This window comes from Erwinia sp. Eh17-17 (assembly GCF_039675725.1).
In the GTDB taxonomy this organism is placed as follows: Bacteria; Pseudomonadota; Gammaproteobacteria; order Enterobacterales; family Enterobacteriaceae; genus Erwinia.
Genome location: NZ_JBDFQT010000002.1, coordinates 401,147 through 458,656, shown reverse-complemented (window position 1 = coordinate 458,656; position 57,510 = coordinate 401,147). Strand labels below are relative to the sequence as shown.

The 57,510-nt window shown below is 55.3% G+C and carries 52 protein-coding genes; 31 read left to right on the top strand and 21 right to left on the bottom strand.

Annotation, left to right across the window (positions count from 1 at the left end; all coding sequences use genetic code 11):
- The first annotated feature begins 199 nt into the window (after positions 1-199).
- Entirely contained in the window at positions 200-955 is a 756-nt protein-coding gene (gene hutC / locus ABEH87_RS07480; protein WP_346575336.1) for a histidine utilization repressor, read from the top strand.
- Here the strand turns inward: hutC and ABEH87_RS07475 are convergent.
- Positions 934-1,509: a HutD family protein gene (locus tag ABEH87_RS07475; protein WP_346575334.1), complete on the bottom strand. Its 576-nt coding sequence runs from the start codon at positions 1,507-1,509 to the stop codon at positions 934-936. The genes hutC and ABEH87_RS07475 overlap by 22 nt on opposite strands.
- Positions 1,506-2,861, bottom strand: a complete 1,356-nt coding sequence (locus tag ABEH87_RS07470) for a formimidoylglutamate deiminase (protein WP_346575332.1) — start codon at positions 2,859-2,861, stop codon at positions 1,506-1,508. Before ABEH87_RS07470 ends, ABEH87_RS07475 begins: the two co-directional genes overlap by 4 nt.
- Positions 2,862-2,942: 81 nt before the next feature.
- On the opposite strand from ABEH87_RS07470, the gene hutI reads away from it, so the two are divergent.
- Complete coding sequence (hutI, locus tag ABEH87_RS07465) at positions 2,943-4,160, top strand: imidazolonepropionase (protein ID WP_346575330.1); 1,218 nt, start codon at positions 2,943-2,945, stop codon at positions 4,158-4,160.
- On the top strand, positions 4,157-4,945 hold the full coding sequence (gene hutG, locus ABEH87_RS07460; RefSeq protein WP_346575329.1) for an N-formylglutamate deformylase: 789 nt from the start codon (positions 4,157-4,159) through the stop codon (positions 4,943-4,945). The genes hutI and hutG overlap by 4 nt, the downstream gene beginning before the upstream one ends.
- Before the next feature lie 9 nt (positions 4,946-4,954).
- On the opposite strand, the gene ABEH87_RS07455 is transcribed toward hutG, so the two are convergent.
- Together ABEH87_RS07455 and ABEH87_RS07450 are read right to left on the bottom strand one after the other, a co-directional pair.
- Positions 4,955-5,476 carry a 5'-3'-deoxyribonucleotidase gene (locus tag ABEH87_RS07455; protein ID WP_346575327.1) on the bottom strand — a complete coding sequence of 174 codons (522 nt, stop codon included), beginning with the start codon at positions 5,474-5,476 and terminating at the stop codon, positions 4,955-4,957.
- 144 nt (positions 5,477-5,620) lie between these two features.
- Positions 5,621-6,250: a flavin reductase family protein gene (locus tag ABEH87_RS07450; RefSeq protein ID WP_346575325.1), complete on the bottom strand. Its 630-nt coding sequence runs from the start codon at positions 6,248-6,250 to the stop codon at positions 5,621-5,623.
- Between the two features lie 104 nt (positions 6,251-6,354).
- Here ABEH87_RS07450 and rlmF point away from each other — a divergent pair, with 104 nt between their 5' ends.
- Positions 6,355-7,284, top strand: coding sequence for a 23S rRNA (adenine(1618)-N(6))-methyltransferase RlmF (gene rlmF / locus ABEH87_RS07445; RefSeq protein WP_346575324.1), 930 nt, complete (start codon positions 6,355-6,357; stop codon positions 7,282-7,284).
- Positions 7,285-7,288: 4 nt separating this feature from the next.
- On the opposite strand, the gene ybiO is transcribed toward rlmF, so the two are convergent.
- The 6 genes from ybiO to rhtA all read right to left on the bottom strand — a co-directional run bounded on the left by ybiO (position 7,289) and on the right by rhtA (position 14,022).
- Positions 7,289-9,544 (bottom strand): mechanosensitive channel protein, encoded by a 2,256-nt coding sequence (gene ybiO, locus ABEH87_RS07440; RefSeq protein ID WP_346575322.1) that lies wholly within the window; start codon positions 9,542-9,544, stop codon positions 7,289-7,291.
- Between the two features lie 123 nt (positions 9,545-9,667).
- Positions 9,668-10,390: a glutamine ABC transporter ATP-binding protein GlnQ gene (gene glnQ, locus ABEH87_RS07435; protein WP_346575320.1), complete on the bottom strand. Its 723-nt coding sequence runs from the start codon at positions 10,388-10,390 to the stop codon at positions 9,668-9,670.
- Complete coding sequence (gene glnP, locus ABEH87_RS07430) at positions 10,387-11,046, bottom strand: glutamine ABC transporter permease GlnP (protein WP_062746608.1); 660 nt, start codon at positions 11,044-11,046, stop codon at positions 10,387-10,389. The genes glnQ and glnP overlap by 4 nt, the downstream gene beginning before the upstream one ends.
- A gap of 91 nt (positions 11,047-11,137) precedes the next feature.
- Positions 11,138-11,884 (bottom strand): glutamine ABC transporter substrate-binding protein GlnH, encoded by a 747-nt coding sequence (glnH, locus tag ABEH87_RS07425; RefSeq protein WP_346576183.1) that lies wholly within the window; start codon positions 11,882-11,884, stop codon positions 11,138-11,140.
- A gap of 369 nt (positions 11,885-12,253) precedes the next feature.
- Positions 12,254-12,757 carry a DNA starvation/stationary phase protection protein Dps gene (gene dps, locus ABEH87_RS07420; protein WP_346576181.1) on the bottom strand — a complete coding sequence of 168 codons (504 nt, stop codon included), beginning with the start codon at positions 12,755-12,757 and terminating at the stop codon, positions 12,254-12,256.
- A gap of 368 nt (positions 12,758-13,125) precedes the next feature.
- Positions 13,126-14,022, bottom strand: coding sequence for a threonine/homoserine exporter RhtA (gene rhtA, locus ABEH87_RS07415; protein ID WP_346575317.1), 897 nt, complete (start codon positions 14,020-14,022; stop codon positions 13,126-13,128).
- Between the two features lie 373 nt (positions 14,023-14,395).
- On the opposite strand from rhtA, the gene ompX reads away from it, so the two are divergent.
- Entirely contained in the window at positions 14,396-14,905 is a 510-nt protein-coding gene (gene ompX, locus ABEH87_RS07410) for an outer membrane protein OmpX (RefSeq protein WP_346575315.1), read from the top strand.
- Between the two features lie 79 nt (positions 14,906-14,984).
- Here the strand turns inward: ompX and ABEH87_RS07405 are convergent, their stop codons facing one another.
- Positions 14,985-16,565: a sulfatase-like hydrolase/transferase gene (locus ABEH87_RS07405; RefSeq protein ID WP_346575313.1), complete on the bottom strand. Its 1,581-nt coding sequence runs from the start codon at positions 16,563-16,565 to the stop codon at positions 14,985-14,987.
- A gap of 516 nt (positions 16,566-17,081) precedes the next feature.
- On the opposite strand from ABEH87_RS07405, the gene mntR reads away from it, so the two are divergent.
- The 7 genes from mntR to ABEH87_RS07370 all read left to right on the top strand — a co-directional run bounded on the left by mntR (position 17,082) and on the right by ABEH87_RS07370 (position 26,865).
- Positions 17,082-17,534, top strand: a complete 453-nt coding sequence (mntR, locus tag ABEH87_RS07400; RefSeq protein WP_346575311.1) for a manganese-binding transcriptional regulator MntR — start codon at positions 17,082-17,084, stop codon at positions 17,532-17,534.
- Between the two features lie 125 nt (positions 17,535-17,659).
- Entirely contained in the window at positions 17,660-18,775 is a 1,116-nt protein-coding gene (locus ABEH87_RS07395; protein ID WP_346575309.1) for an SLC13 family permease, read from the top strand.
- Positions 18,776-18,885: 110 nt separating this feature from the next.
- A complete protein-coding gene (locus tag ABEH87_RS07390) occupies positions 18,886-20,013 on the top strand; it encodes an HlyD family secretion protein (protein WP_346576179.1) in 1,128 nt (375 codons plus the stop codon).
- Positions 20,010-21,578, top strand: coding sequence for a DHA2 family efflux MFS transporter permease subunit (locus tag ABEH87_RS07385; protein WP_346575307.1), 1,569 nt, complete (start codon positions 20,010-20,012; stop codon positions 21,576-21,578). The genes ABEH87_RS07390 and ABEH87_RS07385 overlap by 4 nt, the downstream gene beginning before the upstream one ends.
- Before the next feature lies 1 nt (position 21,579).
- Positions 21,580-23,130 (top strand): efflux transporter outer membrane subunit, encoded by a 1,551-nt coding sequence (locus ABEH87_RS07380; protein ID WP_346575305.1) that lies wholly within the window; start codon positions 21,580-21,582, stop codon positions 23,128-23,130.
- A 508-nt stretch (positions 23,131-23,638) separates the two neighbouring features.
- Positions 23,639-25,129 carry a sugar porter family MFS transporter gene (locus tag ABEH87_RS07375; RefSeq protein ID WP_346575303.1) on the top strand — a complete coding sequence of 497 codons (1,491 nt, stop codon included), beginning with the start codon at positions 23,639-23,641 and terminating at the stop codon, positions 25,127-25,129.
- A 143-nt stretch (positions 25,130-25,272) separates the two neighbouring features.
- Positions 25,273-26,865 (top strand): ABC-F family ATPase, encoded by a 1,593-nt coding sequence (locus ABEH87_RS07370; protein ID WP_346575301.1) that lies wholly within the window; start codon positions 25,273-25,275, stop codon positions 26,863-26,865.
- Positions 26,866-26,922: 57 nt separating this feature from the next.
- On the opposite strand, the gene ABEH87_RS07365 is transcribed toward ABEH87_RS07370, so the two are convergent.
- From ABEH87_RS07365 to moeA, 3 genes are read right to left on the bottom strand one after another with little or no spacing between them, the layout of a single operon-like run.
- Positions 26,923-28,488, bottom strand: coding sequence for a sensor domain-containing diguanylate cyclase (locus ABEH87_RS07365; RefSeq protein WP_346575299.1), 1,566 nt, complete (start codon positions 28,486-28,488; stop codon positions 26,923-26,925).
- Positions 28,489-28,523: 35 nt separating this feature from the next.
- Complete coding sequence (gene moeB / locus ABEH87_RS07360) at positions 28,524-29,294, bottom strand: molybdopterin-synthase adenylyltransferase MoeB (protein ID WP_346575297.1); 771 nt, start codon at positions 29,292-29,294, stop codon at positions 28,524-28,526.
- A gap of 1 nt (position 29,295) precedes the next feature.
- On the bottom strand, positions 29,296-30,531 hold the full coding sequence (gene moeA, locus ABEH87_RS07355) for a molybdopterin molybdotransferase MoeA (RefSeq protein WP_346575295.1): 1,236 nt from the start codon (positions 30,529-30,531) through the stop codon (positions 29,296-29,298).
- Positions 30,532-30,792: 261 nt separating this feature from the next.
- Between moeA and ABEH87_RS07350 the strand changes: the two genes are divergently transcribed.
- The 7 genes from ABEH87_RS07350 to ABEH87_RS07320 all read left to right on the top strand — a co-directional run bounded on the left by ABEH87_RS07350 (position 30,793) and on the right by ABEH87_RS07320 (position 38,668).
- A complete protein-coding gene (locus tag ABEH87_RS07350; protein WP_346575293.1) occupies positions 30,793-31,734 on the top strand; it encodes an isoaspartyl peptidase/L-asparaginase in 942 nt (313 codons plus the stop codon).
- Positions 31,734-33,584 (top strand): glutathione ABC transporter ATP-binding protein GsiA, encoded by a 1,851-nt coding sequence (gene gsiA / locus ABEH87_RS07345; protein ID WP_346575291.1) that lies wholly within the window; start codon positions 31,734-31,736, stop codon positions 33,582-33,584. The genes ABEH87_RS07350 and gsiA overlap by 1 nt, the downstream gene beginning before the upstream one ends.
- Before the next feature lie 26 nt (positions 33,585-33,610).
- Entirely contained in the window at positions 33,611-35,149 is a 1,539-nt protein-coding gene (gsiB, locus tag ABEH87_RS07340; RefSeq protein WP_346575290.1) for a glutathione ABC transporter substrate-binding protein GsiB, read from the top strand.
- 39 nt (positions 35,150-35,188) lie between these two features.
- A complete protein-coding gene (gene gsiC / locus ABEH87_RS07335; protein WP_346576178.1) occupies positions 35,189-36,109 on the top strand; it encodes a glutathione ABC transporter permease GsiC in 921 nt (306 codons plus the stop codon).
- 9 nt (positions 36,110-36,118) lie between these two features.
- The gene (gsiD, locus tag ABEH87_RS07330) at positions 36,119-37,024 is read left to right on the top strand and encodes a glutathione ABC transporter permease GsiD (RefSeq protein ID WP_346575289.1); all 906 of its coding nucleotides are present in this window, start codon (positions 36,119-36,121) and stop codon (positions 37,022-37,024) included.
- Positions 37,025-37,122: 98 nt separating this feature from the next.
- The gene (locus ABEH87_RS07325) at positions 37,123-37,788 is read left to right on the top strand and encodes a DUF3313 domain-containing protein (RefSeq protein ID WP_346575288.1); all 666 of its coding nucleotides are present in this window, start codon (positions 37,123-37,125) and stop codon (positions 37,786-37,788) included.
- Between the two features lie 553 nt (positions 37,789-38,341).
- Entirely contained in the window at positions 38,342-38,668 is a 327-nt protein-coding gene (locus ABEH87_RS07320; protein ID WP_346575286.1) for a hypothetical protein, read from the top strand.
- A 396-nt stretch (positions 38,669-39,064) separates the two neighbouring features.
- Here ABEH87_RS07320 and ABEH87_RS07315 read toward each other — a convergent pair whose 3' ends face one another.
- Positions 39,065-39,790 (bottom strand): DUF3053 domain-containing protein, encoded by a 726-nt coding sequence (locus ABEH87_RS07315; protein ID WP_346575285.1) that lies wholly within the window; start codon positions 39,788-39,790, stop codon positions 39,065-39,067.
- A gap of 140 nt (positions 39,791-39,930) precedes the next feature.
- Here ABEH87_RS07315 and ABEH87_RS07310 point away from each other — a divergent pair, with 140 nt between their 5' ends.
- The gene (locus ABEH87_RS07310) at positions 39,931-41,043 is read left to right on the top strand and encodes a PQQ-dependent sugar dehydrogenase (protein ID WP_346575283.1); all 1,113 of its coding nucleotides are present in this window, start codon (positions 39,931-39,933) and stop codon (positions 41,041-41,043) included.
- Positions 41,044-41,083: 40 nt separating this feature from the next.
- Here the strand turns inward: ABEH87_RS07310 and ABEH87_RS07305 are convergent, their stop codons facing one another.
- Positions 41,084-41,740, bottom strand: coding sequence for an HAD family hydrolase (locus tag ABEH87_RS07305; protein WP_346575281.1), 657 nt, complete (start codon positions 41,738-41,740; stop codon positions 41,084-41,086).
- Between the two features lie 274 nt (positions 41,741-42,014).
- On the opposite strand from ABEH87_RS07305, the gene ABEH87_RS07300 reads away from it, so the two are divergent.
- Positions 42,015-43,220, top strand: a complete 1,206-nt coding sequence (locus tag ABEH87_RS07300; protein WP_346575279.1) for a serine hydrolase — start codon at positions 42,015-42,017, stop codon at positions 43,218-43,220.
- A gap of 41 nt (positions 43,221-43,261) precedes the next feature.
- On the opposite strand, the gene ABEH87_RS07295 is transcribed toward ABEH87_RS07300, so the two are convergent.
- The 4 genes from ABEH87_RS07295 to ABEH87_RS07280 form a co-directional block, all read right to left on the bottom strand.
- Entirely contained in the window at positions 43,262-44,545 is a 1,284-nt protein-coding gene (locus ABEH87_RS07295; protein WP_346575277.1) for an HAAAP family serine/threonine permease, read from the bottom strand.
- Between the two features lie 567 nt (positions 44,546-45,112).
- Positions 45,113-45,718 (bottom strand): undecaprenyl-diphosphate phosphatase, encoded by a 606-nt coding sequence (gene ybjG / locus ABEH87_RS07290; RefSeq protein ID WP_346575275.1) that lies wholly within the window; start codon positions 45,716-45,718, stop codon positions 45,113-45,115.
- A 2-nt stretch (positions 45,719-45,720) separates the two neighbouring features.
- Positions 45,721-46,458: a phosphatase PAP2 family protein gene (locus ABEH87_RS07285; protein WP_346575273.1), complete on the bottom strand. Its 738-nt coding sequence runs from the start codon at positions 46,456-46,458 to the stop codon at positions 45,721-45,723.
- Positions 46,459-46,675: 217 nt separating this feature from the next.
- Entirely contained in the window at positions 46,676-48,364 is a 1,689-nt protein-coding gene (locus ABEH87_RS07280) for an aspartate:alanine antiporter (protein ID WP_346575271.1), read from the bottom strand.
- A 304-nt stretch (positions 48,365-48,668) separates the two neighbouring features.
- Between ABEH87_RS07280 and ybjM the strand changes: the two genes are divergently transcribed.
- Complete coding sequence (gene ybjM / locus ABEH87_RS07275; protein WP_346575269.1) at positions 48,669-49,049, top strand: inner membrane protein YbjM; 381 nt, start codon at positions 48,669-48,671, stop codon at positions 49,047-49,049.
- Between the two features lie 68 nt (positions 49,050-49,117).
- On the opposite strand, the gene ABEH87_RS07270 is transcribed toward ybjM, so the two are convergent.
- Positions 49,118-49,381: a GrxA family glutaredoxin gene (locus ABEH87_RS07270; RefSeq protein WP_346575267.1), complete on the bottom strand. Its 264-nt coding sequence runs from the start codon at positions 49,379-49,381 to the stop codon at positions 49,118-49,120.
- A 204-nt stretch (positions 49,382-49,585) separates the two neighbouring features.
- On the opposite strand from ABEH87_RS07270, the gene ABEH87_RS07265 reads away from it, so the two are divergent.
- The 9 genes from ABEH87_RS07265 to potI all read left to right on the top strand — a co-directional run bounded on the left by ABEH87_RS07265 (position 49,586) and on the right by potI (position 57,428).
- Positions 49,586-49,873 carry a YbjC family protein gene (locus ABEH87_RS07265; protein ID WP_346575265.1) on the top strand — a complete coding sequence of 96 codons (288 nt, stop codon included), beginning with the start codon at positions 49,586-49,588 and terminating at the stop codon, positions 49,871-49,873.
- A complete protein-coding gene (gene nfsA, locus ABEH87_RS07260; RefSeq protein WP_346575263.1) occupies positions 49,857-50,579 on the top strand; it encodes an oxygen-insensitive NADPH nitroreductase in 723 nt (240 codons plus the stop codon). Before ABEH87_RS07265 ends, nfsA begins: the two co-directional genes overlap by 17 nt.
- A 24-nt stretch (positions 50,580-50,603) precedes the next feature.
- Positions 50,604-51,506: a 30S ribosomal protein S6--L-glutamate ligase gene (gene rimK / locus ABEH87_RS07255; protein WP_346575261.1), complete on the top strand. Its 903-nt coding sequence runs from the start codon at positions 50,604-50,606 to the stop codon at positions 51,504-51,506.
- 119 nt (positions 51,507-51,625) lie between these two features.
- On the top strand, positions 51,626-52,213 hold the full coding sequence (locus ABEH87_RS07250) for a YceI family protein (RefSeq protein ID WP_346575259.1): 588 nt from the start codon (positions 51,626-51,628) through the stop codon (positions 52,211-52,213).
- 100 nt (positions 52,214-52,313) lie between these two features.
- On the top strand, positions 52,314-52,793 hold the full coding sequence (locus ABEH87_RS07245) for a YbjN domain-containing protein (RefSeq protein WP_346575257.1): 480 nt from the start codon (positions 52,314-52,316) through the stop codon (positions 52,791-52,793).
- Between the two features lie 459 nt (positions 52,794-53,252).
- Entirely contained in the window at positions 53,253-54,359 is a 1,107-nt protein-coding gene (gene potF / locus ABEH87_RS07240) for a spermidine/putrescine ABC transporter substrate-binding protein PotF (protein ID WP_346575255.1), read from the top strand.
- A 128-nt stretch (positions 54,360-54,487) separates the two neighbouring features.
- Positions 54,488-55,621 (top strand): putrescine ABC transporter ATP-binding subunit PotG, encoded by a 1,134-nt coding sequence (gene potG, locus ABEH87_RS07235; protein WP_346576176.1) that lies wholly within the window; start codon positions 54,488-54,490, stop codon positions 55,619-55,621.
- A gap of 2 nt (positions 55,622-55,623) precedes the next feature.
- Positions 55,624-56,586 carry a putrescine ABC transporter permease PotH gene (gene potH, locus ABEH87_RS07230; RefSeq protein ID WP_346575253.1) on the top strand — a complete coding sequence of 321 codons (963 nt, stop codon included), beginning with the start codon at positions 55,624-55,626 and terminating at the stop codon, positions 56,584-56,586.
- The gene (gene potI, locus ABEH87_RS07225) at positions 56,583-57,428 is read left to right on the top strand and encodes a putrescine ABC transporter permease PotI (protein ID WP_346575251.1); all 846 of its coding nucleotides are present in this window, start codon (positions 56,583-56,585) and stop codon (positions 57,426-57,428) included. The genes potH and potI overlap by 4 nt, the downstream gene beginning before the upstream one ends.
- The last annotated feature ends 82 nt before the right edge of the window (positions 57,429-57,510 follow it).

The window sequence follows — 57,510 nt, the reverse complement described above, 5'->3', positions numbered from 1 at the left end:
GCCAGCTGCGTCACAAAACATCATTCCGTTATCACGCGAGGGAGCAGTGGAGGGCGCGACCCTCTCCGCGCTGCGAGCGGTCCCGATTGGATGCACCGTGTCAGTGCCGGATGCTTCAGACCAGTGCAGCCAGGATGTCTATACATATCAATTTTTAGTCCGTAAACTGCCGCTATCAAGATGATTTAAGGAAACCGCTATGGTCGTGCAGACTGCCATTTCTCAACTTTCAGCAGCCATGAGCGATCAGCCTGCGCCCATCTATCAGCGTGTGAAGCAGGCGATAGTCAGCCAGATCCGTGAAGGGGTGTGGAAAGCCAATCAGCGCGTGCCGTCAGAGAGTGAGCTGGTGAATGAACTCGGCGTCAGCCGCATGACGATCAACCGCGCGCTGCGCGAGCTGACCAGCGAGGGCTATCTGATTCGCATGCAGGGGGTGGGGACGTTTGTCGCCGAGGTTAAGGGTTATACCGCGATGCTGGAAGTGCACAATATTGCGGAAGAGATTGCCCAGCGCGGTCACCGCCACAGTAGCAAAATCCTGACGCTGCGCGAAACGAAAGCCGACCCGGAGCAGGCCGCCGTGCTGGGCCTGTCCACCGGTCAGTCGCTGTTCCATTCGCTGATGGTTCACTATGAAAATGACCAGCCGGTGCAGCTGGAAGACCGGCTGGTGAACCCGCAGATGGCACCGGATTATCTGCAGCAGGATTATGCCCGTCAGACGCCGTACACCTATCTGATGCGCGTGGCACCGCTGACGGCAGGGGAGCACATTGTGGAAGCGGTGCTGCCGGATGCGCAGCAGTGCCTTCATCTGGCGATTGCTGAGCAGGAGCCGTGCCTGCTAATCCGCCGCCAGACCTGGAGCGACAGCAAGATTGTCACCTATGCCCGTCTGCTGTATCCCGGCTCGCGCTATAAGTTACTGGGTCATTTTAAAGGGCACCCCTGATCGTCAGCGCAGGAGGGCTGAAACGTTCCCCATAACAGCCGGGCATCTGCCGTAACGGGGAGAAACAGCCCGCCGTTATTCTGCCACCATGCGCCCTGGCCTGCTGACAGCAGGGTGTCCTGATGCTGCCACTGGCCGGCAATCACATATACCACGCCGGCCACGGCCGCCGCCGCAGAGAAGCGGGTGCAGGTTACCCCGGCATCCGGCTGATAAACCCCCCGTCGCGCCATCAGGTTGAAGTCACTGCTGGTTTTGCCGGATAACTGTGCGGAGATCGGTTCTTCCCCGGCAAAGGTAAACGGCTGACAGAGGCCAAGCTGCTGATACCGCTGGCCCTCCTGCAACAGCGTGACCTCACCGCTGAGCAGCGTAATGATGCGGTCAATGCCGGGAAACGTTGAAAAAGCGCCGTCAGCGGCAATGGTGGCGATGCTGATGCGCCAGTCAAAATCGGCTTTACCGGCGGGGAAACTGGCTATTTCCCGCGTTTCGCCACCGCCGTTGCGCCAGCGGCTGACGGGCAGCGTACGGCGGTCATACCGATGGATCACTGCAGTGCCTCCAGCGCGTCACGCAGCCCGGCATCAATCTCTGCCTGATCGGCATGCCGGCCGGCGCTGATACGCTGCTGCCCGGCGACGAACACCTCCTGAATCTGTGCACGACTGCCGGCAAACAGCCAGCGGTTGAGCAATGAGGCATCCGGGGTGCTGGCGAACAGCGCATCCCCACCCAGCACCAGCCAGTCTGCGCGGAATCCGGGTTGCAGGCTGCCGGTTTTCACACCACAGGCCTGAGCGCCACCGGCCAGCGCCTGCTGATACAGCACTTCGCCCACGGAAGGCTGCTGCGCCGTGACGATGCGGTTGCGGCGGCGGTCGCGCAGGCGCTGGGCATACTCCAGCCAGCGCAGCTCCTCTACCACATCCAGCGAGACGTGGCTGTCCGAACCAATGCCCCAGCGTCCCCCCTGTACCACATATTCGGTGGCCGGGAAGATACCGTCACCCAGATTGGCCTCGGTGGTCGGGCACAGCCCGGCAACCGCCTGACTGGCGGCAAGGCGGGCGATCTCCTGCTGATTAAGATGGGTGGCGTGGATCAGACACCAGCGCGGGCCCACGTCGAAGCGGTCCAGCAGCCAGCTGACCGGGCGTTCACCGCACCAGGCCAGCGAGTCGTTAACCTCTTTTTCCTGTTCGGCAATATGAATATGTACGGGAAGATCGCCGGGGCTGTGCTCCAGCACTTCACGCATCTGCTGTTCGTTCACCGCGCGCAGGGAGTGGAAACACAGCCCCTGACTGTGCAGCGGCTTACCGGCAATCAGCTGCGTCAGGCGCTGCTGCTGGGCAAGATAATGCCGGGTATCCTGAATGAAACGCTTCTGCCCCGGCTGCGCAGGCTGGCTGCCAAATCCGGCGTAGCTGTACAGCACGGGCAGCAGGGTCTGTCCGATGCCGCTGCGTTCAGCGGCGAGGATCAACTGCTGTAACATCGCATCATCGGGGTAAGGCTGACCGTCGGGCTGGTGGTGCAGATAGTGAAATTCAGCCACCTGGGTGTAACCGCCTTTCAGCATCTCGACATACAGATGCGTGGCGATGGCCCCGACCTGCTGCGGCGTCAGGCGCTGTACCATGCGGTACATCAGGTCACGCCAGGTCCAGAAGCTGTCCTGCGGGTCACCTGCCACTTCAGCCAGCCCGGCCATCGCCCGTTGAAAGGCGTGCGAGTGCAGATTAGCCATCGCGGGCAGCACGCTTCCATTAAGACGCTGTGCTTCTCCGGGGCTACTGTTGGCAGTGATGGCGCTGATGATGCCCTGAGCGTCAACCTCGATCAGGACGTTATGTTGCCAGCCGTCAGCCAGCAGGGCGCGGGGCGCAAAAAAGCGAGTCATGGTTGCTTCCTGTGCAATGAGCTTGTATATACATATACATACTTATGAATTAACAGTAAAGTGCGCAACGTGGGAGAGCGGATGAATCAGCAACTCAACTGTGACCATCTGTGGTATGGGGCCGATATGGTCACCCTGCAGGATGGGCGTTACAGCATCGTTGAACAGGGCGCGATGGCCGTCAGCGGTGACAAGATTGTCTGGGTAGGGCCTTATGCGCAAAGTGCGCATATTCAGGCCAGCCAGCGTACCGATCTTGGCGGTGGTATTGTCACGCCCGGCCTGGTGGACTGCCATACGCACCTGGTGTTTGGCGGCGATCGCAGCCATGAATTTGAGCAGCGTCTCAACGGCGTCAGCTACAGCGAGATTGCCGCCCAGGGCGGCGGCATTCTCTCTACGGTGCGCGCGACGCGGGCGGCGTCACAGGCAGAACTGGTCGCCAGCGCCCACCGTCGTCTCCACCATCTGCTGGCGGAAGGGGTCACCACCGTGGAGATCAAATCCGGCTACGGGCTGGAGATCGCCAGCGAATTACGGATGTTGCAGGCGATTCGCCAGCTGGCCGGGCAGGTTCCCGCTCAGATTCAGGCGACCTGTCTGGCCGCCCATGCGGTGCCGCCGGAGTTTCAGCAGCAGCCGGATGCCTGGATTGACGCTATCTGTGACCAGCTGCTGCCGCAGGTGGCAGCAGAGGGGCTGGCTGATGCGGTCGATGCGTTTTGCGAGCATCTGGCCTTTTCCCCCGATCAGGTGCGACGGGTGTTTACGGCCGCGCAGCGCCTGGGCCTGCCGGTCAAACTGCACGCAGAGCAGCTTTCGCCACTCGGCGGCAGTACGCTGGCGGCAGAATTTAACGCGCTGTCGGCAGACCATGTGGAATATGCGACGGAAAGCGATGTGGCGGCAATGGCGCAGCACGGCACGGTCGCAGTGCTGCTGCCGGGCGCTTTCTATCTGCTGCGGGAAAAACAGCGTCCGCCGGTTGAGCTGTTTCGCCGTTATCAGGTGCCGATGGCGCTGGCCAGCGACGCAAATCCCGGCACCTCTCCCGCACTTTCACTGCGTCTGATGTTGAATATGGGCTGTACGCTCTTTGGCATGACGCCGGAAGAGGCGCTGGCAGGCGTGACGCTGAACGGCGCGCGCGCGCTGGGCCTGGCCGACCATCTGGGGTCACTGGAGGCGGGAAAACTAGCTGATTTCGTTCACTGGCCGCTGTCGCGTCCGGCTGAACTGGTTTACTGGCTCGGCGGGCAGTTACCCTGCCGGGTGATCTTTCGCGGAGAAGAACGATGAATGCATATCAATTCAGCGCCGGCACGCTCCCGCTGCTGCTCAGTATCCCCCACGCCGGTACGCAGCTTACCCCGGAAGTCGAAGCGGGTTTAAGCGATGCAGCAAAAGGGTTGCCGGATACCGACTGGCATATTCCCCAGCTGTATGATTTTTCCCGTGAAATGGGTGTCAGCATCCTGGTGGGCAATTACTCTCGCTTTGTTATCGACCTTAACCGTCCGCCGGACAATCAGGCGCTGTACAGCACGGCGACCACCGGGCTGTACCCGGAAACGCTGTTTGACGGCAAGCCGACATTTGCGCCGGGTAAGACGCCGACGGCGGCGCAGCGTGAGGGCTATCTGCACCACATCTGGCAGCCGTATCATGACAAAATTCAGCAGGAGCTGGCGCGCATTAAGCAGCAGCACGGCTATGCACTGCTGTTTGACGCCCATTCGATAGCGTCGGTGATCCCACGCCTGTTTGACGGCAGCCTGCCGGATCTGAACCTGGGCACCAACGACGGCGCCAGCTGTAGTCCGCAGCTGGCGCAGCAGTTAACCGCACGCTGCGGCGAACAGTCGCAGTTTAGCTGGGTGCTGAACGGGCGCTTTAAAGGCGGGTACATTACGCGCGCCTACGGTAAACCGCAGGAAAACCAGCAGGCGGTGCAGCTGGAGCTGGCACAGTGCAACTATATGGACGAGCAGCCGCCGTTTAACTGGCGCGGTGACAAAGCACAGCTGCTTCAGCCGCTGCTGCAACGGCTGGTTGCGGCCATGCTGGAGCATCACAGCGGCTGAGGTTAATCGCTACAGCAGCAGGGTTTCGATTTCCCGCCAGTTTTCAACGCGCCGGTAGCCGGTCACCTGACGGTTATGCGGTGCGGAATAAAGAATGCCTTCCCCGCAGAAATTCTCGAAGTTAAACGCATTATCGTCGATCATATAGTCCGCGTTGATAACGCTTTTATTGCCGCAGAATACGATGTTGCTGGGCCTGATGTCCGGGAAGTGCGCTTTCAGCCACTGGAACTTGGCATTGAAGGAGGTCGGCACTTCCATTGCTGCCGTGGTGATAAAAATCTCATAGCGCTCGCTCAGCCGGGCAATCACCCGCTGGCTGTCTTCGATCACGTCCAGGTCGGCGAAGAACGTCGGGTCGCCCACCAGCTCAAAGATCTCGCCCAGTTTATCCGGGTCATCCTGATGCAGCCTGAACAGGTTCAGCTCGTCTAAGGTGAGCTGCTGGGAGAAATGGCTGTTCCAGGTTTTCAACATTTTAGGATGGAAGTCAGCGATAACTTCATCCATATCAATCGCAATACGCTTCATAATCACTCCATGACTTTTCTGTTTTCAGCATGCATGATAACAAAAAAGCGCGGTAGCGGCATTTTAGCGCCGTTAGCGCAACAGTCAGATATTCCACCTTCAGCATAAAGCCCATCGCTCAGGGCGACGGCTTCATTTAGATTTTCAACCCCGCGCATCCGGCCTGACCATATCAAACCTTAACGCTTCACTGATGCCGTAATAGGCTGAGGGCCCTCCGGCACGCAGGATCGGCTCGGCCTTCGCCGTCTGATAAATGCCGTCAACCAGCAGGTCATTATCAATATGGATGACCACCACTTCTCCCAGCACCAGCCAGGTGGGGATTTGCTCACCGTCGGCCGTTTGCAGCTGAATGCACTGTGACAGGCGACACTCAAAGTTAACCGGGCTTTCCGCCACCATGCTGACGTTGACCAGGCTGGCGGGGAGGGGGGTAACACCGGCATAAGCAAACTCATCTTCACCGTGGGCCAGCGACGCCGAGCTTTCATTCATGGGCACTGCCAGCGGGCGAGTCGCCAGGTTCCAGACAAATTCTCCGGTTTCAACAATGTTGGCAACGCTGTCTTTCCAGCCGCTGCTGGCGAAGCCAATGATCGGCGGGCGATAGTTAAAACAGTTGAAGAAACTGTAGGGCGCGAGGTTACGCTGCCCGGCCGCATTCTGTGAGCTGATCCAGCCAATCGGACGCGGGCCGATAATCGCGTTCAGCGGATCGTGCGGCAGGCCGTGGCCCTGTTTCGGTTGCCAGGTATAGCGAGTGCGGGACATAGAGACTCCATAAATAAACATGATGAGACGGAAAAACGTCGCTGATGGTTTACCATTATTATCACAGCAGGTATCTTACGCGCCTGCTGACAAGAGAGTGGCCAATGAAAACCCCTGCTGAAAAAAATGTGCTTCACCCGCGCAACCGCCATCGCGGTCGCTATGATTTTGCTGCGCTGATTGCCAGCCATCCGCCGCTGGCACCGTTTGTGGCGGTCAATAACTGGGGCAGCGAGTCTGTCGACTTTGCCAATCCGGACGCGGTCAAGGCGCTGAACCAGGCGCTGCTGCGCCATTTTTATCAGATTGCCCACTGGGATATCCCGGAAGGTTTTCTCTGCCCGCCCGTGCCGGGCCGCGCCGACTATATTCACCACCTGGCTGACCTGCTGGCGGAAGATAACCGCCGCGTGGTGCCGCGCGAGATTAACGTGCTGGACGTTGGCTGCGGCGCCAACCTGATCTATCCGTTGATCGGCCACAGCGAATACCAGTGGCGCTTCACCGGCAGCGAAGTCAACGAACAGGCCATGGTCTCTGCCAACGCCATTATTGCGGCGAATCCCGGCCTTAACCGCGCCATTCGTCTGCGCCGCCAGAAAGACACTAGCGCAATTTTCAGCGGCGTAATTCACAAAAACGAGCTGTACCAGGCCGTGCTGTGTAACCCGCCGTTCCACGCCTCAGCCGCTGATGCCCACCAGGGCAGCCAGCGCAAACTGCGCAACCTCGGGCTGGATCGCCACTCGCCGCTGAACTTCGGCGGTCAGCAGGATGAGCTGTGGTGTGAAGGCGGCGAAGTCGCGTTTATCCAACGCATGATTGCCGAGAGCGCCAGCTTCGGCCGCCAGTGCGTATGGTTCACCACCCTGGTGTCGCGCAAAGAGCATCTGCCGGAACTGTGGCGCGCACTGGAAGAAGCGGATGTTGCCGCCATGCGTACCGTGGAAATGGCGCAGGGTCAGAAGCAGAGCCGCTTTATCGCGTGGAGCTTTATGGAGCAGCCAGGCAGAACCAAATTACTCAATAAGTAACCCGTTATTGCGGGGCTTCCAGCGTCTGAAAGCTGGCAGCCCCGTCAACAGTGGTTCCGCTCTGCATCACCTGTACGGTCTGGTGCGGGGCTTTGATCCCCGCCGCATCGAAGTGTTTCTTCACCATGCCATCCAGCGCAAAACGTACCGTCCACTGCTTCAGTGGCTGAGTGGTAAACGACACGCGCACGGTAAACGACTGATTGGTCAGCCCCACCAGCCCGGAGAATGACGGTTCACCAATCACCATACCGCGTATGCTCTCATCTTCCAGCAGATCCTTCACCGCCGCCTGTAACGTGGCGTTGACCCGTTCCGTCTCTTCCCGGCGGTCGACATCATAGTTGGCGACAAATGAGCCGATGCCGCGCACAAAGTTGGCGAAGGTGGTGATCGAAGACCAGGGAATAATATGGTAGGCCCCGGTGTCCTGACGAACGCCAACGGAACGGATTGACATGCGCTCCACGGTGCCGGTAATCGGCCCGATGGTTACCAGATCGCCGGTGTTCATGCCATTTTCGAACTGAATAAACACCCCGGTAATAATATCTTTTACCAGCGTTTGTGAACCAAAGGAGATCGCCAGACCCAGTGCTCCGGCCCCGGCCAGTAGTGGCGCGATGTTCACGCCAATCTCTGACAGCAAAATCATAATCGTGATAGTGCTGATAATCACCGCCAGCGCATTACGGAACAGCGTCAGCAGCGTGCGGGTGCGGGCGCTGGGCATCGGCCGCCCGTGTGAGTCAGAAGCCAGGCGGCTTTCAATCAGACTCGCCAGCAGCGTCCAGCCCACCGCTGAGAAGAACAGGATCATCACAATACGGATAATAATATCCACCAGCTTTTCGCCTGCACCCACCGTCAGCCAGTGCCACAGGTCAAACAGGTTCCAGGCGTTGAGCAACAGCAGGGTGACGGCAAAGACGGTAATAATGCGCGCCAGTTTAAGCATGGCAGAGACCCAGCCGTTGACCCGGCTTTGTAATTCCGGGTAGCTACGGCGCAGGTCCGGTGACAGCACAATGGTCTTACTGATCCAGCGCGTCAGCATGCCGGAAACCAGCGCTCCCAGGCTGATGATCGCCAGCGAACGAACGGTAGCCGCCATCATAAATTTCAGGCTGTCGCCGGGGTTGAACATGGAGAACAGGAACAGGGCGATAAAATAAGCGCTGGCCAGCCAGTGCCACACCAGCGAGAAGGCGCGAATAAACAGCGCAAAAAAGGCCAGCGAACGGTCGGCAAGGCGCGTCAGCTCCTGCTGAATATTGCGTTTATTATGGAAGATCAGATACAGCGCCCAGACCGTCATCACCCCCATTACGGCGACATTCACCAGTGCGGCAACCTGCACATTCACCTGATTAGACACAATCGGCACAATCACCAGCAGGCCATAACCAATCAGCCCACTTAACCAGCTGAGACGCGTACACCAGTAATTTGCCCGATTGTCACTCAGGTGGAAGAAACGCAGCTGCGGATAACGCGGGCAAAACATCAGGCGCAGTATCGCCTTAAAGAACTCGATCAGCGCGAAGGCATTGAGAAACAGCCCCTGCTGATAGGCGATGGTGCGGCTGCCGGCGTTCATGTTATCGCTGAGGATTTGTCCAACAAACAGCGCCAGCGCCAGCAGCAGCAGGTCGATGATAAACGCCGCAACAATCATTCCTGGCAGATGCAGCCAGCTGCGGCGATCGGCATTTTTCTGGCGTCCCCACGCTCCCATCCGGCGGTAAAGCGGCGATGCTGCCCAGCGTATCAGCCAGTAGAAGGCAAAAAGGCCGGCGGTCAGCATGGCGAAATGGCGTAAGGCGTTAAAGAAGGTCTGCTGGTTAAACGGCTTGTGCGGAGCGTCAACGATATTGCGGTGAAGCTGCTGCAGACGAGAGGCGAATTCACCGCCAAAGTGGCGGCTGACGTCGGTCACGCCCTGTAATACGGTTTTATCTTCTTCTTCCGACGGCGGCGTCAGGACCGGCTCCTTCCCGCTGTCCGGCGTGGCGGCAGCGCTGCGTAGCTGATCGATCAGCGCCTGGCGCGACTGGTCGTTGTCGAGAATATTGGCCAGAGCGGCATAGGCGGCTTTCCTGTCGTCCACCTCTGTCCCGGTCTGATTCTGGGTAGTCTGGTGCGACTGTGAGGCGGCGACCGCCGCTGCGGGCAGTGTGACGGCCTGGGCTGACATCGTGATGCCAATAAAGACCAGTATGATTAAAACGATACGCAACGATGTGGCGAACCCTGACATCCTCTTCTCCTGGAGTGGCGCACAGCAGAGAAGTATAGACCGTGGTGGTCAGGTGGCGTGGGAATGGGGCACTTTGAGATAAAGACGAGAGCAGGGGCGAACGCAGGTTCGCCCCTGAGGGGATTACGACACGTGCTGCAGGAACTCACGCAGACGGGCGCTTGGCGGGTTAGAGATCAACTCGTCAGGATTACCATCTTCAGCAATGCGGCCTTTATCGATGAAGATCAGACGCGAGGCGACTTTCTGCGCGAAGCCGACTTCGTGGGTGACAATCACCATCGTCATGCCTTCTTCGGCCAGGTCCTGCATCACTTTCAGCACTTCGTGACGCAGCTCCGGGTCGAGCGCGGAGGTTGGCTCATCAAACAGCATCATTTTAGGCTTCACGGCCAGTGCACGGGCAATCGCCACGCGCTGCTGCTGGCCACCGGAGAGCTCGGAAGGGAAATGGTTAGCGCGTTCGGCCAGCCCTACTTTGCCCAGCAGCTCACGCGCCAGGCGCTGTGCCTCTTCCTTCTTCGCACCGCGTACGCGGATGGGACCAAAGGCGACGTTGTCCAGCGCGCTCATCTGTGGGAACAGATGGAACTGCTGGAATACCATGCCCGCTTCCTGGCGGATCAGGCGGTCATCGACTTTCGGGTCGTTGACTTTTTTACCGTCAACAATCAGATCGCCGCTGGTGATCTCTTCCAGCTTATTGATGCAGCGCAGCAGGGTTGATTTACCGGAGCCGGACGGGCCGATAATCACCACCACTTCGCCCTGATTAATTTTCAGGTCGATATCGTGCAGGACCTGAGTCGCACCGAAGTGCTTGGAAACATTTTTGAATTCAATCACAGGATTTTCATCCTTCTCTCAAGGCGACGCAGAACAAAACTCAGCACCAGCGTAATGATCAGATAGATAACGGCGACGGCGCTCCAGATTTCCAGCGCGCGGAAGTTACCGGCGATAATTTCCTGGCCCTGACGGGTCAGTTCTGCCACACCAATCACGATAAACAGTGAGGTATCCTTGATGCTGACAATCCACTGGTTACCCAGCGGCGGCAGCATACGGCGCAGTGCCAGCGGCATAATCACATAGCGCAGCGTCTCGCGGCTGGAAAGTCCCAGCGCCAGGCCTGCTTCACGGAAGCCACGGTTAATCGACAGCACCGCACCGCGCGTAATCTCAGCGATGTAGGCACCGGAGTTGATCATGATGGTTACCACGGCGGCGGTGAACGGGTCGATCCTGAAATCAGGCAGGGCCATTGGCAGGGCGAAATAGATAAACATCACCTGCACGACAATCGGTGTGCCACGGATCAGTTCAATGAAAACCAGCGCGATGTTGCGTGAAAGCCAGCCACCGTAGGCGCGGGCAAAGCCAGCCGCCAGGCCGATAATCACGCCGCCAAGCAGACCGAGGACCGAAATCCACAGGGTCATTTTGGCGCCTTCAAGCAGGATTGGAATAGCAGGCCAGATGGCGCTCCAGTCAAACTGCATGTTTATTCTCCGGATCTAAAACCATTTTGTTGAGGTGGAAAAAACGCAGGGGCATAGCGCACCTGCGCTTAAGGACGACAATTTATTGTTATTATTTAGGTTCGCTACCGAACCATTTTTTGTACAGCGTGTTGTAGGTGCCGTTGTCGCGCAGGGTTTTCAGCGCGCCGTTGACTTTCTCACGCAGTTCGTCGCTGCCTTTCGGGAAAGCGATGCCGTACTGCTGTGCTTCAATTGACTCACCGACGGCTTTGAACTGGCCTTTACCGGCGGTGTGGATGAAGTAAAGAATGTTTGGCGTGTCGTGCAGAACTGCATCAGCGCGGTTGGTGCCCAGCTCCATATACGCATTGTCGATGTTCGGGAACTGACGCAGGTCTTTAAATTTGATGTGCTGTTTAGCGTAGTCAACAGAACCTGTGCCGCTCTTCACTGCGACGACTTTACCGTTCAGGTCGTTAATGCCTTTGATCGCATCATTACCGGCTTTCACCATCACTAACAGGCCACTTTTGTAGTAACCTTCAGAGAAGTCGATCGCTTTTTTACGTTCGTCAGTAATGGTGATCCCTGCCAGAGCCAGGTCAACGTTACGGGTTTGCAGCGCAGGAATGATGCCGCTGAAGTCCATTGGCTTCAGGGTGTATTCCATGTTCAGTTGTTTGGCGATCGCATCCCACAGGTCAATGTCGAAGCCGACATATTTATCACCCTGTTTGAATTCAAAAGGCACGAAAGCGGTATCGGTAGCAACAACCAGTTTTTTATCGGCAGCCGTGGAAGACATAGCAAACGCTAACGTCAGCGCAGCAAGAGAAACCTTAAAAATTGACTTCATCATTTTATCCTTATCGCTTCTCGGAAAGGGTGTTTCCCGATTAAATGCCCGCAGCCCTATGAAAGAATCATGCCAACTTTGAAATTTATATGAAAAACAGAGGGTTATAAGCCACTATCCTTCATGTCGTTGGCAGGGTTCTGGGTGGCGCACTATTATGGCGCCCCAATATGGTGCGATGTTTTATTGTGGTGCAGCAGCAGTTTTAGCAAATTGCGAGATAAAAACAACATAAAGTGGCTGGTTTAAGTAATTAAATGTCGCTGACTTCTTATTTTTAAGTTTTAAAATGAAAAAAAAGCAGAAGGGTTAACCTTCTGCTTTTTGCAAGACGGGGGAGCTGTACTGCGCCATGCGGCGCAGTGAGGGTTATTCGATGTTAGATTCGATAAACCACAGGAACTTGTCCAGGTCACGAGAAGCGGCGGTAAAGATGTCCGCTGAGTCTTCATCAGGAACTTCGTTGATAGCTTTACGCACGTCATTCGCTACGGTGGCATAGCGGTCAGCCAGGGCTTTCAGGTGATCCTGTACGCTGTGAATATTCAGCGGATAGCTTTTCAGCGGGGTTCTGTCAGTCACAATCTGTGTGGTACCCAGTGCCACGCCGCCCAGCTGCACAACGCGTTCTGCGATGGTGTCCTGATGTTCAGTAATCGCCGCGCGGAAACCATCCAGCATTTCGTGCACGGCGATGAAATTAGCACCACGCATGTTCCAGTGGGCCTGTTTGGTGATCAGCGACAGGTCGATAAATTCGATAACCAGACGATTCAGCACCTCAATGGTGGCTTTTTTGTCGTCTTCGGCCACGTCGTTACGGGTGTAAATCAGATCAGAAGATTTTGCTTTAACCAGTTTAGCGGTACTCATCATTAATATCCTCTTGATAGTCAGGTTGTCCAAATTGAATACGGGATTAAGTATAGCACCGGTTTTTAATTTTGCAGGAAAGTTACTCCCTATCGCATGAATAGCGCCAGACTGTTGACGCGTCAGGTAAGGCATTGCCGTCGCAATCATATTTGTGAGAATGATTATTGTTTATTTTTTTGTTTTTATCTTTATGTTTTTAATGTGTTTTTGTTTAAGCGTTTTTTTTATGGCGTTCGGGGGAATTAAAAGAATGACAAGGTGTTTCTGAGCGGATTAATTAACGGTATTGTCACAATTGCTGGGTAAAAATTAAGCCGGGTGAGGGGGGGCTCTGCGGGCAATAATGTCCCGCAGATAGCGATAAGTTATTCTCTTAATTCACTGACGGGAATAACCGGCTGCCTGGCCGGGCGCATGGTCAGGGTGGATCCCGCAGAAGCGGCGATAATCGCCAGCAGTGCCAGCCACTGCACCAGGGTTAACACTTCTCCCAGGAATAACATGCCGGAAATGGCTGCCAATGCCGGATCCAGACTCATCAGCGTACCAAAGGTGCGCGCAGGTAAACGCGTCAGTGCCACCATCTCCAGAGAATAGGGCAGTGCGCTGGAGAGCACGGCGATCGCCAGACCGATAGGAATCACTGACAGAGTCCAGATGCCGGGGTTCGCCCAGGCCATTCCCAGTGGGACAAACACCAGTGAGCCTATCAGTGAGCCTGCGGCAACGGTTGCCGGCCCGTGCTGGCTGCCAGCGCGTTTGCCCGCCAGAATGTACAGCGCCCATAAAGCCCCGGCGATGAGGGCATACGCTGCGCCCAGCGGATCGACGCTGTTGATGCTGTGCCCGACCGGAAGCAGAAAGAACAGGCCTGCGACGGCCAGTGCCACCCAGAGAAAATCCAGCGGACGGCGTGAGCCTGCCAGGGCCAGCACCAGCGGGCCGGTAAACTCCAGCGCGACGGCAACGCCCAGCGGCACAGTTCGGATAGATAAATAGAAGGCGTAGTTCATCCCGCCGAGCGCCAGCCCATAAATCACCAGCGGCAGGATCTGCTGACGCTGAAAGCGCAGTCGCCAGGGTTTGAAGATGACGCAAAGGATAATCGTGCCCAGTCCGAGTCGCAGTGCAGTGATCCCCGGAGCGCCAACGGCGGGAAACAGCGTTTTAGCCAGCGCCGCGCCGCCCTGAATAGAGGTCATGGCGATTAACAGCAACAGTATGGGTAGCCAGACGGCATTTTTAATTGAAGAAGAGGACATCCTGTATTCCAGCCTTTAGTGGTTCCATTGGTAAAATCTGCCGTCTCAGTGTACTGGTAGGCGAAGGTAAACTCCGTGACTCCGGTAAAAATAGGTGAAAAAAAACCGGGATTTCTTCAAAAACAGGGCCAGTAAAGTAAGGATTTGTCAGGATCTATTAGGAATTATCTCAATGAAGGTTTTTTTACAGTTGTGGAAATTTAGTGCAAAATAGTGATAATCATAAGAAAAAAGAATGACATACAAAGCATCATTAACTTTCTGTTACACCAAACATTCTGTTAGACAACAAAATCGGGGCAGAGTTTCTTGCTGGTTTTTGTTATATTTTCAACGTTGTCAGGAGAGAAGTACTTTCACATTTGAGGTGGTTATGAAAAAAATTGCATGTCTTTCAGCTTTAGCTTGCGTTCTGGCAGTATCTGCTGGTTCAGCAATGGCACAGAGCACCGTTACCGGTGGTTATGCTCAGAGTGATTACCAGGGCATAGCTAACAAAGCTAACGGTTTTAACCTGAAGTATCGTTATGAGAACGGCAGCGATGCACTGGGTTGGATCGGTTCTTTCACTTACACTGAGAAAGATCGTACTGATGCAGGCGACTACATCAAGGGCCAGTACTATGGCATCACTGGTGGTCCAGCTTACCGTCTGAATGACTGGGCAAGCATCTACGGTGTTGTGGGTATCGGCTACGGCAAATACCAGTTCAACGAACCAAACCGTGAAAAATTTGATTCAAGCGACGTAGGTTTCTCCTACGGTGCTGGCCTGCAGTTCAACCCAATGCAGAACATTGCTCTGGACGTGGGTTACGAGCAGAGCCGTATCCGCAGCGTTGACGTTGGCACCTGGACTGCTGGCGTAGGTTACAGCTTCTAAGTTGCTGACCGCAAGTCCTTATACCGGACTGACGTTGAAGAATCCGCCCCAAGGGGCGGATTTTTTTGCCTTTTTTTTGCTATTTTACAAACGGGTCCTGCTGCAACTGGCTGAATGGCAGGCGCTGGAGCTTGAAATTAGTCACTTCTGTCGGAGGAGCTTTGTCATGCGAAACAAAGCGATAGCCTGGCGTAATCTCTGCCGCCTGTATTCCGCTCCACTGTGAAAACAGTGCGAGAAAATCGTTAGCCGAACGTGGGGTTGCGATCGGCTGATGACGGGTGTCGTCACTCGAACTGATGAACATCGGCACTTCAAAATTCTGACGGTATTTATCATCGTGAGTCAGATATTCGTTGCGCGTGCCTTTCTCCTTAAATGCCAGCCCGTGATCGGAGAAATAGATCATCGAGAACGACAGACCGCTACTGTGTAGCTGCTGCCACAGCTGCTGCAGGAAGCCGTCAGTCTGCGTAATGCTGTACAGATAGCAGGACGTTTCCAGCGAATGCAGGCGCTCGACATAGCGTCCGCGCGTGCGGTCGCAGGCTTTCGGGTGGGACCCGACAAGGTGATACACCAGCAGGCGAGGGCGATCCACCGGGCGGGTCAGTGCCGCAGGCGTAAAGCTTAACAGGTCTTCATCACGCGTGGCTTTATCGGCTTCAAAGTCGCCACCCTTGAGAAAATGAACCGTTTTCGCCCGGCGGGCAATACTGGCAATTGGCGTATCAAACTGACCAATTTGCCCCTGATTCGACAACCACCACGTATCAAACCCGGCACGGTTGGCGAGGGTAATAATATTGTTCTGGTATTCCGGTTTGCCGTCCACCACCTGGTTGAGGGTTAAACCGAGTGATTTTTGCGTCGAGGATGCCGCAGAGGTGTAGTGGGTAAAAAACTGCCCGTTAAGCTGGCTGGCAAACGGGGTGTTATCCCATCGCCCGCCAAAGGCACCCAGCGCATCACGGCGCGCGCTTTCCCCAATCACCACCACATAAATTTGCTGACGCGGTTTGACCGCCGTGATGTGCCAGTCATCCTTCAGCGTGGCCAGCTGATTCATACGGTCGATCTCTTTATTCACCGACAGTTTGCTTTCAATCGTATCTTTGACAAAGCGCGCCAGCGGGTAACCGGTGTCCTTGAGGTTAAATACGCCGCCGGTTAGCTGATTCATCACCGGCTGTGTCAGCCAGGCGACCAGCACAAATGCCAGGCAGGCGCTCTCGACGTGCCCCCAGCGCTGAGCAGGCCGGGACTTTCGGCACACGCCTATGATGCCTGTCGCCAGAATCGCCAGGCCGATAGCATAGTCGTGCAGCGGAAAAATCAGCAAAATTTCGCTGGCTTCTTCGGCATTCGTAGCGTGCAGCGCCAGCAGCGTGTTGAAATTAGGCGGCCCGTAAACCTGACCAAACGGATAATAAAAACCCGCAATCACTGTGCTGAGGCCGATCAACATTTTCTGGGTTTTTGGCGCTACCGCAGCCAGCAACAGCAGCAGCGCGGTAAATGCCAGGCTGTATAACACGCTGAGCGGGTAGCCAAACGCCAGATTAATCAGGATGGATAACAGCAAATACAGCCCAGCGTACGGGCTAATCCAGGCACGGTAACGGCCTGATGTTGCTGCTTTAATTAATGTCAGATTCATTATTGGTTCTTATTAGGGAAAGCTATAGCGGCCATTCAGTTCGACGCTGACGTGGCAAACTGCCTGATACAACTCGTAAGATCGTGGGGGATGGGGAGGGATGGAGCCCGATCGGCCTGCATTCTTTACGAAAGGCTGGCACGATAATCGCTGTTTTGCTGAAAGGCAACTAGCATTATCAATAAGTTCTGTGAAGTGACGGGCAAAATAGTTGGCACAACCGGAGAGGTCAGGAAGCCTGGCGGGCAGGCTTCGGATTAAGCAGCATTTCCAGCAGCATCAGTCGCAGTGTGAATGGCGATCGACAGAGTAATTTTAACAGCAGCGGTAGTTTCATCTGATGGCCCTCCGGTCAGTCAGGATATGAGTGAATTATCAACAGGTATAGCACAGGCTATATCGTATAGCCAGAGCTAAGACGCTAAATTTTGTGCTGGCCGATGCTTCGTTTACAATGGCGCACACAACAGACCGGTGTGGCCTATAATGCGTCGGTTGATAAGAAGAGGAAGCTGAATGAGTCGTCGCGCAAAAGTTACAGTGCCCGCGCCACTGAAAGATATTGAAGAGCATGTCGAAGGCTTCCGCCAGGTACGTGAAGCGCACCGTCGCGAATTAATCGATGACTATGTAGAGCTGATTTCCGACCTGATCCTCGAATTTGGCGAAGCCCGTCAGGTTGATATGGCTGCTCGCCTGGGCGTTTCGCAGCCGACGGTCGCCAAAATGCTTAAGCGTCTCGCCACCGGGGGTCTGGTGGTGCAGGTGCCTTATCGCGGTGTGTTTCTCACTCCCGAAGGGGAGACGCTGGCAGAACAGAGTCGCGAGCGTCACCATATTGTTGAAACCTTTCTGCTGGCGCTCGGTATCAGCCCGGATACCGCCCGTCGCGATGCAGAAGGCATTGAACATCATGTCAGCGATGAAACGCTGGAAATTTTCAAAAAATTCACTGAAAGTCGTCAATAACCCTCTCCCCATACTCTGGCGTTGCCTGTTGAGCACCTGAAAGCGCGTTGCCCTGAATGAGGGTGACCTGTCAGGTCCCTGAGGCTGCGCCACGAAGGAAGGGGGGAATAACATGGCAAGCCAGCATGATCTCACTGCTCAGACCTTTTCTGCACGATCGTTTTTTGCATTTGTTAGTGGTTCTGGGGCTGATACTGGCCTGTTTTGTCCCCTTCAGACTGGCTGAGCTGCCCGCCGCGGTAGACTGGCCGACCATTATTACGCTGTGCGGACTGTTGATACTGACCAAAGGTATTGAGGCCAGCGGCTATTTTGATGTCCTTGGCCGTCGTCTGGTTCAGGGCTTCAGCCATCAACGCCAGCTGGCGCTGTTCCTGGTCGCTGCGGCAGCGCTGCTCTCTACTTTTCTCACCAACGATGTGGCGCTGTTTATTATGGTGCCGCTGACGCTTTCCCTGCGTAAATACTCCTCGCTGCCGATTGCCCGGCTGATTATCTTTGAAGCCCTGGCGGTTAACGCGGGCTCGCTGCTGACGCCGATCGGTAACCCGCAAAATATCCTGCTATGGCGTCACGGGGAGGCTGGCTTTATCGGGTTTATCTGGCAGATGCTGCCGCTGGCGGCCTGGATGGTACTCAGTTTGCTGCTGCTGACCGCCTGCTGTTTTCGCGCCAGTAAGATTGAGCAACATCAGGAGCAGGACGCGGCCAGCTGGCAGCATCGCCTGCTGTATGCCAGTGCGCTACTGTACGTACTGTTTATCGTTGCGCTGGAGATGAACTTCGCTCTCTGGGGTCTGTTACTGGTATTTGCGACCTTCCTGGTACTGGCCCGCCGAATCCTGTTGAGTATCGACTGGAGCCTGCTGGTGGTGTTTATCGTGATGTTTATTGATGTGTTTCTGCTGACCCGACTGCCGCAGATTCAGTCGTCCCTGCATCTGGCGGGAGAACTGCCGGCAGGTGGGCAATTCCTGCTGGCCGCAGGGCTGTCGCAGATTATCAGTAACGTTCCTGCCACTATCCTGCTGCTGAGCAGCCAGCCACCCTCAGTGCTGCTGGCCTGGGCGGTGAATATTGGTGGCTTTGGCCTGCTGCCGGGATCGCTGGCTAACCTGATTGCGCTGCGTATGGCGAAAGACCGTTCCATTTGGTGGCACTTCCACCTCTATTCCGTCCCGATGCTGCTCTGGGCACTGCTCAGCGGATGGGGTCTTTATTTGCTTATTCATGCTGCCTGATGTCAGACAATGATGCTTTTGTCAGGAAACCCTGGCATTTGTCAGTTTAGGCCCTATGTTTATACCAGACTGAATAGTTGTGCCCCCCGATCGGGGGGCACCTTTTGATGATGGAAACTATGGCTAATCAAACTCCCTCTGCACCAGAAGATGAAAACCCCAGTCAGAATGCTCACCCTGAGGACGATGACACTCCGCGCCAGCGTCCTGGCAAAAAGCCATTGGTGATTCTGGCTATCGTTGTCCTGCTGATGGCGATCGTAGCGCTGTGGTTCTGGCTGACCACGCGCAATATTGAAACCACGGATGATGCTTTTACCGAAGCCGATGCGGTGACGATTGCCCCGAAAGCCTCGGGCTACGTCACTGAGCTGCGCGTGAAAGACAACCAGAGGGTGAAAAAGGGCGATCTGCTGGTGGTGATTGACCCGCGCGATACGGCCGCCCAGCGCGACCAGGCGCAGGCACAGCTGGGGCTGGCGAAGGCGCAACTGCATCAGGCGCAGGCGCAGCTGGAACTGGCTAAAGTGCAGTATCCTGCTCAGAAAGACCAGGCACTGGCGCAGCTGGCACGCGCCCAGGCCAATTATATGAATGCTCAGGCCGACGATAAACGTCAGCGCGGAGTTGACCCGCGCGCCACGTCACAGCGGAACATCGATACGGCGAATGCCCAGTTGCGCAGTGCGAAAGCGGAACTGGCCAATGCTCAGGCGCAGGTCGAAGTCGCTTCGCAGGTGGCCTTGCAGATCCGCCAGCAGGAAACCAACGTTGAAGCCCGTCAAAGCCAGGTTGAACAGGCACAGGCGCAGCTCAACACCGCAAACCTGAATCTCTCCTATACCGAAGTACGCGCCCCGTATGATGGTTTTGTCACTAAGCGTAATGTGCAGGTTGGCACCCTGGTTCAGGCCGGATCGTCACTGTTCTCGCTGGTATCACCGCAGGTGTGGATTGTGGCTAACTTCAAAGAGTCGCAGCTGGCGCGGATGAAACCGGGCGACAAAGTAGAGATCGGCGTGGACGCCTGGCCAGACATGAAGCTGGAAGGGCACATCGACAGCGTGCAGATGGGCAGCGGATCGCGTTTCTCAGCGTTTCCATCCGAGAATGCCACCGGCAACTACGTGAAGATCGTGCAGCGCGTGCCGGTGAAAATCGTCATCGATAAAGGTCTCGACCCGAACCGGCCGCTGCCGATTGGCCTGTCGGTTGAACCAAAGGTCACGCTGGAATGAATCCCGCCCAGAGCTGGAAACCGGCCAGTAACCCCTGGCTGGTGGCGATGACCGTAACGCTGGCGGTGTTTATGGAGATTCTCGACACCACTATCGTCAACGTTGCCCTGCCGCATGTGGCGGGGTCGCTGTCCGCCAGCTATGACGAATCCACCTGGGTTTTGACCTCCTACCTGGTGGCAAACGGCATTGTGCTGCCGATATCGGCTTTCCTCAGCCGTCTGCTGGGGCGTAAACAGTTTTTCCTGATCTGTATTGTCATGTTCACCGTCTGCTCATTCCTGTGCGGCATCGCTACCGAGCTGTGGCAGATTATCCTGTTCCGCGTATTACAGGGATTTTTCGGCGGTGGCCTGCAGCCGGTGCAACAGTCGGTGCTGCTGGACTATTTCAAAGCGGAAGACCGCGGCAAAGCCTTTGGCCTCTCCTCCATTGCCGTCATCGTGGCGCCAGTACTTGGCCCGACGCTGGGCGGCTGGATCACCGATAACTACAGCTGGCGCTGGGTATTCTTTATCAATATCCCGGTGGGGATCCTCAGCGTTCTGGCTATTTATCAGCTGCTGGAAGATCCGCCGTGGGAGCGCAAATGGGCGAAGGGCAAGCTGAGTATTGATTATATTGGTATCAGCCTGATTACCCTGGGTCTGGGCTGTCTTCAGGTGATGATGGACCGTGGTGAAGATGAAGACTGGTTCCAGTCCAGCTTTATCGTCACCTTTGGATTGCTGGCGCTGACCGGCATTGTCGGGGCAATTTACTGGCTGATGTATGCGAAAAAACCCGTGGTCGATCTGCACGTGCTGAAAGATCGTAACTTCGCAGTGGCCTGCCTGCTGATGGCGGGGATGGCGGCGATCCTCTATGGCAGTTCGGTGGTGATCCCACAGCTGGCGCAGCAGGACCTTGGCTATACCGCCACCCTGTCAGGGCTGGTGCTGTCGCCGGGAGCCGTGCTGATCGTGCTGTCAATTCCGCTGGTCCTGAAACTGATGCCGATTGTGCAGACGCGCCTGCTGATCGCCTTTGGCTTTTTGCTGCTGGGCATGTCGTTTATTTACTCATCGACGCTGACGCCGGATATCGATTACACCTCGCTGGTGCTGATGCGCAGCTTCCAGACTATTGGCCTGGGTTTCCTGTTTGTACCGCTGACCACCATTGCCTTTGTCACCATTCCTCAGCGGCTGAATGCCGATGCCTCGGCGCTGTTTACCATGTTTCGTAACGTCGCCGGGTCGATAGGGATCTCGCTGTCTACCGCGATGATCACCGAACGGTCGCAGGCGCGCAGCGCGCAGCTGGTGGATAATATGACCCCGCTCAACGAGCCCTTCAATCTGGCGGTAGAGCGCTGGGCGCAGGGGGTGCGGGACTTTGTGCATATGGCGGGGGATCCGGTTACGATTGCCACCGGGCAGCTGTATAAGCAGATGATCGTACAGGCGCGCTTCCTCGCCTACATTGATGTCTTTATGGGCCTGAGCGTTGTTGCCCTGATCCTTATTCCATTTTGTCTGCTGCTGGCACCGATCAAGAGCCAGGGCAGTGCAGGAGCGCACTGACATGAACGTTTCCTCTCTCTTTTTGCGTTCGCGCAGCAGTGTGCTGGTCGCGCTGGCACTCACGCTGAGCGCCTGTGCCGTTGGCCCGGATTATCAGGCTCCAAAACCTGCCACGCCGCAGCGTTTCAACAGCATGCAGCCGGACGGCGGTTCTGCGCCGCTGGCGGCAGCCACTAATCCGAACTGGTGGAAGTCCTTTAACGATCCGCAGCTGGACAGCCTGATCGAGCGGGCGGTGAAGGGCAATCTTTCCCTGCAACAGGCGGTATTACGTATCGCTGGCGCGCGCCAGCAGCTGAATCAGGCGCGCGGCGCATGGGCACCTTCGGTCAGCAGCAACGCCCGCTTTAACCGGCAGCAGCTGGGGATAAAAGGTGAACTGGAATCCGAAGGGGTGTATGACCGGCTCGATCAGGCCAGTGGCGAAACCGATCTGCGCCCGGCGCTCGACAGCCTGACAAAACCGGTGGGGCTGTATCAGGGCAGCTTTGACGCCTCGTGGGAGCTGGATCTCTGGGGCAAGGTCCGCCGCCAGGTGGAGATGGCCGATGCGCAGCAGCAGCAGTCGGTGGAAAACCGTAACGATGCGCTGGTATCGCTGGAAGCGGAGGTGGCGCGGGCCTATCTGCAGCTGCGCGGGGCGCAGGCGATTACGCAAACCCTGCAAACGCAGATTGATGTGGCGCAGCAGACGCTGGAGCTGACGCAGAGCCAGCAGCGCAACGGGCTGGCACCGCAGACTAACGTTGAGAATGCCCGTGCCCAGGTGAATTCACTGCGCGCTCAGCTGCCGCAGTATCAGGCGCAGATCCACCAGGCGATGAACGGCCTGGCGGTATTAACTGGCCGAGTGCCCGGCGCACTGGATGCGGAGCTGATGACGGCTAAACCGCTGCCGGCGCTGCCGAAAGCCGTTCCGGTTGGCGTTCCCTCTGAACTGGCACGCCGCCGCCCGGACGTGCGCGCGGCGGAAGCCAGCCTGCATGCGGCGACGGCCAATATCGGCGTCTCCGTGGCACAGCTGTTCCCCAGCCTGTCGCTGACCGGCCAGTTTGGCATGCGCAACAGCGATGCCAGCTATCTCGATAACTGGAGCAGCCATTTTTACAGCTACGGCCCGTCGGTTACCCTTCCTATATTCCAGGGCGGCAGACTGGTGTCCAGCGTCAAGCTGGCGCGTGCTCAGCAGGCCAGCGCAGCACTCGGCTATCGCCAGACGGTACTGACTGCCTTACAGGATGTGGAAAATGCGCTGGTCAGCTATCGCAGCGACCAGCAGCAGGTAGAGGGGCTGGATGATACCGTAGCGGCGTTACAGAGTGCCTTTACGCTGGCCAGCGACAGCTATCGCCAGGGGATCTCGACCTTCATCGAAGCGCTGGATGCACAGCGTCAGCTGGCGCAGGCGCAGCAGCAGGCCGAACAGGCGCGGGTACAGAGCACGCTCGACCTCGTGGCGCTGTATAAAGCGCTGGGTGGCGGCTGGGAAGGCTGGCAAAACGTCAACATGCCAGAGTACTCGGTGTTTGGTCCGGCAGAGAATCCGCAGTAAGTCCCTTTCCTGATACAGCGCGGCCATCGCCAGATGGCTGCGCGGGTTTATCCCCTTCCTTCTGATGCAGAGTGAAAGCTCTTTAGCCCTGATCCGATGGCTCTCTCTCACAATATGAGATTAAGCTATCAATTAATTAACACCATGATTAATAATGTGTTATCAGCCATTCTGTTCATACTGGAACAGCCATTAATGATGCCTCCCTATCATTAGCGGACTTTAAATGAAATGAATATGCGTTATTTTATTTGAGATGAAATATTCTCAATTTAAATTAGCTGCATCTGGATCACGTTAATACAACATTGTTGGCGCGTTTATGTGATTACCATCACGCCTAAAATGAAATAATGGGATGCAAGCCTCAAAATTTAATTTTCATTGTTAATTAAAATGAAAAATATGGTCTAAATTGAGGTTCGGAGGCGGTGGACGGTTAACTAACATAATGATTCACCACTCGGTACCCAACTAACCAGGTCGATGAGAGGTCACTGTAGTCACCATGGCAAAAGAACAATATTTGACACCTAACCGGGCATCAGGGCCTAACAGCGATACCAAAACAGAACCTTTTGTTAAGGTCATTGCGTTGGTTGCCACCCTCGGCGGATTACTTTTCGGTTACGATACCGGCGTTATCTCGGGCGCTCTGCTGTTTATGGGCGACGAATTACACCTTACTCCCTTCACTACCGGGCTGGTCACCAGCTCACTGCTGTTTGGTGCCGCGTTTGGCGCGCTATTCTCCGGGCACTTCGCCGCGTCTGCCGGGCGTAAAAAGATCATTATCATTCTGGCGATGATTTTCGCTGTCGGCGCAATGGGCACCGCCCTGGCACCGAATGTGGAATGGATGATCTTCTTCCGACTGGTATTAGGCGTCGCCGTCGGTGGCGCCTCTGCCACCGTGCCGATCTATATTGCTGAAATCGCCCCGGCGAATAAGCGCGGGCAGCTGGTGACTATTCAGGAACTGATGATCGTTTCCGGTCAGATGCTGGCTTACATGTCCAACGCCGGGTTTAATGCGGCCTGGGGCGGGCATGAAACCTGGCGCTGGATGCTGGCCGTGGCGACTATTCCTGCCGTTCTGCTGTGGTTTGGCATGATGTTTATGCCGGATTCACCACGCTGGTACGCGATGAAAGGCCGCCTGGCGGAAGCGCGTAAGGTGCTCGAGCGCACCCGTGCCAAAGAGGATGTAGAGTGGGAGCTGGAAGAGATCACTGAAACGCTGGAAGAGGAAGATAAGCAACAGACGCGCTCCAGCGTACGCGAGCTGAGAAAGCCCTGGCTGTTTAAGCTGTTCCTGATCGGGATTGGCGTGGCGGTTATCCAGCAAACCTCCGGTGTGAACACCATTATGTACTATGCGCCGACGATGCTGAAAGCGGTCGGAATGAGTACTGATGCTGCGCTGTTTGCCACCATCGCTAACGGCGCGATCTCGGTGCTGATGACCTTTGTCGGCATCTGGCTGTTGGGTAAAATTGGCCGACGCACTATGGTCAAAATCGGTCAGTTCGGCTGTACCGCCTGCCTGTTCTTTATCGGTGCCGTCAGCTATTTTATGCCGGAAACCGTCAATGGCCAGGTTGATATGCTGCGCAGCTATATGGTGCTACTGGGCATGCTGATGTTCCTCAGCTTCCAGCAGGGCGCGTTATCCCCGGTTACCTGGCTGCTGCTGTCAGAAATCTTCCCGACCCGCCTGCGTGGCATATTTATGGGTGGAGCAGTATTTGCCATGTGGATTGCCAACTTCCTTATTTCTCTGGCCTTCCCGATGCTACTGGCCAGCGTGGGGCTGTCGGGTGCTTTCTTTATCTTCGGCCTGATTGGCATTGTTGGCGCAATATTCGTGATCAAATGCATCCCGGAAACTCGCAACCGCAGCCTGGAGCAGATCGAACATTATCTGCATGACTGGCTGAGTAACGAGGAAGAGGGCAAGGCATTAGCGGCATCGAAGCGTAAAGCAGAAAGTCATTAACCTTACTACGGGCCGGGGGCATCCCCGGCTTCATTGTGCCCATCAGCCATTCCTCCTGCCAGACTGCTGTATTCCCCGCCTGTTTTTTTTGGCATAATGCGCCCTGACTCACATACTCACATCGCAAATTAAAGGCTATCTCTGTGCTAGTTTCCAGCAACGTCACCATGCAGTTTGGCAGTAAGCCGCTGTTCGAAAACATCTCTGTCAAATTTGGCGGCGGCAACCGCTACGGTCTGATCGGTGCCAACGGCAGCGGCAAGTCCACCTTTATGAAAATTCTTGGTGGCGACCTGGTGCCTTCCGGCGGTAACGTCTCCCTCGATCCGAACGAGCGCCTGGGTAAACTGCGTCAGGATCAGTTCGCCTTTGAAAAGTACTCGGTACTCGATACGGTGATCATGGGCCACGGCGAGCTGTGGGCGGTGAAGGAAGAGCGTGATGCCATCTATGCGCTGCCGGAAATGAGCGAAGAAGACGGTTACAAAGTCGCTGATCTCGAAGAGAAGTATGGCGAGATGGACGGCTACACCGCTGAAGCCCGTGCCGGTGAACTGCTGCTGGGCGTGGGTATTCCGCTGGAGCAGCACTACGGCCCGATGAGCGAAGTCGCTCCCGGCTGGAAACTGCGTGTGCTGCTGGCACAGGCGCTGTTCTCCAACCCGGAAATTCTGCTGCTCGACGAACCGACGAACAACCTGGACATCGATACAATTCGCTGGCTGGAGCAGGTGCTGAACGAACGTAACAGCACCATGATCATTATTTCGCATGACCGTCACTTCCTGAACATGGTCTGTACGCACATGGCCGATCTCGACTACGGTGAACTGCGCGTTTATCCGGGCAACTACGATGAATACATGACGGCATCTACGCAGGCGCGTGAGCGTCTGCTATCGGATAACGCCAAGAAGAAAGCGCAGATCAACGAACTGCAGTCTTTCGTCAGCCGCTTCAGCGCCAACGCCTCCAAGTCCCGTCAGGCAACCTCACGCGCCAAGCAGATTGATAAAATCAAGCTTGATGAAGTCAAAGCCTCCAGCCGTCAGAACCCGTTTATCCGCTTCGAGCAGGATAAGAAGCTGTTCCGTAATGCGCTGACGCTGGAAGCCGTGACCAAAGGTTTTGACAACGGTCCGCTGTTTAAAAACGTCAATATGCTGCTGGAAGTAGGCGAAAAGCTGGCGATCCTGGGCCCGAACGGTATTGGTAAAACCACGCTGCTGAAAACCCTGATTGGCGAACTGCTGCCGGATAACGGCACGGTGAAATGGTCGGAAAATGCGCTGATTGGTTATTATGCGCAGGACCATGCCCATGATTTTGCCGATGACCTTAACGTGTTCGACTGGATGAGCCAGTGGAAGCAAGAAGGCGATGATGAGCAGGCCGTGCGCGGGATCCTCGGTCGTCTGCTGTTCAGCCAGGACGATATCAAAAAGCCTGCTAAGGTGCTGTCGGGTGGTGAGAAAGGCCGTATGCTGTTCGGCAAGCTGATGATGCAGAAACCTAACGTTCTGATCATGGATGAACCTACTAACCACCTTGATATGGAATCTATCGAAGCGCTGAATATGGCGCTGGAGATGTACGAAGGAACGTTGATCTTCGTTTCTCATGACCGCGAGTTCGTCAGCTCACTGGCGACCCGCGTGATAGAAATGACCCCAGGTAAAATCAACGACTTTACCGGTGACTACGAAGATTACCTGCGCAGTCAGGGTATCGTTTAATGTTCTGCGGGCTGACCTTCTGTTCCGGTCAGCCCCTGCAAGGCCCTGATGCCGACATCAGGGCCTTGTGACGAATGACTGATTCTCCTCCACCCGGTTTTTCCCCGCCTTTTTTGCTGCATAAAGTGCTTTATCTGCCTCGGCAATCAGTGCCTGACTGATGTTAGCGCTACGTTCGGCGTTGATCACATGCATTCCTGCGCTGATGGTCACGATACCCCCAGTGGTGGTGGCCTGCTCGTGTGGAATGGCGAGTGCGGCGATGGCATCTACCGCCTGATGGGCAAATCGCAGTGCGGCCTCATGGTTGGCCCCCGGCATAATGACCGCAAACTCTTCTCCGCCGTAGCGGGCAACCAGATCTACCGGGCGACGTGGAAGCTGCGTTAGCGTATCTCCAATAAGTTTGAGGCATTCATCTCCCGCAAGGTGCCCATAGGTGTCGTTAAATAGCTTAAATGAGTCAACATCAATCATCAGCAGCGCCAGCGGCGTATGCAGTTTTGCCGAACGTTCTGCGCTGCGTTGTAAATAGAGATCAAACTGTCTGCGATTCGCCAGCCCCGTCAGGCCATCTACCAGCGCCAGTGTTTGCAGCGTGCGGTTCATCGAGGTCAGCCGATCGCGTACCTGGGTCAGTTCATGCTGGTTTCTCAGATTAAGTGAAATATGGCGCAGCACCAGTAAACCGAGCAGGAAGATCACCAGCAGCAGGATGGTACAGAGTACGATGGAGATGCTGATATCAGAGAACCAGACCTCAAGCAGCTGCTGCTTGTCATAGCCGATGGCGACCACCAGCGGGTAGCGCTTCAGGCTGGCATAGCCGAATACCCGTTCGATGCCATCCAGCGCCGATGGGTAGATTGCCGTTCCGTCGGTGGCGTTTTTCAGCAGGTTGGTAAACAGCGGGCTGTTGGAAATATTGCGATTAATGGTGTTATCGGGGAAGGGACGCACATAAAGAAGAGTGCCGTCTTTCAGCATCAGCGCCAGCACATCGTGCTCGCCCAGATTGTAATAGCTGTAGATCTGCTTGAAATAATCGAGACGGATGGTGGCCAGCAGCACGCCGCGGAAGGAACCGTCATAGTTGTCGAGGCGCATGGATACCGGAATGATCAAATCACCGGTGGTGCGGCTGCGTATCACCTTGCCAATGTGAACCTGATTGCCGCTGTGTTGCTGATGATAGTGAAAATATTCACGGTCGCCGTTGTTGGCCCGCTTTGGCATATTGCCGTCAGAGGTCACCAGCCAGTTGCCTTCGGCATCGAAGATAAACAGCCCGTGCAGCTGGGGCAGGCTGGCTTTGCGGTTAGTTAACATTTCGCGCAGGTAATCGGTCTGCTCTTCGCGCAGGCCGATCAGGGAAATACGGTCATGCAGATCCTGCAAGGTCAGGTCAACCTGCAGGAAACTATCCTCCGCCTGTCGTGACAGTGACAGCGAGAGGTTACGCGCGTCCGTCTGCGAGGTTGAGATCATGCGGTTCCATGAGCTCCAGACAATCCAGCCGTTAATCGCAATGACCGCCGTCACAATCACCAGCAGAAAGATCACCATCATCTGGCGCAGGGACGACTTCTCGCTCGTCACTATCGCGCTGTGCTCATCAATCATCTGCTCTTTAATCCTTTATGCTTCCGGGCATCCGCTTAACTATAGTGCTGGCTGACCGTGCCGCACACTTCACAGTCAGGATCTTTGGCCAGCGTCATAGTTCGGAACTGTAACGTCATGGCATCGTACAGCAAAAGTTTACCGGCAACCGGGCTGCCGTAGTGGGTCAGCGCACGGATAGCCTCCATTGCCTGAAGTGAGCCGATAACGCCTACCAGCGGTGCCATCACTCCTGCTTCCACACAGCTCAGAGTGGCGGAACCAAACAGACGGCTGACGCAGCGATAGCAGGGCTCATCTTTGCCCCAGCTGAAGACGCTGATCTGACCTTCCATACGGATGGCGGCCCCGGAGACCAGGGGGATCCTGCGGGCATGACAAAGGCGGTTGAGCTGTTCACGCGTTTCGACGTTATCGCTGCAGTCCACCACCAGCTGATGGGCGGCGATCTGAGCGTCCATCTGCGGGTCGGTCAGGCGGGCGTTGATTGCATCAAGCGAGATCAGTGAATTGATCGCGCGGAGTCTGGCCTGCGCGGAGTCTACTTTAGCGCTGCCGACCTGCGCCTCGCCGTGCAGCACCTGACGTTGCAGATTCGACACCGACACATGATCGAAGTCGAGCAGCGTCAGATGGCCGACGCCAGCGGCGGCCAGATACTGACTGGCAGCGCATCCCAGCCCGCCCAGACCGACCATCAGCACGCGCGCCGCCTTCAGCTGCTCCTGACCGTCGAAGTCAAAGCCACGCAGCACGATCTGGCGGTTATAGCGCAGCATCTCCGCATCGTTCAGCTCGGGTAACATATCAGCCTTCCAGCAGTGCATTGAAGGGTTCGATTTCCACCCATTCTCCGGCATTGACGTTGCCGCGATCCTGCTCCAGCACAATGAAGCAGTTAGCCTGGTGGAACGAGCTGAAAATATGTGACCCCTGATGGCCGGTGCTGCTCACTTCCAGCTCCCCCGCGGCATTGCGCTGTACCACACCGCGCTGGAAATCGAGACGTCCGGGAGACTTCTTCAGCGCGGTGGTGCAGCGCGCGCGCTGGCGCGGCGGCAGAGCCGGAGCCAGCTGCCCGCTCAGTTTTGACAGCAGCGGCTGCACCAGCTGATAAAACGTGACCACCGCTGAAACTGGATTGCCGGGCAGACCACAGAACCAGCTGTGCGGCAGGCGGCCAAAGGCAAAGGGTTTGCCGGGCTTCATCGCCAGTTTCCAGAAGCCGACCTCGCCCAGCTCTTCCAGTATCGAGCGGGTATAATCGGCTTCACCCACCGAGACGCCGCCGCTGCTGATGACCACATCCGCACGGCTATCCGCCTCAATAAACGCAGCCCGCAGCGCAGCCGGGTCGTCGCGGATAATACCGAGGTCGATGGCCTCACAGCCCAGCTTGTTGAGCATCAGCTGCACCGCGAAACGGTTGGTATCGTAGATTTGTCCGGCGGCCAGCGGCTGGCCAACCGGCTGCAGTTCATCCCCCGTGGAGAACAGGGCGACGCGCAGCTTGCGCAGCACGCTGACCTGGGCCACACCCAGCGAAGCCAGTAATGGCAGCTCTGCCGCCCCCAGTTTGATTCCGCCTGACAGTACGCGCGTGCCCTGGCGGATATCTTCACCCACCCGGCGGATATTCTGCCCGTCGCTGACGGCGGCGGTGACGCGAATAGCATTGCCAATCTGCTCAGTCTGCTCCTGCATCACCACGGCTTCACACCCCGCAGGCACCGGCGCGCCGGTCATAATGCGGATACAGGTTCCGGCAGGCCATTCACCGCTATAAGGGCTACCTGCAAACGCTTTACCCGCCACCGGCAGCGGGGCACCCGAAGTAAGATCGGCCAGGCGCAGGGCATAGCCGTCCATCGCGGAGTTGTCGAACGGTGGAACATCGACAGGGGAGATCACGTCACCGGCGGTCACACGACCCGCAGCATCGGCCAGCGAGAGAGTTTCCTGCTGCTGAACGGGCGTAATACGGGCCAGCAGGGTGTTGAGCGCGTCATCAAGCGAGATCAATCCCGCAGTAAAAGCTTCCATCGGTTTATTTCTCCACCATACGGGCAAAATCTGAAGGGCTTATTATGGCGCGAATCCCGTGCAGGGTCACGTTTGCCTGCAATGACGGCCCGTCACCTTACGATAAGCTCTATCTTAGAATCATTCGTTATTATCAGGGTGCGAACTTTCCGCTTTACATCGCAATATTGCCTGCCTATAGTCAAAAACTGCTATTTTCCGATAAATACATTCTAACTCAGTGTTTTTCATGCTGATTTGGCACACAGGGTAAAATGAATTATGGCCATAGCGACGATTGCAATTCACGGGGGGGCCGGGGCTATCGCGCGTGCCAGCATGGATGCCGACAAAGAGCTGCTCTACCGCCAGGCGCTGCTGCAAATTGTGGCCAGCGCTCAGGCGCTGCTGGCCGCCGGCGGCAGTGCGCTGGATGCGGTCACTGAGGCGGTACGCCAGCTGGAAGAGTGCCCGCTGTTCAACGCCGGCAAAGGTGCCGTTCTGACCCATGCGGGAACGCACGAGCTGGATGCCAGCGTGATGGATGGCCGCACGCGGGAAGCGGGCGCGGTGGCGTGTGTGGGCCGCGTGCGTAATCCGGTGCTGGCCGCACGAGCGGTGCTGGAGACCAGCCCGCACGTGCTGTTTACTGGCCGCGGTGCGGAATCGTTTGCGGAGCAGCAGGGGCTGGAAATGGTTGAAAACAGCTTTTTTTCTACCCCGGAACGCCGCGCGCAGCTGGAACAGGCGATAGCCACGCAGCAAACCCTGCTGGACCACGATGGCACTCTTCCTCCTGACCGCAAGTTTGGTACGGTAGGCGCCGTTGCGCTTGACCAGGCCGGTAATCTGGCGGCCGCCACCTCAACCGGCGGGATGACCAACAAGCAGGCCGGGCGCGTGGGTGATACGCCATTGCCCGGTGCAGGCTGCTACGCCAGCCACCTTGTTGCCGTCTCCTGTACCGGAACCGGTGAAGTGTTTATGCGCACGCTGGCTGCTTACGATATCGCGGCGCAGATGGAGTACGGCGGGCTGTCGTTACAGCAGGCCAGCGATAACGTTATCCATGAAAAAATTCCTGCGCTGGGCGGCAGCGGCGGCTTAATCGCCATTGACGCGTCCGGCCAGCTGGTGCTGCCGTTTAACAGCGAAGGCATGTATCGCGGCTATGCGGTGGCAGACGAACTGCCGGTAGTGGCGATCTACCGGGAGGAGTCCTGATGAGTGCCTTTTCCCATCAGGAGGAGGTCGTACTGTCCGTACGTAACCTCAGCGTCAGCTTCCGGCAAGAAGGCCAGCCTATTCAGGCGGTAAATAATCTGTCGCTGGAGGTGCGCCGGGGTGAAACGCTGGCGATTGTCGGCGAGTCCGGCTCCGGTAAATCCGTCACCTCGCTGGCGCTGATGCGCCTGGTGGAGCAGGGCGGTGGCAGTATCGACAGTGGAGAAATCTGGCTGACGCGCCGCAACCAGCAGCAGATTAATCTGGTTACCCAGTCGCCGTCACAGCTGCGCAGCATTCGCGGCGCGGATATGGCGATGATTTTCCAGGAGCCGATGACATCGCTTAACCCGGTGTTTCCGGTCGGCGAACAGATTGCTGAGTCTATCCGCCTGCATCAGGGGAAGAGCCATGCGCAGGCGCTGAGCGAGGCGCGGCGCATGCTGGATCTGGTGCGCATTCCCGAAGCGAAAAACGTGCTGTCGCGTTACCCGCACCAGCTTTCCGGCGGCATGCGCCAGCGCGTGATGATTGCCATGGCGCTCTCCTGCCGCCCGGCGCTGCTGATTGCCGACGAACCTACCACCGCGCTGGATGTCACGATCCAGGCACAGATCCTGCAGTTAATCCGTGTGCTGCAAAAAGAGATGCAGATGGGGGTGATTTTCATCACTCACGATATGGGGGTGGTAGCGGAAATGGCCGACCGCGTGCAGGTGATGTACCGGGGCGACGTGGTGGAAACCGGGCCGGTGCAGGCGATTTTCAGCGCACCGCAACAGCCCTATACTCGTGCGCTGCTGGCCGCCGTGCCGAAGCTGGGAGCGATGGCCGGGCGTGATTTCCCGGCAAAGTTCCCGCTGATACGCGACGGCGAACAGGCGGAAGAACAGCCGCAGGACACCGTGGATCCGCAGGCGGCACCGATTTTACAGGTGCGGGATTTAGTCACGCGTTTTGATATTCGCAGCGGCCTGCTTAACCGGGTTCATCGCCGCGTCCACGCCGTGGAGAAAGTCAGCTTTGATCTCCGCCCTGGCGAAACCCTGGCGCTGGTCGGCGAATCCGGCTGTGGCAAATCAACCACCGGGCGCTCGCTGCTGCGGCTGGTGGAAAGCCAGGGCGGCAGTATTACTTTTAACGGCAAGCGGATTGATCGCCTCGCCGGTCGCGAGCTGTCGCATCTGCGCCGGGATATTCAGTTTATCTTCCAGGATCCTTATGCCTCGCTCGATCCGCGCCTGACGGTGGGTTTTTCGATCATGGAGCCGCTGCTGGTTCACGGTATCGCGCGCGGTCGTGAAGCGGAGCAGCGCGTGGCGATGCTGCTGGAGCGCGTCGGGCTGCTGCCTGAACATGCTCAGCGATACCCCCATGAATTCTCCGGCGGTCAGCGGCAGCGTATCTGTATTGCCCGTGCCCTGGCGCTGAATCCAAAAGTAGTGATCGCCGATGAGGCGGTATCTGCGCTTGATGTGTCGATTCAGGCGCAGATCGTCAATCTGATGCTCGATTTGCAGCGTGAGTTTGGCATTGCTTTTCTGTTTATTTCCCACGATATGGCGGTGGTGGAGCGTATCAGCCATCGCGTGGCGGTGATGTATCTCGGGCAGATTGTGGAGATTGGGCCGCGTCAGGCGGTCTTCGAGCATCCTCAGCATCCCTACACCCGTAAGCTGATGGCAGCGGTTCCGGTGGCCGACCCGGCGCACCGTCCGCGTGAACGAGCACTGTTAGTTGATGAAATACCCAGCCCGATCCGCGCCCTGGGCGATGAACCGGACGTGGCACCACTGGTCGAGGTCAGCGCCGGACATTTTGTGGCACGTCATGCCATTGCCCGCGCCTGAGTTCTGCATAACGACAATAAGGGAAGATGATGAATCAATACACGCGTAAGTTGCTGTTAACCGCCGGCCTGCTTGGCAGCGCCGTTGCACTGCCTGCCTGGGCGGCGAAAGACGTCACCATTGCGGTCGCCTCAAATTTCACCACGCTGGACCCGTACGATGCTAACGACACGCTGTCGCAGGCGGTCGCCAAGTCGTTTTATCAGGGGCTGTTTGGCTTTGACAAAGAGATGAAGCTGGAAAATGTGCTGGCAGACAGCTATCAGGCCAGCCCGGACGGACTGAGTTACACCATCAAGCTGAAGAGCGGTGTGACCTTCCAGGACGGCACGCCGTTTAATGCCGAAGCGGTTAAAGTTAACCTCGACCGCGCCAGCAACCCGGATAATCACCTCAAACGCTACAACCTGTTTAAAACTATCGCCAGTACCGAGGTTGTGGACGCCACCACGGTGAAAATCACCCTGAAGCAGCCGTTCTCCGCCTTTATCAACACCCTGGCCAGCCCGGCAGCCGCGATGATCTCCCCGGCAGCGCTGAAGAAATACGGTAAAGATATCGGTTTTCATCCGGTCGGGACGGGGCCTTATGAGTTCGTCACCTGGAACCAGACCGACTTTGTGAAAGTGAAGAAGTTTGCCGGATACTGGAAAGCAGGCTATCCGAAGCTGGACAGTATCACCTGGCGTCCGGTAGTGGATAACAATACCCGTTCCGCGATGCTGCAAACCGGTGAAGCAAATTTTGCTTTCCCGATCCCATTCGAGCAGGCCAAACTGCTGGAGAAAAACAGCAAGCTCGACCTGGTGACCTCGCCGTCGATCATGCAGCGTTATATCAGCTTCAACGTCACGCAGAAGCCGTTTGATAACCCGAAAGTGCGCGAAGCGATTAACTACGCGATCAACCGTCAGGCGCTGGCAAAAGTGGCCTTTGCCGGTTATGCCACCCCGGCAACCGGCATTGTGCCACCGTCCATTCAGTATTCACAAAGCTACCCGGCACCGGAGTACAACCCGGCTAAAGCACGTGAACTGCTGAAGGAAGCGGGCTATCCGAACGGCTTTACCACTCAACTGTGGTCTTCTCACAACCACAGTACCGCACAGAAGGTGTTGCAGTTTACCCAGCAGCAGCTGGCACAGGTTGGCATCAAGGTTGAACTGACCGCGATGGATGCCGGCCAGCGTGCGGCGCAGGTTGAAGATAAAGGTCAGAAAGAGAGCGGTGTGCGTATGTTCTACACCGGCTGGTCTGCCTCTACCGGGGAAGCCAACTGGGCGCTGACGCCGCTGTTTGCTACCCAGTCCTGGCCGCCGACTATCTTTAACACTGCCTTCTACAGCAACCCGCAGGTCGATAAAGACCTGGCCGATGCCCTGAATACTACCGACGGCGAGAAAAAAGCCGCGCTGTACAAAGATGCGCAGGATCGCATCTGGAAAGATCAGCCCTGGGCCCCGCTGGTGGTGGAAAAACTGGTTTCAGCCAATACCAAAAATCTGACCGGTTTCTATGTGATGCCGGATACCTCGTTCAGCTTCGATGATGCTGACCTGAAGTAACCGATTAACGCGCCCCCGTGAGGGGGCGCAGGGTACATGATGCTTAACTATTTTCTTAAACGCTTGCTGGGACTGATCCCCACCCTGCTGATTGTGGCGGTAGTGGTGTTCCTGTTTGTGCATCTGCTGCCGGGCGATCCGGCGCGCCTGATTGCCGGGCGCGAAGCGGATGCTGAAGTGGTGGCGATGGTGCGCCAGCAGCTGGGCCTGGACCTGCCGCTGCCGCAGCAGTTCTGGCACTATATTTCGCACGCAGTGCGCGGCGATTTTGGTATCTCGATGGTGTCGAAACGCCCGGTTTCTGAAGAGATTGCCCAGCGTTTCCTGCCGACCCTGTGGCTGACGCTGAGCAGCATGGTGTGGTCGGTGATTTTTGGTATGGCGATTGGCATTGTCTCTGCCGTATGGCGTAACCGCTGGCCTGACCGACTGGGGATGACGCTGGCGGTGTCGGGGATTTCGTTCCCCGCCTTTGCACTCGGTATTCTGCTGATGCAGGTGTTTTCCGTGGAGCTGGGCTGGCTGCCGACCGTGGGGGCCGATAGCTGGCAGCACTATATTCTGCCGTCAATTACACTCGGTGCCGCGGTGGCTGCCGTGATGGCGCGCTTTACCCGTGCTTCGTTCGTCGAGGTGATGCAGGAAGACTACATGCGGACCGCGCGCGCCAAAGGAGTGCGTGAATCGGTGGTGGTGGTTAAACATGGCCTGCGCAATGCGATGATCCCGGTGGTCACCATGATGGGGTTACAGTTTGGTTTCCTGCTGGGGGGATCGATCGTGGTTGAAGTGGTCTTCAACTGGCCGGGACTGGGCCGACTGCTGGTTGACTCCGTGGAGATGCGCGATTATCCGGTGATACAGGCCGAGGTACTGTTGTTTTCACTGGAGTTTATTTTAATTAATCTGATGGTCGATATGCTGTATGCCGCAATCAACCCCGCCATCCGCTATAAGTAAGGATGTACCATGATTAACTGGCGACGTAACGCCGTGCTCTCTACGCTGCCGGGTATCAATCCCCGCCGCGTACGCACCCCGTGGCGGGAATTCTGGCGGCGCTTTCGCCAGCAGCATGTGGCAATGATTGCGGCCGTCTTTGTGCTGTTGCTGATTTTGCTGGCACTGTTTGCACCGCTGCTGGCCCCTTTTGATGCCGAAAATTATTTTGACTACGATCGGCTGAATGAAGGTCCGTCGCTGCTTCACTGGTTTGGCGTGGACGCGCTGGGACGCGATATCTTTAGCCGTGTTCTGCTGGGTAGCCGTCTTTCGCTGGTCGCCGGGTTCTTCTCTGTGGCGGTCGGTGCAGCTATCGGCACGCTGCTGGGGCTGCTGGCGGGCTACTATGAAGGCTGGTGGGATCGCATTATTATGCGCATCTGCGATGTGCTGTTTGCCTTCCCCGGTATTTTACTCGCCATCGCCGTGGTGGCGGTGCTGGGTAACGGCATGTCGAATGTGATTCTGGCGGTGGCGATATTCAGTATTCCGGCTTTTGCCCGCCTGGTGCGTGGGAATACGCTGGTGCTGAAGCATCTGACCTATATTGAGTCCGCCCGCAGCATTGGCGCGTCTGATTTTACCATTATTTTGCGCCATATCCTGCCGGGGACACTGTCGTCGATCGTGGTCTATTTCACCATGCGTATCGGCACGTCGATTATCTCTGCCGCCAGCCTGTCGTTTCTCGGCCTGGGCGCGCAGCCACCAACGCCTGAATGGGGCGCAATGCTGAATGAAGCGCAGGCCGATATGGTGCTGGCTCCGCACGTGGCGATTTTCCCCAGCCTGGCGATCTTCCTCACCGTGCTGGCGTTTAACCTGCTGGGGGATGGCCTGCGGGATGCGCTGGATCCGAAGCTGAAAACCTAGCGGTAACCGCAGCCAGATCAAATATTTCGCGAATTGCCTGGTGAACGCTCAGACGCGCTCTATGCTTGAATAACCTTGACTGAGTAAGGAATCTGGCAATGCATAGTGCGCGTCTTCCTCTGGTCGCCGGGCTGGCAACGTTGTGTTTTGTGCTGGCTGGCTGTTCGTCAAAAATCGCAGATACCACGCAATACTCCGGCTTTTTAACCGATTATTCAAAACTAAAACCTTCCGAATCGCCCAGCGGGCATCAGACACTGCGCTGGACTTCACCCGACTATAAGCTTTCTGATTATCGCGGTATTTATTACACCCCGGTGGTTTATTATCCGGCGGCGAAACCGAATAATCGCGTCAGTCAGGCCACGCTTGATCAGATTCGTTCGTATCTGGATACGCAGTTTAAAAGCGCAGTTGCACAGCGTAAGCCGCTGGTCAGTCAGCCTGTCCCAGGCACGCTGATTATGAAGACCGCTATCACGGCGGTGAAGGCTGAAAATCAGGATATGAAATTCTACGAAGTCGTGCCGGTTGCGGCGGTGGTCGCCAGCACCATGGCAGCGTCCGGGCACCGCACGCAGAACAGCGTGCTGTTCCTTGAAGCCCAGCTTCTGGATGCCAAAACCGGCAGGCCGGTGATGGAAGTCGTGCGTAAAGCCTATGGGAAAACCGTGCCGAACAGTAATGCGCCGATCGATCTGACTGAGCTGAAAAGCGGGATTGATGAGATGGTGCGCGATGTGGTGGCGATACCAGCGGAGTAGGGCAGGGTTAATAACCGCCTGAGTGGATAAGGGGGAACGAACGGTATTCAATTCCCCTTGAAATCCATCCGGGTGAACGCGTGACTTTTAGCTTTTCTACGATTGACGAAATATATCTGGATACCTGACGATCTCCTGACAACTCATTCAGTTGAAGGAAGAACCATGAATGCATCAGATCTTTTGAAAATGAAGTTTCAAAGCGACAGACAGATGCGCTTTATTCGGAAGCAGGGCTTAAAAATGTCATCCGTTCTGCACGGGGGGTTGCATCCAATGTTTACTCTGGGGTGGAGCGTGCCTCGTGGTACACGTCATGCCTGACCGGACGTTATGCAGATATCTGCAATGAACTGGTGACTGAAGAGAAGAGGATGGTACTTTCTGTAAAATCGATTTACAGATATCGTGATGTTATACAATTGATGATTATGATTTATATACAACTTATTTTAGATGATGCTGAATCTGGAAATGAAAAAATAAGATTCAAAATATTGTAACAAAAGTTACCGGGGTTTTAGCCAACAGAGAGGTTGGAAAGGCTACCCGAGTGGCATTGTCCTTTACACTTTCAAAGGCATTGGCTGAGTCACAATTATTTTCAAATGTTGTTGTCGGGAGTGTTTCAAAAGGAATGCCATATGTTATAGCTTTTTTTCAATTTTATGGAATTGAACAAAAAGCAGCGATGGCTGCAAGAAAACTCAAAGCTCTTGATCCTGGTTATTATTGCTCTCTATATGAGCTTGAGATTGAGATGTTATATTATTTTATCGATCCTGTTATGAGTAATTTTATTGAGGAGGTAAAGTTAAAAGGTGGTAAGTATATTGGTAAATCCGATCTGTTAGATATAGTAAGGAGGATGAGTGTTTAAGAGTTTAATTTCACTGATTTTATCAGATCTCCTTTTTCCTTTATCTTTGATTGGTGTGGCGGTCTTATGTGAGAGTGTTTTTTCAAAACACTGGTTCGGTTACACTGTCATTGGTTGGTTTTTTCTAATATTTATTTTCACTCGTATTTCAGCACCATTTGATAAATTGAAATAAAGAGGTAATGAAAAACAAGATCATCATGATGAAATAATCTTAACGGGTCTTATGGATAGTATTCACTAAGAAGAAGTTTAACAGGAACGCGAGTGCATGCCCCTTTCATGGCGCAAAAATTACGAGTGCGCCCCGCTGGAAACCTGACTTTACCTGATAATGAAAAAAGTGGTCACCGTACGTTAAGGGGGCGACCTTTTCTCAGGTCGCCCCTGTGTCGACTAGCGGATCATATTTTCTAACTTGCTCACCGTATTTGACAGTTCAGTAACCAGAGGCTGTAGCTTTTGCTGGATAGCATTGTACTTATCCAGCGCCTTCTGATCGGTAAACTGAACGGTGTTACCCACAATCTTGACTTTATTTCCCTGCTGTTTCAGCAGATCGACCTGGCTTACCACCAGTGACAGTGTTTCCGGCACCAGCCTGGCGATCTGCTGGGCAATATCATCGGGCTGGGCAACCAGTTTGTTATAAACCTGGTCATAAACAGCTTTCAGGTCATCCGGTTGTTTAAGCGCGCTGCGTTTGCTGTCCGTCTCTGCGCGCAGTTTAGCCAGTGCCGGTTTCCACGCCTCGCTGTCAGCGGCCATCTTGCTCATTTCATCACGCTTTGCCATCAGGCTACTGACGGAACCCACATTATTCAGACTGGCAAAAACCGGCATCAGGGAGGCGCTGAACACGTCGTTCATCCCTTTGTGATAATCGGTCAGCACTGCGTAATCATTCACGTAGGGGCCAAATGCTTTTTTCTCGTCCTCGGTCAGCTGCGGCACGGCCAGCTGAGATTTAGCCAGTACGCGGGTTTGCAGGAACTCGATAAACGCTTTGCGCTGCTCGGGTTCTTTATCGCCGCAGCCGCTCAGCGTCAGCAGCAGTGCCAGCATCATCAGGGGTAACAGCAGGTAACGGGCGAAACCCGTCTGTGGTAATCGTGAAGTCATCAGACATATCCCTTGTAGTATTGAAAAAATGGTATTCAACGTAAAAGCCTGAGAAATATAGCGCAGTGCGTCAGATAATTCGGCAATTATTGGAATTTTAGCTAAATTTATTTAACCAATTATTACACGGAGCAATAAAAATGAGACGTGGTCTGACGGCATTAGCGATACTCCCGGCGTTATTACTCAGCCCTGCTGTGCTGGCAGAGAAAGTCCAGACGGAGGTGCTGCAGGACGGGCTCGATCATCCGTGGTCACTGGCCTTTTTGCCGGACAGCCAGGGGCTGTTGATCACCGAACGTTCAGGTCAGCTGCGTCGCTGGCAGGCGGAGCAGGGGCTGTCGTCACCCATTAGCGGTGTACCTGCGGTCTGGGCCCAGCGTCAGGGAGGGTTACTGGATGTGGTGCTGGCCCCCGACTTCGCCAGCAGTCGTCGTGTCTGGCTCAGTTACACCGTCGCAGGACAGGACGGCCGCGCCGGAGCCGCCGTGGGCTATGGCCGCCTGAGCGAGGACTACCGTCAGCTAACGGATTTTCGTGAAGTGCTGCGCCAGCAGGGCGTTTCCGGTGGGGCCAATCTGGGAACCCGTATGGCATTTGACCGCAGCGGTCATCTGTTCATCGCCTTTGGCGACAATTTTCAGGCAGAGAAAGCCCAGGACTTAACGGCGCTTCAGGGAAAAATTGTCCGGCTGAATGCGGATGGTTCTGTCCCGCACGATAATCCGCTGGCCGGTAAAGCCGGAGCGCGGGCAGAGATCTGGAGCTGGGGGATGCGCAACCCGCAGGGGCTGGCGCTGAATCCGGCCAGCGGTGAGATGTGGGAAAGTGAGCATGGCCCGCGCGGCGGTGATGAAGTTAACATTCTGCACAAAGGCAGAAATTACGGCTGGCCGCTGGCGACCTGGGGCATTGATTACAGTGGTGAAAAAGTGCCCGGTTCGAAAGGAAGTCACGCTGAGGGTACTGAACAACCGGCCTGGTACTGGAAGATCTCTCCGGCAGTCAGCGGCATGGCCTTCTATCAGGGGGAACACTTCCCGCAGTGGAAAAACTCCCTGTTCATCGGGGCCCTGAAGGAAAAGAGCCTGATCCGCCTGAGTCTGGACGGGGACAGGATAGAGGAACAGGAGCGGCTGCTGACCGACCGCGCAGAGCGCATTCGTGATGTGCGCAGCGGACCGGACGGCTGGCTGTATCTGCTGACCGATGAGGCCAACGGTAAGCTACTGAAGGTCGGGCTGAAGCCCTGAGCTGGCAGGGGCTGCTCCTGAGCGGGAGCAGCCTGAGTGCTTAACGCTGCCAGTGGCAGATTTCCCATCCGCGCTGCTGCGCCAGCTCGCTCAGCGGCGCTGCCGGATTAATCACAAAGGCATTATCAGCGTGTTCAAGCATCGCCTGGTCGTTGATGGAGTCGCTGTAAGCCCAGATACTTTCGAAACGCCGGGCAGGATCCTGCGACAGCCAGTCGTGCAGGCGGCTGACTTTACCTTCTTTATAGGTCATGGTGCCGTAGGTCTGGCCGCTGTAGCGGTCATCAATGATTTCTACGCCGATGGCCAGCGCTCCGGAAGCCCCAAGCTGTTCAGCTATCGGCGTGACCAGATGTTCGCCGCTGGCGGAGATCACCAGCACCGTATCCCCGCGTTGCAGATGCCAGTCCATACGCTGGCGGGCATCCGGGTAGACGCGTGGCAAAATATCGCGGTGAATAAAGCGGCGGATCCAGCCAGAGACGGTGGTGGTAGCCATGTCAGTGAGCGGTGACAGAGTGGTATGCATGTAGGCTTCCATCGACAGTGAGCCGCGATAGTATTGCTCCATCAGCGCCCGCTCTTCCTCTATCAGCTCTTCGGGGGCGAACCCCTGAGAAACCAGCCACTTCAGCCACAGGCCGGTGCTGTCTTCGCATATCAGCGTTTCATCAAGATCAAACAGCGCTAAATCCATCGTTACACCTCCTCTGGCAGATTTTTCTCAGATTAGCCGATTTTTGTGACGAGCTTAACTGTTGCTTATAAATTCGGATTTTACCCGACTTTGCACCTGCGCCAGATGTCGATAAATTGTGCAGAAGTACAGGAAAAATCTGTCAGATTGAATAAACTCTAAGAATCTTTACGGTTAGCTTGTTCTATTTCAGGATGTAACACCTTACTGTAGGCAGTTAATCGCCTGGTTTTAATTTTTATAATTGTCTTTCAAATGGATAACTGGTTACGACATGAAGAATATGCCCCTGTCATCCCGTGTTTGCGCACTGGCTACCACCTCCACGCTGCTGCTGCTGACACTCTCTTCTGCCAGAGCCGAGCAGGCCCCCGCCGCCCCGCAGATTGAGGCTAAAGCCTGGGTCCTGATGGACTATAACAGCGGGAAAGTGCTGGCAGAGTCGAACGCCGACCAGCGCCTTGATCCGGCGAGTCTGACCAAAATGATGGCCAGCTATGTGACCGGCCAGGCGCTGAAGGCGGGCAAGATCAGCAAAGATGACATGGTCACCGTCGGGAAGGACGCCTGGGCGACCGGCAACCCGATTCTCCAGGGGTCGTCGCTGATGTTTCTTAAACCAGGCGATCGCATCCCGGTTTCTGAACTGAACAAGGGCATCGTTATCCAGTCCGGTAACGATGCCAGCATTGCACTTGCCGACCATGTGGCGGGCAGCCAGGATTCCTTTGTTGGCCTGATGAACAACTATGTGAAGGCGCTTGGGCTGCAAAATACCCATTTCAAAACCGTACACGGGCTGGACTCCTCCGGTCAGTACAGCACTGCGCGCGACATGGCGCTGATTGGTCAGGCGCTGATTCGCGATGTGCCGGAAGAGTACGCGCTGCACAAAGAGAAAGAGTTCACCTTTAATAAAATTCGTCAGTACAACCGTAACCGGCTGCTGTGGAGTACCAATCTGCAGGTGGATGGTATTAAGACCGGGCACACTTCCGGGGCGGGTAATAACCTCGTGGCCTCGGCGGTCGATGGCAATCAGCGCCTGATTTCAGTGGTGTTGGGGGCGGCGACCGATGCCATTCGTTTTCGTGAAAGTGAAAAACTGCTGATCTGGGGTTTCCGTTTCTATGAAACCGTTACGCCTGTAAAGGCGGGTAAGGCCTTTTCCACCCAGCGCGTCTGGTTTGGCGATCGGAAAGAGGTCAACCTTGGCGTCGCGAAGGATGCTGCAGTGACCATACCTAAAGGTCAGTTAAAAAATCTCAAGGCCAGCTTTACGCTTTCGCAGCCGCAGCTGACGGCACCGCTGGCTAAAAACCAGGTGGTTGGGACAATTGATTTTCAACTGGATGGGAAATCTGTCGAGCAGCGCCCGCTGGTGGTGTTAGAAGAGGTGAAAGAGGCGGGCTTCTTCGGGCGCATCTGGGATTACATTATGATGAAAATGGACAGCTGGTTCGGGAAGTGGTTCGCGTAAATCGTCACTCTGCGGGTCAGGCTTGCCTGACCCGCAGAACATCAAATCAGATCGTAAGCCACGGCAGAAATTGCCACCAGCCCAACCAGCACCACAAACACATTGCTCAATTTACCGCTGTACTTGCGCATCGCCGGAACTTTATTGATCGCGTACATCGGCATCAGGAACAGCAGCACGGCAATGATGGGGCCTCCCAGGCTCTCAATCAGGCCGAGGATGCTTGGGTCGAGCGTTGCCACAATCCAGGTGGTGACCAGCATAAACAGCGCCGTAAAGCGGTTCAGCTTGTGTTCGGCAATGGTTTTGCCACGGCTGCGTAGCATCTTGTTCACCGTACCGTTAAAGCCTTCACGTGCGCCAAGATAGTGGCCCAGGAAGGATTTAGTGATCGCCACCATTGCAATGACCGGTGCCATCCATGCCATCAGCGGGGTGTCGAAGTGATTCGCCAGGTAAGAGAGAATCGAGATATTCTGAGACTTCGCTTCTGCCAGATTTTCCGGCGTCAGGCTCAGCACACAGCTGAAGACAAAGAACATCACCGTCAGCACCATCATCACATGGCTGCGCGCCAGAATACGTGAGCATTTTGGTTCTGCCTGGTCGCCGTACTCTTCACGTTTAGCCACGGCAAAAGCGGAGATAATCGGTGAGTGGTTAAACGAAAAAACCATCACCGGGATCGCCAGCCACAGCGTCATCATCAGACCTTTTCCACTCCCGCTCAGGCTGACATTGTCAAAAATCGCGCTGCTCCAGTGAGGGATCAGATACAGCGCCAGCGCCATCAGCACCAGGACAAACGGATAGACCAGCACACTCATGGTTTTGACGATGATTTCTTTACCAAAACGCACAATCGTCATCAGACCAACGATCAGGATAAGTGCCAGCAGTGCCCGTGGCGGCGCCTGCATATGCAGCTGGTGCGTCATAAAGCTTTCGACGGTATTGGTAATAGCGACGCTGTAAACCAGCAGGATAGGGTAGATGGCAAAAAAGTAGAGCAGGGTAATCAGTTTACCGGCTCCGACGCCAAAGTGTTCTTCGACCACCTCGGTAATATCTTCGCCAGGTTTGCGCCCGGAGAGAACGAACCGGCACAGCCCACGGTGAGCAAAAAAGGTCATTGGGAACGCCAGCACGGCCATAATAATCAGTGGGATCAGGCCGCCGATGCCGGCATTGATAGGCAGAAACAGCACGCCAGCTCCGATAGCCGTGCCATACAGTCCGAGCATCCACATCGTGTCAGTTTTACGCCACGCGCTGGCATCCTGTGTTGCTTCGGGGCTCAACACCGCCGTTTGGGATGTGTCCATGATTTCTCCAGGTTTGAAATGTTAAAAACAATTAACTAAATCGTATTCCATCCGCGATATCAGAATTAATCCCTGATTACGGTTTTAATTAATTACTCTGATTTTATGGCGCACACTCTACCACCAGAAAAAATAGATGAAAGCACTGTCTTTAGGGTTACCGGTGATCGTAATCACACTTTCACCACCTTTTTTAGTGTGAACGTCTGCAATGCGAATTTTAGCCGGGGTTATTGACCAGGAATTAGCTGTTTAAACAGATGTTTTCACTGAGTTTTATGTTTTTATAGCGGTGAAATAGTGAGCTCTGGTGGCTAAAATAGCGGCGATTATTTTTAAAATATGATTTTTTTCAATGTGTTATATATTTATTGCGGAACGGGTGTGGTCACTGCTTCAGGCCGTTGCGCAACAATGATAATAACCGGAGGGGGCGTAACTTTTGTTGCGCAATAAATCACAGAGAAATTGCGGTAAGGCAGAACGTATTTTTTTATTTAAAAACGGAAAGGAAATGATCTGCATCAAAGTAAAAAGGACCTGAATAATCAGGCCCATGATAACAGGTTAATCGCGGACCCAGCCTTTACTGATCGGGAAGGCAAATACCGTTCGATAAAGAGAGGAAAGCAGAGGTAACAGCGTAGCCCCACAAAGCTGCCAGAAGATTTGCGCAAACAGGCAGGAGAGCAGGCCAACCAGCATGCCGCCCAGCATATCAAGCGGCCAGTGAACGCCGAGATAGACGCGTGACCAGGCGATGGCGGCGCCGGTCAGCATTAAAATCCCCCCTGACCACACCCGGTGCCAGCAAATGAACGCAATCGCGAAGGTGAAGATAACGGTGCCGTGATCGCTGGGATAAGAGTCATCGGGCGCGTGCGGCAGGAACTGGTGACCCAGGCCAATGGCAAAGGGACGCGGATGCGGAAACAGGTGAGCCAGACACCAGGAGATTGCCAGAGCATACAGCAGTGCAATACCCGTTTTTACCACCAGCACCCGTTGTGACGTAAGCTGGCTGCGTCGTCCCCATAACCACAGGCCGACGATCAGCACGGGAACAATGGCAATCACATCGCGGGCGATGAAAGTGGCCAGGGCGATCAGCCATTCAGGGGAGTTCGCATCGGCGTTAACCCAGAGAAACAGCGCCCGGTTTAACTCTTCCATTATCAGGATTTCCTCGTCGTATTAAGCAGGTACGTTACGCACCCGAAAGCGATACATTGCGTCAGCCATACCCACCATGCCGCCCACAGATTGTGGGAAAGAAAATGGGCGCCGCGCATAATCTGGCCAAAACCCATCAGCATTCCAAGGGCGAATGCCGACCACCAGCAACACCAGGCCAGACGGGGCTGCCGTGGGTAAAACAGAAAGAACAACGCCAGAGCGCTAAAGCCGCTTGAGGCGTGCCCGCCGGGAAAGCAACGTCCCGGTCCGCTGTGTAACGGCACCGTGCCGAACAGCGGGTAGGAGACGGCTTTGCCGCCAAATTCCACCAGATCCCACGGGCAGGAGTGGGCGCTGGTGGCTTTCAGTACCCCGACAACCAGGGGACCGATGCCCATCAGCAACGCGACCAGCACCCAGCGTGGCTGACGGCGAATCAATCCGCCCAGCAGCAGCAGCAAGCCGCCGCCAATCACTCCATCCTTCAGCAGCCGATGATTAATCACATCCAGCCATGGATTATCCTTCCACGGAAACTGCCCGGTCAGCGGGTCGAACCACATCCGCGTCAGCGCCAGATCCCAACTTTCACTGCGTGACAGCCAGGTCAATACCATGGCGCTGAGAATCAATAGCACGAATTGTTTAAGATAAAATCCAGCAGGCAGGGGGTAAAGAGTCTGACTCTTAATTGCATGGCTCGTTTGGCTTTTGTTGAGGAATGATGACAATTTCATGACAATTGGGCTGTGGGATGAACATCAGCCTACTTTGACGCAGGGGGCTTAAGGAAACATTAAGGGTGACAGCAGGGAAGAGCAGCGGCAGAAAAGAAAAAAACCCGCGAATCATAAGATTAACGGGCTCCACAATAAGGGGATTTCAAAGAAAAGCAGTGGCACTAATTAAGACTTCAGCCGGAAAAAAAAGTTCTGTGAAATTTATTAATTATTTTCAGCCGCCTAAAATTGGCCAGATTATTACGATAAGTGTCCCTGCCAGCGTCAGCAGGACGTTAGCGATAGCATAGGTTCCTGCGTAACCCAGAGCCGGAATGTTACTGCGTGCGGTATCACTGATAATCTCCATCGCGGGCGCGCAGGTTCGTGCGCCCATGATAGCGCCGAACAGCAGGGCACGGTTCATCTTCAGGACCCATGCGCCAAACAGGAAACAGATCACCACGGGAACCAGACTGACCACCAGCCCGGCCCCCAGCATCAGTAAACCGGTCTCTCCCAGCCCTTTGGTGATGCCGCTTCCGGCGCTCAGCCCCACTCCCGCCATAAAGACCATCAGCCCGAACTCTTTTACCATGGTCAGCGCACCCTGCGGAATGTAACCAAAGGTCGGGTGATTGGCGCGCAGAAAGCCAAGCATAATGCCGGCAAACAGCAGACCTGCGGCATTACCAATACCAAAATTGAAACTGCTGAACTGGAAATTGATCATCCCGATCATCAGACCAATGATAAAGAAAGCACAGAACGCCAGCAGGTCGGTCATCTGACTGTGGATAGAAATAAAGCCGATGCGGTCTGCTACCGATTTTACGCGCCGCGCTTCACCACTGATATGCAGCACATCGCCTTTGTTCAGGATAATGCTGTCGTCGATTGGCATCTCAATCTGGCTGCGGATCACCCGGTTGAGGAAACAGCCATGATCGGTCAGCTTAAGCTGGCTCAGTCGTTTGTTCACCGCGTTGTTATTTTTCACCACGATTTCTTCGTTCACGATGCGCATATCCAGCAGGTCGCGATCAAAGACTTCTTTGCCGTTGCGGAAGCTGGGGTCAAGGCGTGAATGCGCGTCGGGGTAGCCCACCAGCGAAATTTCATCACCCTGCTGAAGCAGCGCATCGCCGTCGGGATTAGCGAGAATACCGTTGCGGCGAATGCGTTCAATATAGCAACCCGTCTGACGGTAGATCCCCAGTTCACGCAGGTTCTTACCGTCGCTCCAGGCTACCAGTTCCGGGCCAACGCGGTAGGCGCGGATCACCGGCAGGTAGACTTTACGCTGGCTGTCAGGGTCCAGGCCGCGCTCACGGGCAATCTGCTGGGCGCTGGTGGGCAGATCCTGATGCTGTAATTTGGGCAGGTAGCGTGCGCCAAATATCAGGCTCACCAGACCAATCAGATAGGTCAGCGCATAGCCGAGGCTGAGATGATCCTGAGCCTGGCTGAGGCTTTGCCCTTCGCCCAGCGTCTGACGCAGCGTATCCCCCGCCCCCACCAGGACCGGGGTGGACGTCATGGCGCCTGCCAGCATCCCGGCGGTGAGGCCAATATCCCAACCGAACAGTTTTCCCATACCAAGCGCAAGGATCATCGCGCTGGTGACCATCACAATCGCCAGCATCAGATAGTTTTTTCCGTCACGGAAAAAAATAGAGAAAAAATTGGGGCCGGCTTCCACGCCAACGCAAAAAATAAATAGCATAAAACCCAGATTCAGGGCGTCAGTATTTATCGAGAAATGCTGCTGGCCGAGCAGTAAAGAAACGACTAAAACGCCAATAGAATTACCAAGTTGAACAGAACCCAACCGAAGTTTGCCTAAACATAACCCCAGAGCCAGCACGACAAATAATAACAGAATGTAATTTCCACTTAACAAATCTGCGACGTTTATATTCACGGTTTAACTTCTTGTTTACCAGTAACCTATTGATAGGAAGGGGTTTATGCGCTAAATTTCATCCGCTGTCGATGGCTTTCCTGCTGTCTGTTAACCGCTGCGGGGTGATAGCAAGATAAAACGCGACTCATTTTAATCGCTATCCTGGTTCACAGCCAGCGCCCGACAGGCTTATTTTTTACCGTTTTTGTTATTAGCTTATTCCCAGGTCCAAAAAGCACATGTCCACAGTAATTGGGCTTAATTGACTCGTCGAACTGAATTGAATTGGGTTGAAAATAACCTGGAGAAAATTCTCGTGTGGATGAAAGGTATCCGTTGGCCAGGCCTGATCGCCTGCAGCGTACTTTATGGTGCGATCTACATCGCCGTACGCTACCCGTTACCCGCTGATTACGTTGGCCATGCGCAGCTGGGGCTGCTGTTGTTTGTACTGCCCGGCGCACTGGCCGCGCTGACGTCGAAAGAGGCACCGCTGACGGCGATGGTCGTGGCGATTGCCCTGGCGTCACCGCCTTGTCTACTGCTGATGCAGTCAGACCGTTTCAACAGCCTGGGTTTGGGCCAGGAGATTGCCTTTATCACCAGTGCGGTATTCTGGTGTGGTTCGGGCACATTGCTGGTGATGCTGTGGCGGACGCTGATGGAGATACATCAGCAGCAGGAGCGGAAAGGGGGTTTATAACGCTGATGCGGGCCGATCGAAACAACAGATCGGCCCCTGCGGTAACTCTCAGCGCGATGCGGTGAGAGTTACTGGAACAGGCCCAGATTCTTTTTAGCGTAGGCTTCGAACTCAGTACAGCCTCCGATGTGGGTCTCGTCGAGGAAGATCTGCGGTACGGTTTCTACCGGCTTGCCCACGGTTTTCTCTAAGTCAGCCTTGGTGATCCCTTCAGCGTGAATGTCCACATAGCGGAAATTAAAGTCATCACGTTCTTCCGTCAGTTTTTCAGCCAGCTCTTTCGCGCGGACACAGTAAGGGCAGGCGGGACGTCCAAAAATCACTGCAAACATAGGTTTCTCCTCAAAAGGGTCAGAACTTTAATGTGATTCAGGTCACAAATTATTGCTGAATGGCGCTTATCATGCCCTCATCCCCTGCTGAAAGGAAGAAGGAATTACCTGTTAGTTTGATTCGCTGCGCCTATGCACAAGGGCACAATCTGCGCTTTAATGTCCTGATGAAATCTGAATTATTCCGTCAGCTGGGGTGCCGTTATGCGTGCTTTTAGTCAACTTCCTCGTCCGGTGCTGGTACTGGAAGTCCTCGGTATTTTACTCCTGATTCTCTCTTACCTGACGTTACATGAAATGCTACCCTTGCCGTCGCCCTTTACCGGTAAACTGGCAGCTACGCTGATGATTTTTGCCGGTATTGCTCTGATGTTGCCTGCTGCTACGGTGATGATGTGGCGAACGGCCAAAGTAATGGCACCCGAACTTTTTAACACGCGCTCTTCGCGTGATAAGACCAAACCAGGAGATTCTCATGACGCCGACCATTAAGCTAATGCGTTCACACCGTTCGATTCGTGCTTTCAGTGACCAGAAGATTACCGCTGAGCAACGTGCCGCGATCCTCGATGCGGCTCAGTCGGCCTCGACCTCCAGTTTTTTGCAGTGCTCTTCCATTATCCGTATTACTGATACTGACGTGCGGGAGGCGCTGGTCACCCTCAGTGGTGGCCAGAAATATGTCGCGCAGGCCGCCGAGTTTTGGGTTTTCTGCGCGGATTTCAATCGTAATCAGCAGATTTGCCCGGAAGCGCAGCTTGGGCTGGCAGAGCAGCTGCTGCTCGGCTGTGTTGATACGGCGCTGATGGCGCAGAACGCCATGGTGGCGGCAGAGTCGCTGGGCCTGGGCGGCTGCTATATCGGCGGTATCCGTAACAATATTGCTGAAGTGACGACCTTACTGGGGCTGCCGAAATTTGTGCTGCCGCTTTTCGGGCTTTGCCTGGGCAGCCCTGAGCAGGATCCGGATACCAAACCGCGTATGCCCACCGCGATGCTGGTGCATGAAAACCGCTATCAGCCTGTCGATCCTGAGCTGCTGGCAGAGTATGACCGCGAACTGGTGGCCTACTATCAGTCACGCGACAGCAATCGCCGTTCGGAAAGCTGGAGCGAACATATCCAGAAAACCATCATCAAAGAGAGCCGTCCGTTTATCCTTGATTATCTGCATGCGCAGGGCTGGGCGACGCGCTAACCTTACCGGCCCCGGAGGCTTCTGGTGAAAATTGCCATTCTTTCCCGTGATGGTTCGCTCTACTCCTGCAAGCGCCTGCTGGAGGCCGCGCGCGCGCGCGGCCACAGTATTGACGTTATTGACCCGCTTTCCTGCTACATGAATATCAACCCCGGATCCTCGACGATTCATTATCGCGGGCGTCAGCTCGATCACTATGACGCCGTGATCCCGCGCATCGGTTCTGCCACCACGTTCTATGGTACGGCGGTGCTGCGCCAGTTCGAAATGTGCGGCAGCTATCCGCTTAATGAGTCACTGGCGATAGCCCGCGCGCGCGACAAACTGCGATCGCTGCAGCTGCTGGCCAGGGCGGGGATCGCGATGCCCGTCACCGGCTTTGCCCATTCCCCGGACGATACCCATGATTTGATTGAAATGGTGGGTGGCGCGCCGCTGGTGGTGAAACTGGTCGAAGGGACGCAGGGGATTGGCGTGGTGCTGGCGGAGACGCGCCAGGCCGCTGAGAGCGTGATCGATGCGTTTCGCGGCCTTAATGCGCATATCCTGGTGCAGGAGTTTATCAAAGAGGCGCGCGGGCGTGATGTTCGCTGCCTGGTGATTGGCGGGGAAGTGGTCGGGGCGATAGAACGCGAGGCGAAAGAGGGCGATTTTCGCTCCAACCTGCATCGCGGCGGCACTGCGCGACGCGTGACCATCAGTGACAGCGAGCGTGAGATTGCTATCAAAGCTGCCGCGACCCTCGGGCTGGATGTGGCCGGGGTGGATATCCTGCGCGCTTCCAGGGGGCCGCTGGTCATGGAAGTGAATGCCTCCCCAGGACTGGAAGGTATTGAGAAGACTGCCGGGCTGGATATAGCCGGGATGATGATAGGCTGGATTGAAGAACAAGCCCGCCCCGGCTTCTGCCTGAAAACGGGCGGATAGTTCGGTACCCCGCGTCAGCCGCTTTGGTAAACCGGCGCGGCGCCATCAGTTGAAGAAACCGGTGAATAGAATGACGCGGTAAAACGTTTACGCTAAGACTGTTAAACGGAGGTTTACCGATGATTCGTCCATTGTCCTTACTGAGCGTATTACTGCTGATGAGTCCGGCGCTGTATGCGGCGCCGGAAACCTATGCTATTTCCACCGACAGAACCGCGATAGGGCTTTCATGGCGTGCGTTTGGCCATGCTTTTTCTCAGGCTCAGTTACAGGGCGTGACGGGAACGGTGACGCTGGACCCGGCCGCAGACTGGGAAGATCATATTGAAGTGAAAATCCCTGTCGCCACGCTGGTGGCGTCGAATATCCTGCTGACCAGTCAGTTAAAAAGTGGGCTGTTTTTTGACGCAGCACATTATCCGTGGATAGTGTTCACCAGCAGCCGTGTGGTGGCGCTGGGGCAGGGGCATTTCAGGGTTTTCGGCCTGCTGTCGGTAAAAGATGTGCGTCGCCCGGTGGTGATGGACGCCGCACTGGATAACCACGGAGTACTGTCTCCCGGTGCGCAGACCCTGGCGCTTCATGCCTCGACGGCCATTTCACGCAGTGCTTTCGGGGTAGACCGCCTGGTGGGTATTGTGGATGACCGGGTGGCGATTGACCTGAAGATTGCCGCACAGGCTGCGCCACCCAGGGTTATTCCTTAAAAAGCAGCTTACGGGGCCATATTTCTGTCGTAATCATGGTTTTTGGCGACGTTTTTACGTAAGCTAGTGCGCAATTTTATTGCGGCAAGAGACAAAGAATATGGATTCACTCGTCGTTCCGGATCTCGACCTATTACGGCGTTGGCTGGATCAGCAAAGCATCACCTGGTTTGAGTGCGATTCATGCCAGGCACTCCATCTGCCGCATATGCAGAATTTTGACGGTGTGTTCGATGCCAAGCTCGATCTGGTCGACAACGTGATCCTGTTTTCCGCCCTGGCTGAAGTTAAACCGACGGCGCTGATCCCGCTGGTTGCCGACCTGTCGCAGATTAACGCCAGCTCACTGACGGTGAAAGCCTTCCTTGATATCCAGGATGATAATCTGCCAAAACTGATCGTCTGTCAGTCGCTGACCGTTACCGCCGGGCTGACGTATGGGCAGTTCGTCCACTTTATGAAACAGAGTGAAGAGCAGATCTCGATGATCGTGATGGAAGCATTTGCCAACCATCTGTTGATGATCGGGGAAGATGACGATCGGATTCCGCTGGCGGAAGGCCATTCCGTACTGCACTGATCCGCAGATTTCACCTCCATTATTTCCTGCGGGCGGGAACCCATTCCGCCCGTTTCAATCCTGACGTTGCCCCGCGTGCTCTCTCCCTGAATCAACTGCTGCTTTAAACGACAACGCCTTTAGCGTAGTAACCATTTTTTATTCTGCATTTTGCCCTTTAATGCCAGATATTAGTCGCTCTTTATGCCATATATGGCATATCACATAGAGGAAACATGCATAAAAAATCGATAAAAGGCGTTTTTTACGCTGAGGGCTGGTCTGGACCTGAGACTGGGGCTATTCTTGCGTGGCTGCATCATGCGTGCAACGTCCCCAGATATATAGGTTTTTAGTATTAACGGCCGGGTGAATATTGATTCATTCTGTAGCCTTTAAAGTTGAAACCTGTATGAAGAGGCAGGGGCTAACCAGCTCAGCTGCCCGGCATAAGTTTATCTCTGTTCAGGAGGAGGGAAGATGTTCAACCAACGTAAAAAATGGTTGTCAGGTGTGGTTGCGGGTACGCTGATGGCGATCTCCGCTGGCTCTCTGGCCGCAGATAAGACGCTGCACGTTTATAACTGGTCTGATTATATTGCGCCAAATACCGTGGCGGATTTTGAAAAGCAAACCGGTATTAAAGTGGTGTACGACGTCTTCGACTCCAATGAAGTGCTGGAAGGCAAAATGATGGCCGGCAGCACGGGCTACGATGTCGTGGTGCCTTCCTCCAGTTTCCTGGCGCGCCAGTTGCAGTCAGGTGTTTTCCTGCCGCTGGACAGAAGCAAACTGCCAAACTACAAGAATCTCGACCCGGATTTGATGAAAAAGCTTGAACAGCACGATCCGGGCAATAAATACGCCATTCCTTACCTGTGGGCCACCACGGGCATTGGTTATAACGTTGAAAAAGTGAAAGCCGCGCTGGGCAAAGATGCGCCGGTGAATAGCTGGGATCTGGTACTTAAGCCGGAAAATCTGGAAAAGCTGAAGAGCTGCGGCGTGTCATTCCTCGATGCTCCTGAAGAGATTTTTGCCACGGTGCTGAACTATATGGGCAAAGATCCTAACAGTAGCGATGCGAAAGACTATACCGCCGCGACCGATCTGCTGTTAAAACTGCGCCCAAGCATCCGTTATTTCCACTCTTCCCAGTACATTAACGACCTGGCGAACGGCAATACCTGTGTGGCCATCGGCTGGGCGGGTGACATTCTTCAGGCGAAAAACCGTGCTGTTGAAGCCAAAAACGGCGTGGATATTGCCTACAGCATCCCTAAAGAGGGCGCCCTGGCGTTCTTCGATATGCTGGCTATCCCGAAAGATGCGAAAAACGTCGATGAAGCCTATCAGTTTATTAACTATCTGATGGAGCCAAAGGTCATGGCGCAGATCTCCAACAAGGTGTTCTATGCCAGCGGCGTGAAAGCGTCCCTGCCGTTTGTTGACCCTGCGATTCGTGATAATCCTGGGATCTACCCAACGCCGGAAACCATGGCGAAGCTGTTTACCCTGAAAGTGCAGGAGCCGAAACTTGACCGTGTGCGTACGCGTGCATGGACTAAAGTTAAAAGCGGTAAGTAACGAATAACCGTTTCACACTCGTTAAGCAGCAGAGGCGCGGTTACCGGCCTCTGTTTTGTTATTTTTAGGGGTGGGCAGAAGGAAATCCGCACAGCCGCCCTCCCATTTAGCGCCGGAGTATAATGGCCGTGAATGACGTAATTCCCCGTCCTCAAAGCAAAGCAGACAAGGCGCTGACGCCCCTGCTGGAGATCCGCAATCTGACCAAATCGTTTGACGGTCAGCATGCGGTGGATGATGTGAACCTCACCATTTATAAAGGCGAGATCTTCGCTCTGCTGGGCCCGTCAGGCTGCGGTAAGTCTACGCTGCTGCGTATGCTGGCTGGCTTCGAATCGCCAACTCAGGGTCAGATTGTGCTGGATGGTCTGGACCTCTCCCATGTGCCGCCGTATCAGCGCCCGATTAATATGATGTTTCAGTCCTACGCGCTGTTCCCCCATATGACGGTGGAACAGAATATTGCTTTCGGACTGAAGCAGGACCGTTTGCCGAAAGACGTCATTAACGAGCGTGTGGCGGAGATGCTGACGCTGGTGCACATGCAGGAATATGCCAAACGTAAGCCGCACCAGCTCTCTGGCGGTCAGCGTCAGCGCGTGGCGCTGGCCCGTAGCCTGGCCAAACGGCCTAAGCTGCTGTTGCTGGATGAACCAATGGGGGCGCTGGATAAGAAACTGCGCGACCGTATGCAGCATGAGGTGGTGGATATTCTGGAGCGCGTCGGCGCCACCTGTGTGATGGTGACCCACGATCAGGAAGAAGCGATGACCATGGCCGGTCGTATTGCGATTATGAACCGCGGCAAGTTTGTGCAAATCGGTGAGCCGGAAGAAATATACGAGCACCCGACCACGCGCTTCAGCGCCGAGTTTATCGGGTCGGTTAACCTGTTTGAAGGCCTGCTGCGCGAGCGTCAGGACGATGGTCTGGTGATCGACAGTCCTGGGCTGATCCATCCACTTAAAGTCGCTTCCGACGTCTCCGTGGTGGCTGGCGTGCCGGTATCCGTGGCGCTGCGCCCGGAAAAAGTGATGCTGTGCGAGGACCTCCCGGCCGACGGCTGTAATTTTGCCGTGGGTGAAGTGGTACACATTGCCTATCTCGGCGATCTGTCGATTTATCACGTACGTCTGCACAGTGGGCAGATGATCAGCGCCCAGCTACAAAACGCGTATCGCTTCCGCAAGGACACGCCGACCTGGGGTGACGAAGTGCGTCTCTGTTGGGATGCCGACAGCTGTGTGGTCTTAACGGTGTAACTATGAGCCAATATTCTGAACGCACGACGAAGCCGCCAAGCGGCCAGCAAACCGGATTTAAAGGTCTGATCACGCGCCTGCAAACCGCCTACGGGCGCAAGCTGGTGATTGGTTTGCCTTATCTCTGGCTTGCGCTGCTGTTTCTGCTGCCCTTCCTGATTGTTCTCAAGATCAGCTTTGCCGATATTGCGCGCGCCAGCCCGCCGTACACCGAGCTGCTGAGCTGGGCCGACGGCCAGTTGACGATGGCGCTCAACTTTGGCAACTATCTGACGCTGACCGACGATCCGCTGTATATCGATGCCTACCTGCACTCGCTGAAGGTCGCCGGGATTGCCACGATTATCTGTCTGGCGATCGGTTATCCGCTGGCCTGGGCAGTGGCACATGCTTCACCTTCAATGCGCAATATTCTGCTGCTGCTGGTGATCCTGCCTTCCTGGACCTCGTTCCTGGTGCGGGTGTATGCGTGGATGGGCATTCTCAATAATAACGGGATCCTTAACCGCTTCCTGATGTGGACGGGGATGACCGATCATCCACTTACCATCCTGTATACCGATGTTGCGGTCTATATCGGGATTGTTTACTGCTATCTGCCGTTTATGGTGTTACCGATCTACACCGCGCTGACGCGTATTGATTACTCGCTGGTGGAAGCCTCGCTTGACCTTGGTGCCCGCCCGATCAAAACCTTCTTTAGCGTGATTGTACCGCTGACCAAAGGCGGGATTATCGCTGGTTCAATGCTGGTATTTATCCCGGCGGTGGGCGAGTACGTTATCCCTGAACTGCTGGGCGGCCCGGACAGTATTATGATTGGTCGCGTGGTGTGGATGGAGTTCTTCAACAACCGTGACTGGCCGGTGGCCTCGGCGCTGGCAGTGATTATCCTGCTGATCCTGATCCTGCCGATTATCTGGTTCCACAAACATCAGAATAAAGAGATGGGGGACAAGGCGTGAGTCAGTTACCGGTTATTCGCTCAAAGTGGCGCACTGCTATTCTCGCGGTCTGTTTCTTCTTCCTGTATGCGCCGATGCTGCTGCTGGTGGTGTATTCGTTTAACTCATCGCAGCTGGCGGCGTGGGAGAGCTTCTCGTTCCACTGGTATCACGTGTTATTTAACGATGATGCGATGATTCGGGCGGTAACACTCAGCCTCTCTCTGGCCGGTCTGTCGGCTACGGCGGCAGTGATCCTCGGCACCATCGCCGCGATGGTGATAGTGCGTTTCGGGCGTTTTAAAGGCTCCACTGGCTTCGCCTTTATTCTGACTGCACCGCTGGTAATGCCGGATGTGATCACCGGGCTGTCGCTGCTGCTGCTGTTTGTGGCGATGAGCAACGCTTTCGGCTGGCCTGCCGAGCGCGGGATGCTGACAATCTGGCTGGCCCACGTGACTTTCTGTACTGCTTATGTGGCGGTGGTGATTAACTCGCGCCTGCGTGAGCTCGATCGCTCGATTGAAGAAGCCGCGATGGATCTGGGGGCTACGCCGCTGAAGGTGTTTTTTGTTATCACCGTGCCGATGATTGCTCCTGCGATTGTTACCGGCTGGCTGCTGGCCTTTACCCTGTCACTGGATGACCTGGTGATCTCCAATTTTGTCACCGGACCGGGGGCTAATACCTTACCTATGCAGATTTTTGCTACCGTACGCCGTGGTATTAACCCGGAGATTAACGCGCTGGCGACGTTGATCCTGCTGGTGGTCGGCATTGTCGGTTTTATTGCCTGGCGGTTGATGGCCGGTAAAGAGAAGCAGCGAGTGAAGGATATTCAGCGTGCGCGCAGGGGACATTAATCGTGTCACCATATACGGGACGACCGGAAAAGAAGGTCGTCCCCTACGTGATTTCCGGGGATAAATCACCCAAGCAGGGGCT

Bases quoted from the DNA above. Each gene is read 5' to 3' on its own strand.
- hutC (WP_346575336.1), top strand. From the start codon at position 200: ATGGTCGTGCAGACTGCCATTTCTCAACTTTCAGCAGCCATGAGCGAT.
- ABEH87_RS07470 (WP_346575332.1), bottom strand. From the start codon at position 2,861: ATGACTCGCTTTTTTGCGCCCCGCGCCCTGCTGGCTGACGGCTGGCAA.
- hutI (WP_346575330.1), top strand. From the start codon at position 2,943: ATGAATCAGCAACTCAACTGTGACCATCTGTGGTATGGGGCCGATATG.
- hutG (WP_346575329.1), top strand. From the start codon at position 4,157: ATGAATGCATATCAATTCAGCGCCGGCACGCTCCCGCTGCTGCTCAGT.
- ABEH87_RS07455 (WP_346575327.1), bottom strand. From the start codon at position 5,476: ATGAAGCGTATTGCGATTGATATGGATGAAGTTATCGCTGACTTCCAT.
- ABEH87_RS07450 (WP_346575325.1), bottom strand. From the start codon at position 6,250: ATGTCCCGCACTCGCTATACCTGGCAACCGAAACAGGGCCACGGCCTG.
- rlmF (WP_346575324.1), top strand. From the start codon at position 6,355: ATGAAAACCCCTGCTGAAAAAAATGTGCTTCACCCGCGCAACCGCCAT.
- ybiO (WP_346575322.1), bottom strand. From the start codon at position 9,544: ATGTCAGGGTTCGCCACATCGTTGCGTATCGTTTTAATCATACTGGTC.
- glnP (WP_062746608.1), bottom strand. From the start codon at position 11,046: ATGCAGTTTGACTGGAGCGCCATCTGGCCTGCTATTCCAATCCTGCTT.
- glnH (WP_346576183.1), bottom strand. From the start codon at position 11,884: ATGAAGTCAATTTTTAAGGTTTCTCTTGCTGCGCTGACGTTAGCGTTT.
- dps (WP_346576181.1), bottom strand. From the start codon at position 12,757: ATGAGTACCGCTAAACTGGTTAAAGCAAAATCTTCTGATCTGATTTAC.
- rhtA (WP_346575317.1), bottom strand. From the start codon at position 14,022: ATGTCCTCTTCTTCAATTAAAAATGCCGTCTGGCTACCCATACTGTTG.
- ompX (WP_346575315.1), top strand. From the start codon at position 14,396: ATGAAAAAAATTGCATGTCTTTCAGCTTTAGCTTGCGTTCTGGCAGTA.
- ABEH87_RS07405 (WP_346575313.1), bottom strand. From the start codon at position 16,565: ATGAATCTGACATTAATTAAAGCAGCAACATCAGGCCGTTACCGTGCC.
- mntR (WP_346575311.1), top strand. From the start codon at position 17,082: ATGAGTCGTCGCGCAAAAGTTACAGTGCCCGCGCCACTGAAAGATATT.
- ABEH87_RS07395 (WP_346575309.1), top strand. From the start codon at position 17,660: ATGATCTCACTGCTCAGACCTTTTCTGCACGATCGTTTTTTGCATTTG.
- ABEH87_RS07390 (WP_346576179.1), top strand. From the start codon at position 18,886: ATGGAAACTATGGCTAATCAAACTCCCTCTGCACCAGAAGATGAAAAC.
- ABEH87_RS07385 (WP_346575307.1), top strand. From the start codon at position 20,010: ATGAATCCCGCCCAGAGCTGGAAACCGGCCAGTAACCCCTGGCTGGTG.
- ABEH87_RS07380 (WP_346575305.1), top strand. From the start codon at position 21,580: ATGAACGTTTCCTCTCTCTTTTTGCGTTCGCGCAGCAGTGTGCTGGTC.
- ABEH87_RS07375 (WP_346575303.1), top strand. From the start codon at position 23,639: ATGGCAAAAGAACAATATTTGACACCTAACCGGGCATCAGGGCCTAAC.
- ABEH87_RS07365 (WP_346575299.1), bottom strand. From the start codon at position 28,488: ATGATTGATGAGCACAGCGCGATAGTGACGAGCGAGAAGTCGTCCCTG.
- moeB (WP_346575297.1), bottom strand. From the start codon at position 29,294: ATGTTACCCGAGCTGAACGATGCGGAGATGCTGCGCTATAACCGCCAG.
- moeA (WP_346575295.1), bottom strand. From the start codon at position 30,531: ATGGAAGCTTTTACTGCGGGATTGATCTCGCTTGATGACGCGCTCAAC.
- ABEH87_RS07350 (WP_346575293.1), top strand. From the start codon at position 30,793: ATGGCCATAGCGACGATTGCAATTCACGGGGGGGCCGGGGCTATCGCG.
- gsiA (WP_346575291.1), top strand. From the start codon at position 31,734: ATGAGTGCCTTTTCCCATCAGGAGGAGGTCGTACTGTCCGTACGTAAC.
- gsiB (WP_346575290.1), top strand. From the start codon at position 33,611: ATGATGAATCAATACACGCGTAAGTTGCTGTTAACCGCCGGCCTGCTT.
- gsiC (WP_346576178.1), top strand. From the start codon at position 35,189: ATGCTTAACTATTTTCTTAAACGCTTGCTGGGACTGATCCCCACCCTG.
- gsiD (WP_346575289.1), top strand. From the start codon at position 36,119: ATGATTAACTGGCGACGTAACGCCGTGCTCTCTACGCTGCCGGGTATC.
- ABEH87_RS07325 (WP_346575288.1), top strand. From the start codon at position 37,123: ATGCATAGTGCGCGTCTTCCTCTGGTCGCCGGGCTGGCAACGTTGTGT.
- ABEH87_RS07315 (WP_346575285.1), bottom strand. From the start codon at position 39,790: ATGACTTCACGATTACCACAGACGGGTTTCGCCCGTTACCTGCTGTTA.
- ABEH87_RS07310 (WP_346575283.1), top strand. From the start codon at position 39,931: ATGAGACGTGGTCTGACGGCATTAGCGATACTCCCGGCGTTATTACTC.
- ABEH87_RS07305 (WP_346575281.1), bottom strand. From the start codon at position 41,740: ATGGATTTAGCGCTGTTTGATCTTGATGAAACGCTGATATGCGAAGAC.
- ABEH87_RS07300 (WP_346575279.1), top strand. From the start codon at position 42,015: ATGAAGAATATGCCCCTGTCATCCCGTGTTTGCGCACTGGCTACCACC.
- ABEH87_RS07295 (WP_346575277.1), bottom strand. From the start codon at position 44,545: ATGGACACATCCCAAACGGCGGTGTTGAGCCCCGAAGCAACACAGGAT.
- ybjG (WP_346575275.1), bottom strand. From the start codon at position 45,718: ATGGAAGAGTTAAACCGGGCGCTGTTTCTCTGGGTTAACGCCGATGCG.
- ABEH87_RS07285 (WP_346575273.1), bottom strand. From the start codon at position 46,458: ATGAAATTGTCATCATTCCTCAACAAAAGCCAAACGAGCCATGCAATT.
- ybjM (WP_346575269.1), top strand. From the start codon at position 48,669: ATGAAAGGTATCCGTTGGCCAGGCCTGATCGCCTGCAGCGTACTTTAT.
- ABEH87_RS07270 (WP_346575267.1), bottom strand. From the start codon at position 49,381: ATGTTTGCAGTGATTTTTGGACGTCCCGCCTGCCCTTACTGTGTCCGC.
- ABEH87_RS07265 (WP_346575265.1), top strand. From the start codon at position 49,586: ATGCGTGCTTTTAGTCAACTTCCTCGTCCGGTGCTGGTACTGGAAGTC.
- nfsA (WP_346575263.1), top strand. From the start codon at position 49,857: ATGACGCCGACCATTAAGCTAATGCGTTCACACCGTTCGATTCGTGCT.
- ABEH87_RS07250 (WP_346575259.1), top strand. From the start codon at position 51,626: ATGATTCGTCCATTGTCCTTACTGAGCGTATTACTGCTGATGAGTCCG.
- ABEH87_RS07245 (WP_346575257.1), top strand. From the start codon at position 52,314: ATGGATTCACTCGTCGTTCCGGATCTCGACCTATTACGGCGTTGGCTG.
- potF (WP_346575255.1), top strand. From the start codon at position 53,253: ATGTTCAACCAACGTAAAAAATGGTTGTCAGGTGTGGTTGCGGGTACG.
- potH (WP_346575253.1), top strand. From the start codon at position 55,624: ATGAGCCAATATTCTGAACGCACGACGAAGCCGCCAAGCGGCCAGCAA.